Source organism: Nostoc sp. (assembly GCF_036916655.1).
In the GTDB taxonomy this organism is placed as follows: Bacteria; Cyanobacteriota; Cyanobacteriia; order Cyanobacteriales; family Nostocaceae; genus Nostoc.
In genome coordinates this window covers 115,344-173,014 of the sequence record NZ_JBALFY010000117.1, presented here as the reverse complement: position 1 = coordinate 173,014, position 57,671 = coordinate 115,344, and the positions used below count along the sequence as shown (strand labels likewise).

Genomic DNA, 57,671 nt, shown 5'->3' with positions numbered 1-57,671 from the left:
TTCGCTCTTCTGAAATAGCACATGGAACTGGTAATTCAAATCTTAATGCTCAGAAACATACTCAAAATAATTAGCCATCTTTAAAGTAAGCTAAAAAACATCTAATTTGCATAATCAAATTAAACATAACTCTTGTGGGGTGGGCATCTTGCCCACCCAGCTTATGCAATTTAAATTATCTCGTTATCTCGTTCCCAGTCTCCGACTAGGAATGCCGTTATTGAGGCTCCGCTTCCCTTGCTAGCGGCAGAGCCACCAAGAGCAGCATTTCCAGCCGGAGGCTGGAAACGAGGGTTTAAAGGAGTTTCAGCTTAAGTTGACACCAATGGGTACTCCTATTACGGCTGTACTTACGCTTGTCGGGAAATGCTACAAGTAAGTCAGCACGATAAAACCAAACTGTATAAAGCACAGTAAACAAGGCTCAAACTCTTTTTCCCCCTGCTCCCTGCGTTATCCCAACGATAATTATTTACGCCGACCTACTTAGAAGCATAATACAATTACTTTTTTATCCCACCAATTTATACTTAAACTCCTACAACTTTAAGACATTAACAAACATTCCACTATTGATTATGCTTTTTAGTAGTAGAATTAGCATTTTGTTCTGAGATTACATAGTAATTATTGACAATGAAGCTTATTCACACCTGAAAATCTTTTTCTTGTAAAGATTTTAACGCTTCAATCTGTCAACAAATGATTACTATCTTTGAGAACCAAAACTTATGCCTATTGATGATGCTAATAACAATGCATTCTCAAATAAACAGCTAAATGCCACTTCAATTTCCTCTTTAGATAGCTTTCATACACAAGATTACTACAACCTCAAACTTAGCGGCCGTAGTAGCTATAAATCAACTGATGCTGATGTGCAGTTGCTAAATAATGGTGACTCCGAAAATACCAGTAACGCTGCTACTAATGATTTTAGTGCAGAGAATTATAACTCCACTAATGGCTATGGCTTAATTAATGGAGCAGCAGCAGTGGCTAAAGCTATTGGTCAAAATACCTTTGCTGATGTTCCCGATCTTGGTGGCAATAATTGGGGAGCAGACCTTGTAAAAGCACCAGAAGTTTGGGCACACGGATACACGGGTAAAGGTGTTGTTGTCGCTGTTTTAGATACTGGAGTTGACTATAACCACGAGGATTTAAGTAATAATATCTGGACAAATAGCAAAGAAATTCCAGGTAACGGTATAGATGATGATGGCAATGGCTATGTTGATGATAGTTCCGGCTGGAATTTCTCTGAAAATAACAACAACACCCTAGATCAAAATGGTCATGGGACTCATGTTTCTGGCACGATCGCAGGAGAAAATAATAACTACGGTGTCACTGGTATTGCCTACGATGCCAAAATTATGCCTGTCAAAGTTTTAAATGACTCTGGCTCTGGTTCCTATAGTTCCATAGCGAAAGGCATTCACTACGCTGTGGATAATGGAGCCAATGTAATTAACCTCAGTCTAGGAGGCGGATCTTCTAATCGCACTCTAGAGTCAGCCATTAACTATGCCAGTAGCAAAGGAGTGATTGTCGTCATGGCAGCAGGTAATGATGGTGACTCATCACCAGGTTATCCCGCGCGCTATGCCTCCAAGTCGGGAATTGCCGTTGGGGCAGTAGATAGAAATAATAACATGCCTGACTTTTCTAACCGCTCTGGAACCAATGAAATCTCTTATGTCACAGCCCCAGGAGTTAAAGTCTATTCATCAGTTCCAAATAATCAATATGCCACTTATAGCGGCACTTCTATGGCGACTCCCCACGTTGCTGGTATAGTTGCCCTGATGCTTAGTGCTAATCCTAACCTGACTGATGCCCAAGTACGTCAAATTGTCACAGAAACCGCAGGAAATAGTACACAAACTACAAACTCTAGTTTAAATATTTCTAATGTCAGTTCTCTAGCGAGTCAGGTAATTGCAGAAACCACAGGAAATAGTACACAAACTACAAGCTCTAGTTTTAATTTTTCTAATGTTAGTTCTCTGGCAAGGCAGGTAATGTCTGACAATAACTTGCTAGGGGTCTATGGACAAACTGCAAATTATCTGACATCACAAACAAGTTCTAGCTTTAATAGTTCCTATTTTGGTTCTCTAATGGGTCAGGCAATTATCGGAACAGCAAAATATGTAACACCAGAAACTATCGCTAGTTTCAATAATTCCGATGTTAGTTCTCTAATAGGTCAGGCAATTATCGGAACAGCAAAATATGTAACACCAGAAACTATCGCTAGTTTCAATAATTCTGATTTTAATCCTGTGATTGGTCAGGCAATAACGGAAACTGCAAAATATCTGATATCAGCCGAAGGTAATAACGGATTAGCCAATCCAGACTTATGGTCGCAAGTCCAAAACTATGAGGAAATTCTGGGGAACATCAATGTGGATAGCAGTGAAGATGAGAATAATGTTGATTATGGCAAACTACTAGAGGGAATGCAAAAACAAATAGAACAATATAGAAAATTCTTTGGTCTTGCTTGAAACTTATAGCAATTTCCAGCTGACTGCAATACACAACCAATAGCAATACTGGTCGGTTAAGGTTTTTTGATGAAAATTATAAATCTCAAAGATGCGATAAATTGGCGTCTCTACAATCATCAGTCTTTTGTCTTGGCGCTGATTCATCGCGTCTCTTGCCTTAAGCGAACAGTGTTGGATTGGGTTGAGAAACGTAGACTCAAAGAGGCTTCTCGCAGGGTAACTCAATATTTCCAGAGCTTTGTTGGGTTACGGTTTATCTCGTTCCCAGTCTCAGACTGGGAATGCCATCCTAAAGGCTCCGCCTCCCTTGCTGGCTGGCGGCAGAGCCGCCAGGAGCAGCATTTCCAGCCGGAGGCTGTAAAAAGAGTTTCAGCTTAAGTTGACACCAATAAGCATTGCTGTGCCCCTACCGAGTGGTCTACTTACCTGAAAATAGCTGTGCGATAAAAACAGCAGATTCTACAAACCTACCTAACTGAAAATGCTTCGTTGAATCGTCGTGTCACTGGCTCGGTAATAAACGTCAAAATTGACTTCTTGCGAGTGACAATTTCACCTGTAGCAGCCATCCCTGGTGTAAATTCTACTTCTTGACCCCGGACGTTTACTGAGTGTTTACTTAGCTTGATTCTCGTCGGAAAAACTAAGCCTAATTCTTTATCAATAATTGCATTTGGACTGACTTGCACGACTTCGCCCTCCACAATGCCAAATTCTTGAAAAGGGAAAGTCGCCATTTTAACTTTTGCTTTCATTCCTTGACGAATAAACCCAATATCGCGGTTGAGAACTTTCACCTCTAGGAGCATTTCTTCTCCTTCCGGTAAAATTGACACCAATTCTTCACCAGATTGTACTGGCCCCTTGGTAGCTTTGACTCTGTAAATAGTACCAGCAACGGGAGCTTCAATCGTTTCTAAAGCTTGCTGCTTTCTAGCCTGTTCTAATTGACCTTGAACAGTTGTGAGTTCTTCTTTACGCTTGTTAAACTGCGTCAAAATTTCACTTTGGCGTTCTGATACTACACGCTGAACCTGATTTTGTGCAGCTTTATAAGCTTGTTCTGCTTGGTGAATTTCTTGGACTTGGGCAGCAATATCTTTTTCTAATGATGTGACTTTATCTTGAGCCTCTGTTATTTTATTCTGACCATTGGTCACTTCATCTTGCGCTCTGGTGATTTCTGTCTTTGCACGAGTTAATCTTTCTTGAGCATCTATGTAATCGACACGAGGGACAGCGCCAGGAGTAATTAAAGTGCGTAGGCTTTTTTCTCTTTCTTGTGCAAGTGCCAAATTGCTTTCAATTTTAATTCGGATGCTATCTGCGTTGGCAAGGTTGGTTTGAGCATTTATAAAGCTGCTTTTGGCGTTAACTAAGTTGTCTTGCAATCGAGTCAAGCGAACTTTGGCTTGATCGACAAGTGCCATTTGGCGATTTGCTTCTGCTTCTGCTGCTGCTTGACGCGCTTGGTAATCTTGCAGGCGAGAGTTTAAAAGTTCATCTTGCAGTTTCGTTCCAGCAGTTTTACCTCCGGTGCGTTCTGCATCCAAACGTTGCAAATCGTCCTGAATTAATCTGGTAGATTTTGCTAGGCGGGAAACATCGGTTATTTTCAAGTCTGGATCTTTTTGAATCAGAACTTGACCTTTAGTAACGCGATCGCCTTCTTTCACTTTCACTGCGACAATTGAGCCCCCACCCAAAGATGTCACCGGTCTTACCTGTGTGGAAGCAATTAATTCCCCTGGTGCTGTTGCTACTTCATCTATTTGCGAGAAGTACGCCCAAGCGATCGCTCCAAATACTACGACGCTCATCGTTCCCGCTAATAATCTAGTGTACAGAGGTGGCAATTCCTGTACTGCTTTACCCAATTCATAAGTGAGTTGTTCTTCTGGTTGGGCGAATCGCTCTTTTGTCTGACGTGCTTGAGCAGCATTTACCATATATTTTTATCCTTTGTTATTTGTCATTAGTCATTTGTCCTTTGTCATTTGTCCTTGGTTATTCATCAGTAATGACCAATGACTAATGACTAATGATTTGTGTTTAACAAACAGAATTCAGGAGTCAGGAGTCAGAATTCAGCATGAATTCTGTACGACTGGCGGATGAATAAATCGGTTGAAGTCCCCCACTAAATTAAAGATTTAGTGGTCTTTAATGATTTATTCTGACTCCTGAATTCTGACTCCTGAATTCTTCTTCAATTCAAACTGCTAAATAGCGCCGCAAAAAATTTTCTAATGTCTCCAACTGGAAGTTATAAATCGCCTCTAAATTGGCAATTTCATCTTTTGTACAGAAAAATTCATTTGCTAGCAATGTGCGGTAAGTTCCCAAAGCTTTTTGGATTTGGGGATTAAATAAACCCAATGCACCCTGTAACCCATCAACAACAAATAGTGGTGAGTTAATTATTACTGGTTCTTTGGTGAAGATCCGACCAAAAATCCGGGGAATATCTTCTCGTAATAAAATCTCCGGCCCTCCGACGGGTAAAATCTGGTTGCGAGCGCCTTCAACTGTCACAGAATCTACCACTATCCTTGCCAAATCATCGGTACTGACAATCGAGGTACGGTTTTTGCGATCGCCAATCAATAAATACAATCCCGTTTCCCGAAACCGTTCTACCAGTGGCAGCAAGTTAGATGCTAATCCAGCTGGGCGTAAAATAGTGTAATTTAAGCCACTAGCTACCAAATATCGCTCTACTGCTCGTTTGGCTTTGAAAACCGGAGCATCTTCATATCCGCGATCGGCTCCCAATACGGAAATAAAGACAAAATGCTCTACACCATTGGCTTTTGCTTGGTCAATAAGTTCAATATTGGCCCGGTAATCTAAAGATAGGGCATCACTATCAGAACCGTGGGCGCTGATAATATACTGGATGCCGCGACTAGCTTTCTGGATATCTTTTTCCTCTAGCAAGTCACCGATGAAAATTTCTGCACCTCGGTGTTCTAACTCGCTGTAGCGTGAGTTAAGGCGGGCAAATGCCCGTACAGACTGTTCTCGTTGTCGTAGGAGTCGCACAACTCTGCGACCAATTCCTCCGGTTGCTCCAGTTACCAGAAACATATAAATACCTAAATTGAATAGTTACAGCGTTTATAGTTGTCAAAATGCTCGATATATGCTCAAAATTCATTGAGCAATACTTAAATAGAGATATGAGCATATTTTTATACTTTGTTACTATGCTCAAGATATTTTCACACCAATAAGTCACACCCTATTTATTTTAATACTCTAAAAATTATCCCCCATATCTTATGTAGATGCAGGGGATAGGTTGATGAGATTAGTTTTACTGGCTGAACAAGTTGATAACTTGTTCAAGCGACATCTTAGCCTTGTGCAAATTGAGCAGGTTCTCCTGGTCGTATCGGTCAGGATAGCTCATTTTCCTGCCTTCCAGCGTTATCCGAATTAGTGCTGCTTGCTCATCTGTGGGTGAATTCATCTCATCTATAGCAGAACTGATTACCTGGATAGCGTTAAAGTTAGGGAATTTTAACCCTTTACCTTGCTTCATTTGTTGCAGCGCTAAAAGTGGAAATGCCATCAGAGTTACGATGTACGAGGTTTTGTATCCTGCATTCCCGGTTGGTTTGATGCCATATCTACGACACAAATCGCGTAATTCTTTAATAGTCTTGATTTCAAGTTCGGAACGCGTGAACATAAAATAGTAGTGTCCATTTTTGATATTGGATATTGGTGGTTGTACTTCCGGCAAGTTGTAGCAACCACCAAAAAACAATCTATTGTTTTGGCACCGAGTAAATCAAGCCTTGTTTATGTTTCTCAATAATGCCTAATCCTAAAGGGAACCCACAAAATTTACAACCAATTAAATCAAATAGAGAAGAATCATTAATAGAGAGGATTAATCTACGCATTACCAAAACCATGAAAGAAGAATTATCCACTAAGGATGATCCTCCAGAATTTTGCCGTCGTGCGATCCAGGAAGCATTAGATAAGGACAAAGAGAAGTAATCTCAATAGGTTATGGCAGTTCTTAATTGCATAGAATACAGACCATTTATAGGGGCACAGCAATGCTCATTGGTGTCAACTTAACGTGAAACCGCTTGTCCGCCGGGAATTAAAATTCCCGTCTAATAGCTAAAGTCATCTGAAGATGACTAAATATCGCCAAAAATCTCCAGTCTACTTCAGTAGACTTAAGCATATTAGCCCGAAAATTTATTTCCGGGCGGGCATGGAAGCCAACAGATAAGCTATTTCCATCTGAAATTGACACCTATGAGTAATGCTGTGCCCTATTGTATATTGCATCCATTCGAGAACCGCTATATAGCAATCCTGAATCATTCGTAAAAAAAATATCCCCGACTTCTTTAAGAAGTCGGGGATATGCGGGTTGCAATTTCTCACAAATCAAATCTGACTGTTGTTGCTATCCTCAAAACTATTCAGAGGCTTTATTATTAGCTCTATTAGCACGCGCCTCAGCTGAAGCCATCACCTCATCGAAATTCTCTAGCACTTCGCCAGGAAAGTTTTCCAAAACTCTGGTAGAAATAGCAACCCGCCCTTTACCTTCATCCAAGTCGATAATTACAGCTTTAATTGGCTGCCCAACTTGAAATACTTTTTCTAAAGAATCAATGAATTTCTGACTTACCTGCTTGATATGAAGTAAGGCGCTCATCCCACTTAAATCGACAAATACACCAAAAGGTTTGATGCCAGTAACTTTACCTTCCACTAGTTGACCTAGTTCTAATAAGCTGAAGTTGCTAGAACGAGTTGCTAAACGCTGAGAAAGGATGAGTTTGTTGGTGTTACGATTAATTTCCAAAAAACCCACAGTCAGATTTTGACCTTTGAGTGCTTCTAAATTATCACGCTCTGCTAGGTGCGATCGCGGGATAAATCCTCGCAAAGAAAGAATATCGACGGTTACACCACCTTTATTCACACCCGTAACCCGTACTTGTACAGTTTGAGCATTCTCCTGCATTTCGGTCAGTCGTTCCCAGATGTGCTGAATTTCCAACTGCTTTCGAGAAAGAGTCACTTGACCTTCTGCATCCTGATCTCGGATAATCAAAAACTGCATTTCCTCTTGCAATGGCAACACCTCCGATAAATCGGTAACTGCTCTCAAAGAAGCCTCATCGCGTGGCAGAAAAGCTGACGACTTGCCACCAATATCAACATAAGCGCCATCATGGTCAAGTTGGAACACTTTGCCATGTACAACTTGTCCCTTTTGAAATTGGTAGTCGTGTTTTTCTAGTGCTTTGGCAAAATCGTCCATTGTAAAGGGCGAATTGGCTGTTTGAGAAAGTTTCGATTCGGAATTCATGACTTTTGAAGATTAGTTTTTATTTGATATGGTGCAACTGAAGTTTAAATTGTCATTTGTCATTTGTCATTTGTCCTTTGTCCTTTGTGATTCACCAATGACTAATGACTAATGACAAATTTGGCTACGTATGCTTCAGTTTAGTTGACCAAAGAGTTGTTTTACTTGCTCCCAAGCATCGGTCGCAGCTTTAGGATTATAACTGGCACGGTGGTCGCAGAAAAATCCGTGATCAGCTCCATCGTAGCGAAACACGCGATGAGGAATTTTATATTTTTCTAACTCTGCTGCAATCTCATCTACTTGTTCGCTTGGGATGCTAGCATCTTCTGTACCAAAAAAGGCATAGAGAGTACCTGTGATTTCTCTGGTGCGGGTGAGAGTAGGAGCTACACCTCCCGGCGTGCGGGTGGTAATTCCAGCACCGTAGAAGGAAGCTGTAGCTTTAATATCTGGCAAGGTGGCTGCAAGATATGCGACATGACCGCCAAAGCAGAAGCCAATACAGCCAAAACCATCTTTTTTCACTTGGGGCAGATTTTTGAGGTAGTCAATTGCTAGTTGAATATCGCTCAATAACTCTGAGGCTTGAGTTTGCATGGCGTAGTTTCTGCCCGTTTCAATGTCTTCGGGTGTGTATCCGGTTTCAAACCCAGGAGCAATCCGTTGAAAAAGAGCAGGCGCAATCGCTACATACCCAAGTTGGGCAATCCGTTCTGTAACTTCCCGAATGTGAACGTTGACACCAAAAATCTCTTGTAATACCACGACTCCTGGGTAAGAACCAGATTCTTTTGGTTCTGCAAGATAAGCAGACACTTGAATATTATCTTGCAAAAGATTAACCGTTGTGGTAATTGTTGCTTGCTCTGTCATAATAATTTTTACCAGTGCCGTGTGATTAGCCGTGTGATTATTTGATATAACTATGCCAGTATGCCTAGCTTTTTTCTAATTAAATGATCAATTACCAATAGTGAGCGCATTAAAAATTTGTATCAGAAAAACTTTATATGTAAATAAACATATTTGAGACGTAGCAAATACATCTGTACACTGAAGGAGTGCTGAGTTAAAAGTGCTGAGTAGGCAAGCAACACTTAATACTCAAACCTCAGCACGGGCTAAAGCCCCGCTCCCGCTAACAGCACTTAGTATTAGGAGGTTTGGTGATGATTCAATTCCGTATTCAGCCAGACAGCGAAATTCCCGCATCAACCCAGCTGTTTAATCAAATCCGATTTGCGATCGCTTCTCGACAATATCCCCCTGCTTACAAATTGCCAAGCACACGGGCATTGGCAATGCAAACGGGGTTACACCGCAATACCATAAGTAAGGTTTACCGTCAACTAGAGGAAGACGGATTTGTTGAAAGTATGGCTGGTTCGGGTATTTATGTTCGCGCCCAAGGTCATGAGGGCGGTAGTAGGCTGCAATCACCAATTCTCAAACAAAATCCTAATGCATATCAAGTTGTCCAGCAAGCACTTGATGAGTTGCTCTCTCAAGGATGTTCGCTAAATCAGGCTAGAGAGCTATTTTTAGCGGAAATTGACTGGCGTTTGCGTTGTAGTGCGCGGGTACTGGTTGCAGTTCCATCTTATGATATGGGTGCTGGTGAATTGATGGTGTATGAATTAGAGCGATCGCTAAAAATTCCAGTCCAGCTGGTAGCAATGGAAGAATTAACAGCTGTGCTAGATAAAACTACTTCTGCCACAGTCGTCACCAGTCGGTATTTTATCAGTAATGTGGAAGCGATCGCAGCTCCAAAAGCTGCACGAGTAATTCCTCTCGATATCTACGACTACAGCAAAGAACTCAGCATCTTGAAAACCCTACCAAAAGAAAACTGTGTTGGGATAGTTAGCCTCAGTTCTGGGATTGCACGAGCCGCAGAAGTCATTCTCCACGGTTTGCGGGGCGATGAACTACTGGTGATGACTTCGCAGCCAAAAGATGCCTATAAACTTCAGGCAATGGTTAAACGGGCTGAGGTAATCATCAGCGACCAAGCCAGTTTTGCGGCAGTGCAAGCAGCCGTGCAAGCATCTGATGAAGATATTATTCGTCCACCAAAGCTGATTAAGGTTGAAAATTATATCGGCGCTAACTCGATTAACTTGCTAAAACGAGAACTGGGTTTAAGTTAATCTCAAGATAATTCTACCAACATCTTTGAGAGCAACTAATACAGGAGGGATGGGATAGTGCAGATTGTAATTGTGGGCGCAGGCCCAACAGGTGTAACCCTTGCCCTGCTTCTTGTAAAACGTGGTATTGCTGTAACGTTAATTGAAGCAGCAAAAGACTTTCATCGTGTATTTCGCGGTGAAGGATTAATGCCCAGTGGCTTAGAAGCTTTAGAGGAAATGGGTATATCAGCCTTGTTGGAACATATTCCCCATCGACAACTTGACGCGTGGGAATTCATCATCGGGGACAAGCAGTTATTTCGAGTTGATGAACCAATGGCAGCAACCCGACCCTGTACGCTAGTTTCACAACCATCACTGCTCAAAGCACTGATTTCGGAAGCTCAAACCAATGATGGGTTTGAATTTATCCAGGGTGTTCCGGTCAAAGATTTATTGTGGAGTAACCAACGTGTCGCAGGTGTAGTACTGAGCGATGGGAAAGAAATTACTGCTGACTTAGTGATTGGGGCAGATGGTCGAAATTCTCTTGTGCGACAACGTATAGGATTGGAATTGGTACGTCAGCCCAAAAATATTGATATTCTCTGGTTTAAACTTGCCGCCAGTCCTGAGTTTGCAGCCGATAATGTGTTTCGTACTATTGTAAATGGCGATCGCGTATTTACCATCTTTCACGGAGCAGAATCAGGAAAACTACATCTGGCTTGGGTGATGTCAGCAACCGAAAATACTGACTGGAAACAAGCCAACTGGGCAGAGATTTTTGCTTCACTATCACCTTCATGGCTAGCAGAGCATTTCCGTAATCATGCAGACACCATCGAATCCCCCATTCGGCTTTCTGTTGTGGTTGGTTATTGTCGGCAATGGCACGCACCAGGGGTATTGCTTCTAGGTGACGCTGCACACCCAATGTCTCCCGTCCGTGCCCAAGGAATTAATCTAGCATTCCGTGATGTGATTGTCGCTGCTAATCATCTTGTGCCGTTGTTGCAAAAAGAAGCTGGACACCAGAATATTGACATGACACTATCGCAAATCCAAGCGGAACGTGAGCCAGAAATTATCCGCGCCCAGCGACTCCAGTTAGAGGAAGCTAAACAAGGCGAACTACTGCGAAAAAATGCACTGCTGCGATCGCTGTTGATTCAACTTGCTCCCTTGCTCCGTAAAATAATTAAAAAGTCTTGGTTAAAGCGACAATATAAAATGCGTCAAGGTATTACACAGGTACACTTAACTGTTTAAAAATCACCAGCAGTTATCCTACTTGTGGTTGTGGGGTGTTAATTTGCAAAAACTCTTGTACCCGTTGCAGATAAGTTGGGGCATCTTCCAACATTGGGAAATGCGCTGTGTTACGAATCATCACAAACTTCACTTTGTCACTCAATGCAGCCGCTTGACGACCCATCTCGGCTGGAATAATTTTGTCATACTCCCCCGCCACAAGTAGAGTTGGCACTGTCAGCTTCGCAAACTCTTGCGGCATCACTTCAGATTGAGCCTTACTGACTGAAGTAAAAATTGTCCCTAAAGCCGCATCGTAATCTGCTTCGAGAAAATCTTCTAAAAAAGCCTGCCGCTCAGAATGTGGTATGGAACTATATAAAAATCTAGCCATAAACATCCGGTCAACAAATGGAATTTTGCTTAACCATTTGGGACGGAATTTAACTACATAGCCACCGAATTTATGAAAGGCACTAAAAGATTTTTCGTCGTACTCGAAAATGCCGCTACAAGTTAAAATTCCTCGTTCTACTCGTTGGGGATAGCGGTTAAAAAATAAAGTGGCAACAGAAGCGCCCATTGAATGAGCATTGATATAAACACGCTGAAGATGCAATCCATCTAACAAGGCTGCCAAATCATCAGCGTATTCCTCTAATTCATAGGTTAGCTCTCTAATTGCCTCCGATTCTTCCTGTGGGGAATCAGATTCAGCAACAGCTTCACTTGCTTGGGCGATAGTTGGCTTTCCACCAGAGCGGCCAAATCCCCGCAAATCGTAGAGTAAACAATCAAATTGTTCTGATAAAGCATCAGCAGTATTTTGCCAATATCTAGCTGAACCAGCCCAACCATGCATGAAAACCATCACTGGTTTCACCAAAGAACCGGATGGTTTTTTCACCCATTCGTAGTAATGCTCAACGCCACGAACATTAATATAAGGCATTAGTCATTTGTCCTTTGTCAATTGTCATTAGTCCCTGGTATATGGTTATTATTCCTTATTTTTTGACCAATGACTAATGACTAATGACTAATGACTATTAAGCAGATTCTGGCTTCGGTAGTGAAGACGGATGTATTATTAGTTCAGCAGTTGATCGCTTCTCGACCATTTCCCTTGTAACTGTACAGCGTGTCACATCCTTACGGGATGGTAACTCATACATTACATCCAACATCAATTCTTCGACAATACCACGTAATGCTCTCGCACCAGTTTTACGGCGGTAAGCTTCTTGAGCGATCGCTCGTAAAGCATCTGCTTTAAAATCTAATTGGACATTATCCATCTTCAGCAGCTTTTGGTACTGCTTCACTAGGGCGCTACGTGGTTGAGTCAGAATCGCCATCAGGGCTTCTTCATCTAGCGGATCTACTACTGCTACCATTGGCATCCGCCCAATGAATTCTGGAATTAGGCCAAATTTTACTAAATCATCCGGTTCTAGATGGCGAAGAGTGTCTGCTGCTCGTTTCTCTTTCGATTGGCCTTCTCCCGGTTGCACAAAGCCGATTGCTTTTTTGCCAACTCTCTGATCTACAATCTTGTCTAAGCCGACGAAAGCACCACCACAGACGAACAAAATATTACTTGTATCAATCTGGATGCAGTCTTGATAAGGATGCTTGCGCCCTCCTTGGGGTGGTACATTAGCGATCGTTCCCTCTAACATTTTCAGCAAGGCTTGCTGGACGCCTTCGCCAGAAACATCGCGGGTAATTGACGTGTTCTCACTCTTACGAGCAATTTTGTCAATTTCGTCAATATAAATAATTCCCCGTTGCGCTTCCTCTATATCTAAGTCTGCCACCTGCAACAGTCGCAGCAAGATATTTTCCACATCTTCTCCCACATACCCCGCTTCCGTCAGCGTCGTCGCATCGGCAACGGCAAAGGGTACATCCAAGATTTTCGCTAGGGTTTGGGCTAAGAGAGTTTTACCGCAACCAGTCGGGCCAATTAATAAAATGTTGGACTTTTGCAGTTCTATAGCATCATCCGCCCCAGGTTTGCCACTGGCTTTAGACTGAATCACCGCCAGTCGCTTGTAGTGATTGTAAACGGCGACTGAAAGCACTTTCTTCGCTTCGTCTTGACCAATAACGTGTTCGTCTAGATATTTTTTAATCTCTCTTGGCTTGGGAATTTGATTGAACGAAATACTAGCAGAGTGAGTACGCCGTTTTTCAGGTGGTTCTGCTCTTGGCGCTGGTTGTGCTGCCGCACCACTGGTATCGAGTAACTCCTCGTCTAATATTTCATTACACAAGTCAACGCATTCATCGCAGATGTAGACTCCCGGCCCCGCGATTAATTTACGCACCTGCTCTTGAGACTTGCCACAAAATGAACATTTTAAATGGGAGTCGTACTTAACCATACCAGCCTCTTATTTCAGAATGGTGACGTTTTCCCCTGCTACGGGAAGATTTTGCCTGGAAATGACCTGATCAATCAAACCGTAGTTTTTTGCCTCTTCAGCCGACATAAAAAAGTCACGCTCAGTATCAGCTTCAAGTCTTTCTAAGGGTTGACCAGTATGGTGAGCCATTAACTGATTCAACTTAGCCTTAACATAAAGAATTTCTCTGGCTTGAATTTCAATGTCAATGGCTTGACCTTGAGCGCCACCAAGTGGTTGGTGAATCATAATCCGGGAGTCGGGCAGAGACATTCGCTTACCGACAGCTCCTGCTGTCAACAAAAATGCCCCCATGCTCGCGGCTAATCCAAAACAGATGGTAACAACATCAGGGCGAATTTGCTGTATTGTATCATAGATTGCCATCCCTGCGTAGACGGAGCCACCAGGAGAATTAACATACAGTTGGATGTCTTTTTCTGAGTCTTCGGCGTCTAGGAATAACAACTGAGCCACAATTGAGTTAGCTACGGCATCATCTATTGGCGTTCCTAAAAAGATAATCCGCTCTCGCAGCAGGCGGGAGTAGATGTCGAAAGCTCTTTCTCCCATGCCAGATTGCTCTATAACCATCGGTACGATGTTGCTAGGGCTGCTCAACTGGGAGTTAATGTTTATTCGACTTAAGTTGCTGATTGGGGAATTTCCCGACTGCGATTCAAGCATACAAGCTTTCTGTGACGATAATTTAGGACAAATGTTTCAGCAGCCGATGCTGCCTTTTCAACGAATGGAATTTGTATAAGCTACGTGTTAACCATTATGCCTCATATAATTTCCTCTCGTGTAACACAGTATCAAGCTCAGGCGATAACCGATGTCACTATTTGCCGAAAATTCATTAATCCTTTAATTATCTGACTTAATCCTTGAGTTATGGGGCATTGGGAAAGAGGAGGCAGAAGTTGTTGAATTTTGAATTGATTTCTTCCTCATCTCTCTTACCTTACCCATTTCACCAGTACTTTAACTCAGAACTGGTGAATTCATGGCTGTGGGATTTTTGATTATCCTTCTGTGACTTCTTTTATGACTTCTGTGGAAGTTTCGCTGTTTTCTTCCTCAGTCTGAGGTGCATCAGCATCACCATCTGATTCTGCGTCTTCTGTTTCCTCTGCGAGAGTCAAGGAACCTTCGGGTACAAGTTCAACTGAGGAGTGTTCTAAAAGCCAATCGATGATTTTTTCGGTTAACAGTTCGTTTTCCACGATTGACCGCAGTTTATCTTCATCAACGTCTTGTTCTTCTGGGTATTGCTCCAAAAGCTCTTTGACTCTGGCTGCGATTTCTTCTGGTATTACCTCGATAGATTCGCGTTTGCCGATTTCCCGCAAGGACAAGGAACGTTTGATGCGTTCAATTGCTTCAGTACGCGATCGCTCCCGCAATTGCGGAATAATATCTTGAGTAAACAGCTTTCTCACATCCAATCCCTGCTGAGACAGCCGCATTGCTGTTTGCGTTAGCATCGCATCTACTTCTTGCTCAATCAAGGTTGCTGGTAAGTCAACTTCTACGTGCTTGAGCAGTTCCGTTAACAAGGCTTCCTGCTTATTGGTTTTTGTTTTGTCGTCCGCCTCTTTTTGATATCGCTCTACCAAAGAAGCGCGTAACTCCTCTAAGGTTTCAAAATCGCTGATTTCCTGGGCGAAATCGTCATTTATTTCTGGTAGTTCCTTTTCTTTGATTTCTTTCAGCGTCACGGTGAAAGTTGCCGCTTTTCCCGCTAAATCTTCATTAGCATAAGGATCTGGGAACTGTGCCGCAATTTCTTTGGTTTCTTCAGGATTCATCCCCACGATTCCCGAAATAAAGCCGGGAATAAATTTATCTTCCTGCAACTCAACTTGAAAATCAGTTGCTTCGGCTCCAGGAATCGGTTCTAGTTCCGCTGCCTCATCTTCGCCCTCAACTCTGGCGAATGAACCTTTAAAATCAACTACGGCAATATCGCCAATTTGGGCTGCACGTCCTTCCACAGGAATCAATGTCGCCAATTCTTGACGTTCTTTATCCAGAGTGTTTTCTACTCGCTCTGGATCGAACTTGACTTCTTCAGCTTTGGCTTGCAAATCAGTGTACTGCACTAGATTCACTTCTGGTTCTACATCGACAGCAGCCGAAATCGTCAGGGGTTTTCCCGGTTCATAATTCTTAATCAGATCCTCAAAAGAGGAGCGCAATTGCGGCTGACCGATTGCTGGGATGGCTTCTTGTTTGACTGCTTGCTCAATGCCATCTTGAATTAGTTCTTCCAGCGCCGCTGCCTTGATTCGAGTCGTACCCAGCCGTTGTAGTAATATCGGCCGAGGCACCTTGCCTTTACGAAACCCAGGAATATTGGCAGTACTGGCTAAGTTTTTAATGACCTGTTCGTAAGTTTGCTTGGTAATTTCCGGCGTAATCTCTATTTCCAGGCCAATTTGGCTGGCGGGAAGTTTTTCCTGGGTGACTTTCATGCTTTGTCTCTAGTTTTCTGGTATTTTATACTCCGAGTACACACAAAACGCAATAAAATAATTGTTTGCGTTTATGGCTTGATGTCTCTTAGGGGTAATGGGAGTTTGCCAAAAGGTCTTGTGACATCCAAGGATGGATGTTTGTCTTGGGGCAAAGATCCAGTTTACTGCCAATTATCAAGGACTTGACATTTTACTTTCATAACAATTTGGTTAATGGGGCATTGGGCATTGGGTATTGGCATTGGGCATTGGTTATTCTCCATCTTCCTCTGCTCCCTCATTATTCCTCCACTCCCTACTCTCAGGAATTAATTATTCAGTGGGCTAATGCCGTGATATCCTGGTTCTCAACGAGTGGTTAGTACCCCAAATTAAAGTTATAGTATTGAGTCTAGCTATTTCTAAGTTATGGTACGACACCGTATATGTTACCTGAGCGCATAGCTAAGTTTTGTACTTGTTTTGTGCATTTCGATCTTAGTTAATATATTCATCATCTTGGTAAACAACTTTTTTTAGCCAAGATGTCTCTTGCCTTATAGGTGAGATGCCTGTTAAATGTCTAAGTGCAGATATCTTCATTTTTCTGCTAAATGGCAGTTTGTTGTATAATAATATATAGTTAAAATCGATGAAATAAATGAATGTCCATTGTTGTAAAATTCAACATCACTTAACTTATTAAATAACCAAGCGAATAAATGTATAAATGTATTAAATATAATATAAAAACAGAGTAAATTAGAAAAAAATCTAAATCTATTCAAAATCTATTTACAGACTGCGATCGCTAATTATATAAAAATTGTCAATTGTTCCAATAAATTGCAGATAAGTCTCTTAAAGGAGGAAGCAAGTTTGTCGAAATCCTATCGTTTAGCTATTTTGGGAGCCACTGGTGCAGTTGGTACTGAGTTGCTGGAATTATTAGAAAACCGTAACTTTCCGGTTGCTGACTTGAAGTTATTGGCATCAGAGCGGAGTGTCGGGCGATCGCTACGCTTTAAAGGGGAGAATATACCAATAGAGCCAGTTAGCGATCGCGCTTTTGAAGATGTCGATATAGTACTAGCTAGTGCAGGTGGTTCCACATCCAAAGCTTGGGCAGCAATTGCCGTCGAAAAGGGCGCAGTAGTAATTGACAACTCCAGTGCCTTTCGGATGAACCCAGAAGTTCCCTTAGTAGTGCCAGAGGTAAATCCGCAAGCCGCAGCGCATCACCAAGGCATTATTGCTAACCCCAACTGCACAACGATTTTAATGGCTGTGGCAGTCTGGCCATTGCATAAAGTTAAACCAGTGCAACGCATCGTCGCTGCAACCTACCAATCGGCTAGTGGTGCAGGTGCTAGGGCAATGGCAGAAGTGAAAACCCAAACAAGCGCTATACTACAAGGACAGCCACCGATTGCCGAAATATTGCCTTACCCATTGGCATTTAATTTATTCCCCCATAACTCCCCATTAAACGATTTGGGTTATTGTGAGGAAGAAATGAAGATGGTGAACGAAACCCGAAAAATATTTGGCACGCAGCAAATCAGAATCACTGCGACCTGTATACGGGTTCCCGTACTCCGCGCCCACTCAGAAGCCATTAATTTAGAATTTGAGACTCCCTTTAGTGCGAAGGAAGCCAGAGAAATTTTAAATTCCTCCCCTGGAGTAAAATTGGTAGAAGATTGGGGAACTAATCATTTTCCGATGCCAATTGAAGCAACAGGTCAAGATGAAGTTCTAGTGGGAAGAATTCGTCAGGATATTTCCCATCCTTGTGGTTTGGAATTATGGTTGTGTGGCGACCAAATCCGCAAAGGCGCAGCGTTAAATGCAATCCAAATCGCTGAGTTGTTAGTAGAGAAAAATCTACTCAAACCATTAGCTATTAGTCATTAGTCTTTTGTCATTGGTTAAGCAACAAAGGACGAAGGACGAAGGACAAGTGACAAAAGACTAATGACACTTGAAAGCAATTTGCAGATAGGTTATTACAATAGAGAACCACCAAGATATAAAAACATGGGTAATCAGGAGTGAAAAAAGGGTGGGAGATTTTGGCAATGTTTTAACCGCTATGATTACGCCATTTAAAGCAGATGGTAGCGTCAACTATGATGTAGCGGCAGAACTGGCGGCGCATCTAGCTAACAATGGTACAGATACATTGGTGATGTGCGGCACAACAGGAGAGTCCCCGACGCTAAGTTGGGATGAAGAATACCAGTTGTTTGTCGAGGTATTGCAGTCCGTGGCCGGAAAAGCCAAGGTAATCGCAGGTTGTGGATCAAATTCCACTAAAGAAGCGATCGCAGCCACCGAAAAAGCGTCTAAAATAGGAGTACATGGTTCCTTACAAGTTGTTCCTTATTACAACAAACCGCCACAAGCGGGATTGGAAGCGCACTTTAAGGCGATAGCACAAGCCTGTCCCGACTTACCGTTGTTGTTATATAATGTCCCCGGTCGTACCGGACAAAACCTTCAGCCAGAAACAGTTGCCCGGTTAGCTGAGGTTAACAATATTGTCGGGATTAAAGAATCCACTGGTAGTATAGATCAGGCAAGCGAAATTCGCCGCTTGACACCAAAAGAATTCCACATCTATTCTGGTGATGATTATATGACTTTGCCCTTGTTAGCGATCGGGGCAAAGGGTGTGGTAAGTGTAGCTTCTCATCTGGTAGGAAACCAACTACAGCAGATGATTCAAGCTTTTAATGCCGGAAAAATTGAGGTAGCAAGCGACATTCATCTCCAACTGTTCCCGTTGTTTAAAGCCCTATTTCTCACTTCAAATCCCATTCCAGTGAAAAAAGCACTGAAACTTCAAGGTTGGGAGGTTGGTTCAACTCGTCCGCCGCTATGTGAAGCTGATGTAGAAGTCAGTCAAAAATTAGAAGCGGTCCTGAAAGAACTTAGTTTAATCTAGCCACCAACTAGTTAAGCATTGCTAATTTACTCATTACCAAAGATACATATAAACAACGATCATAATTGTTCATAAGTTGCAATTTAAAAACCTGTGCTAGGACTGATAGATATACTATGAATCCTTGAGTGTACAGTCGATTTTATTGAATAAAAAATTGAAATCTTCAATTAAAACTTGATTGCTTTGGGACTGACTTAAGAGACAGATGATGTCTTAAATGCAAGTTCGTTAACTATCAACTTAATTAACCACAAGTAACAATCTAAGGAGAAAATGGCTAAAAACGAAGCTAATAATTCCGCCTTGAAAATTATTCCTTTGGGCGGTTTGCACGAAATTGGGAAAAATACCTGTCTTTTTGAGTATGACGATGAAATTATCCTGTTAGATGCAGGATTGGCTTTTCCTACAGAGGCGATGCATGGAGTAAATATTGTTTTACCAGATACGACCTATCTGCGGGAAAATCGCCACAAAATTAAAGGGATGATTGTTACTCATGGTCATGAAGACCATATTGGTGGGATTGCCTTTCATCTCAAGCAATTTGATATCCCGGTGATTTATGGGCCCAGGCTAGCAATGGCAATGCTAGAGGGTAAATTAGAAGAAGCAGGAGTCCGCGATCGCACAGAAATCAGAACAGTTCTACCACGTGATGTAGTACGGATTGGCAAAAACTTTTTAGTTGAATATATTCGTAACACTCATTCCATCGCTGATAGTTTCACTGTTGCCATTCATACTCCCCTGGGTGTAGTTATTCACACAGGGGATTTTAAAATTGATCACACCCCAGTGGATGGTGAAAAGTTTGATTTACAACGGTTAGCAGAACATGGTGAAAAAGGCGTTCTTTGCCTTCTAAGTGATTCTACTAATGCTGAGACACCAGGATTTACACCTTCGGAACGCTCAGTTTATCCCAATCTGGAGAGAGTATTTAGTCAAGCACCTGGGCGACTATTTGTCACTACCTTTGCTTCTAGCGTCCATCGCATCAACATGATTTTGGATATTGCGAAGAAGCAGAATCGTGTAGTAACGGTTGTCGGGCGTTCCATGCTGAATTTGATTGCTCATGCCCGCAATTTAGGTTACATCAAGTGTGAAGATAATCTGCTGCAACCATTGCACGCAGTCCGCAATCTACCCGATGAAAAAGTTTTAGTCTTAACTACAGGTTCTCAGGGTGAAACGATGGCAGCAATGACCCGCATTGCCAATAAAGAACATCCTCACATTAAAATCCGCGAAGGAGATACGGTAGTATTCTCTGCTAACCCAATTCCCGGAAATACCATCGCAGTAGTCAACACCATTGATAAATTGATGATTCAAGGTGCGAAAGTGGTCTATGGACGGGATAAAGGAATTCACGTCTCCGGTCACGGCTGTCAGGAAGAACAAAAGCTGATGATTGCCTTAACTCGACCCAAATTCTTTGTGCCATTTCACGGCGAACATCGGATGCTAGTGAAGCACGCAGAAACGGCTCAGAGTATGGGCATTCCCGCAGAAAATATGATCATTATTCAGAATGGTGATATTGTCGAACTGACTGAAGATGCTATTCGCGTCACTGGTAAGGTGCCATCTGGTATTGAATTGGTGGATACTACTAGTTCGGGTATGGTAAGTGCCAAAGTGCTGCAAGAACGGCAACGCATGGCTTCTGAAGGCATTATCACGATCGCAGCTGCCATAGATTGGAATGGTAAACTGTTGGCAAAACCAGAAACTCATCTGCGGGGTGTAGTTACAAGTGTAGAGCGATCGCTGTTACAAACTTGGGTAAAACAACGCATTGAAGAAATCCTCACTGTGCGCTGGACAGAATTTGCTCCTGGCGGTGAAGCAGCAGATGTAGACTGGGGTGGATTGCAAGGAACTTTAGAACGAGAATTGCAACGTTCCATCCGTCGGGAATTGCAATGTCAGCCATCTGTGACTTTGTTGATGCAAATCCCTGATGAGCCACCTGTGAAAGTTGCTGATGGCAGAAGACGGCGGACTCGGACTGCTGCTCAGGTAGCATCATAGAGAATTTCAGGTAAAAATCTCATACAGAGATAAGTTTGAGCAGTGGCTTTCACCGCTCAAATTTTGATTGGCGCAAAGACACAGAATTTTTCTGAACGTCTTTGCGCTTTCTTTTGTAATGCGTATAGAAATTATTTATAGTTATTGGAGGTGATCTCACTTGTTAGGTTGCTGTCGCCTCAAGCAACTGCAACCAATATCTCCTCATTTTTCTCGGCTGCTAAAAGATACAGATTTCTCCACCGCTCGAAGTCTTCAAAACACCATTCATTTCTTGCAAACAGTGTTGCAGGATCGATCTGTCGAAAAATGCTGGCCCCTTCACTGACTAGCTCACGAGAAATAAGTCCCAATGACTCCTCTGTTGATAACAGAGTTGGAGCAAAGGTTTGATCTCCAAACATGAGCTTTTCAACAATCTCATCGGCATTCGCAAACTTTCTTCTCGATAGCTCCTGCGACAAACGTTTCTCGATCTCAGCAGATGATTTTTCTAGTGATGCTGTTCTATCTTCAATTCCTGGATAGGCTTGGCGAGTAAGCCTCAACTCAGACCGCAATTCAGAGATTACCCGATCTGCTTCTAGCTCAGATCCAAAAGTCTCGTGGTGTGTTTCGATAACATCTTCAAGGATTTCATTAATCTCTTCAGGATCAATCTCAAAAAAGCGGAAAATGCCGCAACCATAAGGGAAAAGAGAAACTACAAGGATGCTAAGTGCCTTTTCACGTTGAAGGCGTGCGTATAGTGTACTGGAAGGAGGAATTGCGCTGTAGAGTACAGAAACACCCATAAGCAAGCTCATCTGATTTTAACGCTTCAGACTATATCACTCTCGAATTGCCACTGAAACCTAAGTTTTGTGAAATGCAATCGATGCTAATCGATCAAAAATCAGTGCTTCTACGGCATTTAGCTAGCGATGAACAAGACACACTTACGTGAGAAAGTGGGAACACCGAGAGGAAAAAAGCCTTCTAGGGGATTACTGATGTTTATACTTAGCAAAAATACTTTCAGAAAGACCTTATATTAAGTTCTGTAAATGTTACACTAAAACCTATCCAATGACGGATGTCTTCATTAAAATTTAAACTGTGTCAAGTTATGAACAAGATCGTAATATTACACTACCGATCCCCAGAAATTTGCGATTAACTTGACGTAGTAATAAATTAGGTTCTGACTTAAGTGGCTAATCAGGTATTACATTATATCGCAGTCAGAACGCGATTTTTCCGGGAAAGTTCGTTGCCACGTTGTATATATTCATCAAAAAGGTGAATAGCCTCAATAACACAGAGGGTTAATCATGAAGGTATTCGACAATACCACTAAAAAGATTTTTCTGGCTAGCTGGGTATCAATCAATCAAGCAGAGACTACTGACCATAAAGCAACCCAGCTTAACCATTCTCCTTCCAAGCCCTACTGGGATATTCTCCAACCCCTACGGCAGCGAGTAGAAAACATTCAAGTCCGCGATCGCCAACTAGCTCATCGTTTGTGCAAACTGATTCCATCTCAATGCCCTTTTGAGCGCGATGTCAAATTATTTGGGAAGACCTTGTTTCACATCCCACCTATGTGCAAGCTCAACCCCTTATACGAAGAAGTGGTTGGTTTACGTTTCCGAGCGTTGTGCTATCTAGCCGACGACTGTGGCGAAGATGTATCGCAGTACTGCTAATACTGAGATATGAACGCTGAGGAAAAAGTTAGGAATCAGGAGTAAAGGGTCGGGGATCAATAATATAACTCCTAATTCCTAACTCCTAACCATTTTTTATTATTTTTTTACTATTTCTTTTGCCATTTTTGAATTGCATCCTGAGCATCTTCATAAGCGGCTGTTTCCTCTGGCACTAAAGCAGCGGTCGCAATTGCGGCATTACGTTCTCCTTCGGCGGCGCGACGCTTGGCCAGGTCTAAAATTTTCTCACTCCATTTATTGATCGATTTTTGAGCTGCATCGAAGCCTGGTTGATCGGCTGGTACTTTCTTGGCAACTTCAATCGCTCGATTATAGGTAGATGCCTGTTCAGACTTAATTAAGCCATTAGCTGCATCTAAAAGAGTTCTGTTGCTCACATACTGTTTACCCTCTAGCCGCCACAGGTTAATTGCTGCTTGTGCTTTGGCGTAGGGGGCTTCGTCTTTGGTGATTAATCGAGCCGCAGCAATAGCGCTGGCATACTGTCTTTGTTTAGCACGACCTTCTGCTAAATCTAAAATCATCTGGCTCCAAATCTGAATATTCTCTTGAGCTTGTTCGTACAGTGGTTCACCCGATTGAATTTTTCGGGCTGTAGCGATCGCCATGCTCAAATCGCTCGCCTGAGTTTGTCTGAGCGACATTTTCGCCAGGTCTAATACTGCTTGATTCCGTTTTGTGGACTCGGAATTAGAGACTATTTGGGCGCTAGATTGATTTTTGAGTCTCACTGGTGGAGTGGAATCGCTGGGTAAATTCTCAATAATTTGGCGATCGCTAACATTAGTATTGGGTGATGTGCTTGATATTTGCTTAATTCTAAAAGTTTCTTGATTACGGAGAAAAACTACAGCGATTAAACCTGCTACCAGCAAGCTGCCTCCACCCCATAAAATAAACTGTTTCCAAAAAGGGATGCTTGGCTGATTCGCTGGCAATCGCGAGACGTAACCTTTTGAGGAATTGGGGATAAATCTTCCTCTGGTATTCACTCCTAAAGAAGTTTCCGCCATTGGCTGGGCAACTAAGCTGCCACTTGACTCCTGGACTTTTTGACTTTTCACCTGTGGGGAGGATTTCACAGTAGCTTCTCCTCGTCTGCCCCGTTCTGCTGAAGTTCTAGAGGAATCATCGAGGGGAGGTGCTGCAAGGGCAACAGCAAAAGATTCTTCAGGATAAATCACCGATTCTGCTTGAAAATCGCTTTCCAATGCCAATTCTGGCAAGATTACTTGCTGCCTTGATGGGATAATAGTGGCAGGGTTTTGGACAGGACGCCAGTGGTGGTGACATAATTTTGGCACAATCAGGCTGAGGTAGCTTTCTAAATCTGCCAAGTTACTACCATTACCAGAACCCAAAGCTTCTAACAAAGCTGCTGTAAAGAATCCGTGACCTAATTCGCTACTCTCATGGGAAAATTGCTCTGGTTGGCAAGAAAGAATTGTCGCGAGTTGTAGCTCTTGGGCTAGTTCTATGGTTTCTTCACCAACTGGAGCATCCGCTTGAGTGCCAAAAGCACGATTGATATCGAGTAGTAGCAGTACATTTAAGTCAGCAACTTGTAGACTTTGCATCAGCGATCGCAATTCTATACCAGTCTCTTGTACTAGTTCCGGGTTGCCCTCTGCTGGCATTAAGTAATCTTTGCCCTTGTAGTTGACTCCATAACCGCTAAAGAATAACCACAGATAGTCTTCTGGCTGCCAACTTCTTGCTGCTAAATCTTCAAGTAGCAGTAAAATATTCTCCTTCGTCGGGTAAGTTGATCTATCCCCAATCGGTGGCGAAGTATCTGTCATGACTAGACAGTGTTCGGGGAGAAAACCTGCCTCTGTCACCAAAAAATCGTCTAGTGCCTCAGCATCCGCTTGGGCACAACTTAAAGGTTGAAATAACTGATATTGATTGATGCCAATCGCGATCGCCCAGTAATTTGCCATCCCGCTCTTTGTCAGTTATTGTTTGCTGGTCTTAAAATTGCGGTTGGCTTTGCCCAAAAAACAAAGCTAACCTGTGTCTTATAGTCTAGGGGGATTCTAATTGAATCTTCAGTTAGAATGTAATTTTTATTACGTTAATTAGCCGGAAAATACCTTTTACCTAATTTCAATAAAAGATCATCATTAAGGAGATAGAAGGTCATGAGCAAGATTTCTGCTCACCTACCATCATGGATCACTCCCTTTTCAGTTATTAGCCAAATTGCCAGAAGAATCCGGATAATTCCTTTAGTAGTTTTGCTTATATCTACTGTCCCTGCGTGGTTTTTGATGGAAGCGATCGCACCCCAGGTTGTGCGGGCTTACACCGCTAGAGTCGATCTAGCTATCGACCGTCTGCCAGAAGAAAACTATGAAACCGTTCTCAGAAGGGCAGAAGCGGCTGCAAGGGCAGCTGCTCAAAGAAGTTTCGACCAAGATATCTTGGTGACAGATGTTTCCATCATCGTATCCGTACAAAATTATGGCGTGATCGCACCAGTCCTGACATTAGATGTCAGTCGTCCCCAATGGCGATCGCGCCCCGATGCTCAAAATTGGGCTACTTACTTTAAAACTGCGCGATCGCTACTTTTCTTTGAAAATAACTCTAATACAGTTCCAGCAAATGGCGGTGTGCCAACCAAAAAATGACGGGTTTAGCCAGACACAGAGAGAAGTTCGAGCCAAGGAAGTCTTGGCTCGAACTTTTTCTCAGAGAGATACAAAGTTCCCATGTCCCACGTAACTTTTAACCCGACTTACCTAATTCCTAACTCAACTGTTGTCCTTCGCATCAGTGAATGGCCTAGAATAAGAAGGTTGTCAAGAATTGCGATATCTGCTGACATGGCTGTTCCTAAGAAGAAAACTTCAAAATCAAAACGAGATAAACGTCGAGCTACCTGGAGACACAAAGCTGTTGTCGAAGCTCAGAAAGCCCTTTCTCTAGGCAAATCAATTTTGACTGGACGTTCTACATTTGTTTATCCAACTGCTGAAGAAGAGGAAGAAGAATCATAATTTCCCAGTCAGGAAAAGCATGAACAGCACCGATAGATTTGATTGCTAAAGTTATCAATCAAACTTCCTACAACTAAATAAACGCTTTTTCTTAGCTTTCCTGATTGCATTATGAGTCATAGATACTCTACACAAGCTCATTAGATGGAAAAAATTGGTAGTGAGTAATTGGGAATATCCATTACCCATTACCTATCATTCATGAGTAATGATCAAGTAATCATATAAAGAGTAAAACATTTGGTGCTGTTAGCAACTCAGCAAAAAAATTGTAAATACTTTGATAAAGTTATTTTTCTGCAACTATGTTAGGAAAATTTTTTCAGAAACCAGCGAAAGAAGAGGGCGATGGCTCCGCCAACGCCAAGGGCGAACGCGTCCCTCCTGGTCAACACTTAGCTAAAGGTTTCCCTGTATTAACTTACGGTGAAACTCCCCAAGTCAGCACTGAAGAATGGGAGTTTCGAGTTTGGGGTTTAGCAAAATCTGCTACCTTTAGTTGGTCAGACTTTATGGGACTACCTCAACACGAATTCACAGCAGATTTCCACTGTGTAACGCGTTGGTCTAAACTCGATGTCAAATGGACTGGCATTAAAGTTATAGATTTTATGGGTCTGATTGAAGTAGATCCCAAGGCAGCCCACATTATGGAACACTGCTACGGCGATTACACTACCAATATTTCTGTAGAAGATTTTATCCGCGAAGAAAACTTCTTTGCCTTTAAAGTTTTTGGTGAAGACCTTCCATCTGAACATGGTGGCCCGATGCGGCTAGTTGTTCCCCATTTATATGCTTGGAAAAGTGCCAAGTGGATCAATGGCTTGGAATTTTTGCCCGGCGAAGAACTTGGTTTTTGGGAGCGCAATGGCTACCATCGCCGTGGTGAACCCTGGGCTGAGGAGCGTTACAGCAATGCTTTTGGGGTTTGATGTTAGAAGTTATTCAATTTTAGATTTTAGATTTTAGATTTTGGATTGAAAGAAAAATCTAAAATTGGCAAAGTTAGGAGTTATGGATTTTTATTCTTCACTCCTCACTCATAACTTTTAACCTAGAAGTTTCTTTATGAAGGGCAATTTGCCCTGATATGGAGCATATCGCCATTTTAAATCTAGCCAGAAAGAGTTTTGCAATACACTTTTGTTATGAGAAAATGTGTCAAAGCTAGCTTTGCCGTGATAGTTGCCAATACCGCTATCTCCTACTCCACCAAATGGTAAAGATGATACACCAACCTGCATAACTGTGTCGTTAATACAGACTCCACCAGAAGAAGTTTCCTGTAAAACTTGCTTTTGCAGATTTTTGTCTTGAGAAAATAAGTATAACGCTAATGGTTTGGGTCTAGAGTTAATCAAGGCGATCGCTTCTGCAATGTCAGTGTATTCAATGATGGGTAGAATCGGCCCAAAAATTTCTTCCTGCATTACCGAATCTTCTAAGGAGACATTATCAATCACTGTCGGGGCGATATAACGCTCTGAAGGTTGAGTTTTTCCACCGATGATAACTTTTCCATCTTTGAGAAAGCTAACCAGTCGATCAAAATGTTTTTCACTAATAATCCTGGCATAATCGGGGCTATTTATAGGATTATCGCCATAAAATTCCTTTAAGTTTTTTTCCAGACCATCTATTAAATCTTTTTTGATTTTTTTATTGACTAAAAGATAGTCAGGGGCGACACAAGTTTGTCCAGCATTAATAAATTTGCCCCAAGTGATTCGTCTAATAGTGTGTTCAAGATTAATGTCAGTATCTACGATACAAGGACTTTTGCCACCTAATTCTAAAGTCACTGGGGTGAGATATTTTGCCGCTGCTGCCATAATGATTTTGCCGACGGCTGTACCACCAGTAAAAAAGATATGGTCAAACTTTTCTGCAAGTAGTTTTTGACTTGCTTCCACGCCTCCCTCAACCACCGCAATATAAGCAGGATCAAAATGTTTGGCAATAATTTCAGTGATGATATGGGAAGTATGAGAAGCAATTTCTGAAGGTTTGATAATTGCACAGTTACCAGCTGCGATCGCACCTATTAAAGGTGAGATAATTAACTGAAATGGATAGTTCCAAGGCCCAATAATTAAGACAACCCCTAACGGTTCTGGATAAATTTTTGCTGAGTATGAAAAAAAGTCCCAGGAAACTGCTGCTTTTTTGGGCTTACTCCAGTTTTGAAGATGTTTTATGGTGTAATCAATTTCTTTAACTACGCTGATTTCTGTAATGTAAGTCTCAACTTCTGGTTTATGTAAATCTGCTTGTAATGCCTCGACTATTGACTTTTCATGCTCAATGATGGCTTGCTTAAGACTTTTCAGTTGTTCAATGCGAAAATTTACATCTTTAGTTTTTCCTGTTTGAAAAAACTCTCGCTGATTATGGAGAATATTGCCAACGTTAGATAAGTCAGTTGTAATCATTATTTTGTCCTCTCAAAAACTATTTGTTTAATGCTAATTCTGTTATACAGATTATACTGAAACTGTCAATTCTAGTGTTGGATTTTATGATTAAAGTATTTAATTTTTATTGGTAGATAGTAGTAATTATAAATTAGGAATTATCAGGATAAAAAACTCTAAAATCCCTAATTTATAATTACTATTATTCTCATATTTTGGTGGGTAGAATCACAATAAATACACTACCTTTGCCCAACTCAGAATTAAGCAGAATAATGCCTTGATGTGCCTCGACAATTCGACGAGCAAGGTACAGTCCTAAGCCACTACCAGAAGTCTTATGGCTGCCTTGGCGAAATCGTTCAAAGATGGTGGCTTGTTCTTCAGAAGGAATACCTGGGCCTGTATCCGCTATTTCAATTCTAATGTAGTCAACAGAATTGGATCTTTCAGAAAACTGAGATTGATTACTTTTGTCAAACTGGCCTTGAGAAGTAAAACGAATAGTCACAGAACCGGAGTCGGTAAATTTGATCGCATTGCCGATAAGATTTGTAAATAGACGATGCAATTCTAAGCGATCACCTATGACTGTGTTTGATTCTTCGGTAAAATCCAAATTTAGCGACAGTGCTTTGTCTTGAGCTAAGGGTGATAATTCTCCAATTACCTCTTCTAGCAATTGGCCCAGATTAACAGGTTGAAACGCTAAACTTTTGCGACCTGCTTCAAAACGATAAACTTCCAATAAGGTATTGACCATAGAAAGCAGGTTAATATTGCTACGGGCCATGATGGCGATTACTTCCTGCATTTGCGTTGATAATGTTCCCAACGCACCTTGTTGAAATAGCATTAACATGCGATCGGCAGCTACTAGGGGAGTGCGTAAGTCGTGGGTGAGGCGGGAGACAAAATCTTCTCGCTGACGGGCAATTTCATCACGTTCATCCATACTATGTTTTAAACGCAGGAGCGATCGCACTCGTGCCAGCAATTCATCTACTGTTACAGGTTTGCGGATAAAATCATCAGCCCCCAAGTCCAAGCCGTGGGCGACGTTGGGCGTATCGTGGGCAGTGATCAGCAATATGGGGATATATTGTGGTAATTTCATCTCTTTCCGAATGTGCTTGGTGACTTCATACCCGTCCATACCTGGCATCATTAGATCCAGAAGAACCAGATCGCAAGGAGAAGCTTTCAATTCTGCCAAGGCTGAAATACCATTTTCTGCGGTGCTAACTGTGTAACCTTCTTCTTCCAAAATAGTTTTGATCAAAAACACGTTATCAGGAGAGTCATCAACAACCAGAATTTTGTCAGAGTGAGAAGATTGTGAAGTCATATAGATGGAAGGTATGGGGTAAAAGTAAATTTTTGATAAGGCTAGCTGTATTTGCAACAATTTGTCTAGCTATATGTGTGCGAATCGTTCTCTTTTGTTGGCTCAGGCAGAGACTTTAGAGATGTTTTGAGCAAAATCCAATCAAGATAGACTATAAGAATCTGCATTTTCATAAAGTGGTTGAGACATTGAAAGCTTTCATCCCTCAGCAGCCACGCCCAGATTTTTTTCAGCAATAGCACTAGGATAACTTCAATAGATTTCTTGAGAATCAGAGTAATTAATATTTCTAACATTGCGATCGCCTCAGTTGCTTGACTGAGTTAAATGTCGCAATTTTGTTTTGTAGTTATTTATTTGATTTGTAGTGACTTACATTGACTTGCCGTAATTCGCTTGAAACACACGGCACGCTAAACTGAACTTGAAGCCGATTTTACAATAGGTATATGTCGTTACCAAAAGACTTCTTTACACAACTAGAGCAATACAGCGAATTGTCAAATAGAGAAAAGGCAGTTTTTGTGGAAATCTTTGGTAATAGCAAGAGCCGAGTTGAAGTTACACAAGCATTTCACATCTCTGAGAGCAATCTAAGTAGTTGCCTGACAGGTATTTACAAGAAGTTCAGTATCAGTGGCAGCGGGCCTGTGAAAGAAACCCGTTTGCGGGAGTATCTGCAAAAGCGATATTCCCAGCAGAAACCTTCTGGTAGATCAACTGCTGACGTTGCAGAGGATGATATTGATGCTTTAGTTCAAGAAATCCGCGAACAGGTTAAACCCAGCATCAAAGAAAAGTGTGGAACGATGCGCGTACTGGATATGGATCAACCTATCGAGCTAACTGGAGAGCGAGGTATCTATACTAACGTCAACATTCTGGAGAAAACCACAAAACGCAGGCGAGTGAAAATTGAGCAGCGATTGTAATATTAGTGAGAAACTTAGACAAGAAATTGAGCATAACTTGCTATTACCAATAAGTAAATTAGAAACGGAAAATAACAAAGATATTTTCTAATTTTGCATTTGAAAGTTTTTTCCACATTTTCTGATGAAACGGAGTGTGCAACAAGGAAAGAAGAAACCATTCCTTATCATAAAACAACGGACATCTGGCAACCAGCCACTATGCTCATTCCCCAGAGTTGAGATTATCTAAAACTTGCTGGAATTCTGCTGTGGAAGGAATTGCGATCGCACTTTTGAAAAGCATTTTGAGTACAGATGGTTCTTCTATCCGATTGATAACTTCGACAATGGAGCTTGGCACTTCTCCAAATCGCGTTTCTAGGACTGTAATGATGCTTTCTCTCGCATTTTCGACAATTCCTTCTTCTTTTGCTAGCCTTTCAATACTAGTTACGTACCGCATTCTATCTGCCTCCTCGTAACTTCTTACTTCTGTTTTAAAACTAAGTGCCAACTCTTTTGGCAAAACCATTATCCAGTCGATAAACCGAAATAATTCCCGAATATCTTCCCGGCTATATCCCTGTTCATACAGCCGTCTGACTAGGCTTAGTTTCCACTGTAGCCGATTTTCTGGGTTTCGTTGCGTTGCCTTGGTCTTGAGATGTGCCATCACAATTACGCCAAAGGGGTTGGTTGTTTGCTCTAAGGTTTCCCACCCTTGCTCATAGTCCAACAGTTTCGCTATAGGAAACTCCAAACTGACCCGACATCCGCCCAGTTGATAGCTGTAGCTGGAAGGCCGCCAATTCGCTTGTTCATCTGCTAAAACTGCTAAACTAATGACTCGCTTTTTATGACGGTCAAACAAGCGGTAATTATATGTGTACATCCGTTCGGCAAATTGGCTGTCATATTGCCCTTGGACTTCCACATGAACCAATACCCAAGCTTCTTCACCATCCAGTAGCCAAACTTTGGCGACTTTATCGACCAAACGCCGCCCAATTTCTGCATCCGGTTCTAGTTGTTGCAATTCTGTGTCCAGAAATTCATAAGGTCGCGTCCAGTCAATTTCGGCATAAGCTTGGGTGAAAAAGAATTCTAAAAAGCGGGGAAAATATAGCTCGATGACTTCTTTCCAAGGACTATCGTAATCAGTAAGTTGCTCGGTCATGAATTAAAATAAAAAGTACCTCTGTGCCATTGGTAAAACTGTCGCAGGTTCACAAATCAGCAACTCACCATCTGCCCTTACTTGGTATGTTTCTGGATCTACTTCAATGTGGGGTAGTGCATCATTCAGCTTCATATCCCGCTTACTCAATTGGCGTGTCCCAGAAACGGCAACTGCTGCCTTTTGTAAACCTAGCTGGCTGGGAATTTCTTTTTCTAAAGCTGCTTGGGAAACAAAAGTCAATGATGTGGCATGACGCGCCCCCGCAAAACTTCCAAACATCGGTCGCATATACACTGGTTGCGGTGTAGGAATACTGGCATTAGCATCGCCCATTTGCGACCATGCAATCATTCCGCCTTTAATCACTATCTCTGGTTTCACGCCAAAAAATGCAGGACGCCACAAACATAAATCTGCTAATTTTCCTTCTTCCACTGAACCCACATATTCAGCAATTCCGTGAGCGATCGCAGGATTTATAGTATATTTAGCAACATATCTTTTTGCTCTAAAATTGTCTGCTTTTTGCTCAGTTCCTTGTGGGTTAAGAGTTCCTCGTTGCACCTTCATTTTGTGAGATGTCTGCCAGGTGCGAATTATCACTTCGCCTACTCTTCCCATCGCCTGGGAATCAGAAGAAATCATACTAAATGCGCCTAAGTCGTGCAAAATGTCTTCGGCAGCAATGGTTTCTCGGCGGATGCGAGATTCGGCAAAAGCGACATCTTCGGCGATCGCTGGGTCAAGGTGATGGCATACCATCAACATATCCAGGTGTTCGTCTAAGGTGTTGAGGGTGTAAGGACGTGTGGGATTAGTGGAAGATGGCAGAACGTTAGCTTGGCTGCAAACTTTAATGATATCTGGTGCGTGTCCGCCGCCTGCGCCTTCGGTGTGGTAGGTGTGGATGACACGATTCTTGAAAGCTGCGATCGTATCTTCCACAAATCCGGCTTCGTTTAGGGTATCAGTATGAATCGCTACTTGTACATCATAAGCATCGGCAACACTGAGACAAGTATCAATTGCTGCGGGTGTAGTTCCCCAGTCTTCATGGAGTTTTAACCCCATTACACCGGCGGCTACTTGTTCTACAAGTCCTTGGGGCTGACTAGCGTTACCTTTGCCCAAAAATCCTAAGTTGACGGGAAAAGCATCAGCAGCTTGCAACATTCGGTAAATATTCCAAGGGCCGGGGGTGCAGGTAGTGGCGTTTGTACCTGTAGCTGGGCCAGTACCGCCGCCGATCATCGTGGTAATGCCTGAAGCGATCGCCACTTCAATTTGTTGGGGACAAATAAAATGAATATGGGCATCGATACCGCCAGCAGTGAGGATCATTCCTTCACCAGCTAAGGCTTCAGTTCCGGGGCCAATAATAATATCTACATTATTTTGAATATAAGGATTTCCAGCTTTACCAATTTTGAAAATCTTGCCATCTTTAATGCCAATATCTGCTTTGACAATACCCCACCAATCGAGAATTAAAGCATTAGTAATTACTAAATCTACAGCACCATCGGTGTTAGAAATTGGGGATTGTCCCATTCCGTCTCTGATGACTTTACCACCGCCGAATTTTACTTCGTCGCCGTAGGTGGTGAAATCTTGTTCAACTTCTATAAATAATTCTGTGTCTGCAAGTCGGATGCGATCACCTACTGTCGGCCCATAGGTTTCGGCGTAGGCGCGGCGATCCATTCTGTAACTCATTATTTCATTCCTCTTAATTTAAAATATCTGAATCAATTCCTAATTCAGTTCTCCATTCTAATAAAGGTTTATCCCAATGTTCTTCCCACTTTTGCGCTAATAATGGTTTTGCTTTTAAACCCATTGTGTAGCCGACAGCTATCTGTTCTAATAAATCAGGGAGAACATCTGGAGATTTTACGAGGATGGATAATAACCCGCCTCCTACTAAGAAAACAGCTAAATTTCTCCGCGTTTGGGCTAATTCAAAAGCTTTAAGACCTAGTTCTCCTAGTCCATCAGTTTTAAAACCTGTAACTACATGCCAAATATCATGAGTTTGACGGCTGCGTAACAGCACATAACTCACATCGTCTTCTACTTGCATTTGACGATAAAAACCAGGGTCAAAACCAGATTTTTTAATATAAGATGCATAGGCATATCCTAATGAATCTTCAGGATATTGCAGCAATACTTCGATATCAGGATGTGGTGCAATATAACGTTCTTGAATTAACAGGGAGACTTCGGGTTGAGTTTTTAACCACTCAACAGCTAATAAACTCGCTTGAGTAGAACGTAATTGATCTTCCAAATTGTAAATATGGTCTAGATTAGTTGGTTCTCTAAAAAGACACACCATTGATTTCAATATAGTTTTAAAATCACGGCTGATGCGTCGCTGTTCTGCTATTAACATATAATAAAATCCTCAATTAATATCTGAGTATATTTTAGATTAGTGGCAAGTTTCCGTTAACTTTGGCGTTGAAGCCGTAGACTTGGCGAGTACCAACGAAGGGAATTAGAGTTATTTTTTTTTCGTCGCCTGGTTCAAAGCGAACTGCGGTTCCGGCGGGAATATCGAGGCGCATTCCTCGCGCTTGTTCTCTGTCAAAGTTTAAGGCGGTGTTAACTTCATAAAAATGATAATGGGAACCGACTTGTATGGGGCGATCGCCTGTATTTGACACTAGCAATTTTATAGTTGGACGACCAACATTTAGTTCAATTTCACCTTCTGGTGTGATAATTTCGCCAGGAATCATAATAAATTAAAAATTAAAAAATTAACGGATTGGATTATGTACTGTCACTAACTTTGTGCCATCAGTAAAAGTTGCTTCTACCTGCACATCATGTACCATTTCAGGTATTCCTTCCATGACATCATCCCGCGTTAATAGAGTTGTACCATAACTCATTAATTCAGCGACAGTTTGCCCATCTCTTGCACCTTCTAAAATGGCAGCAGAAATATAAGCGATCGCTTCGGGATAATTCAGCTTTAAACCCCTTACTTTACGTCTTTCTGCTAATAAGGCAGCAGTAAAAATTAATAGTTTATCTTTTTCCTGCGGCGTAAGTTGCATTATTATCTCCTCTGTGTTCTCTGCGCCTTCGTGGTTCGTTCAAAGCTGCCACACTCTTGGTATACAATTACCACGATTCAAAAAAGAAACTCGCAGCAATTGCCAAACATCAATAAACCAGTTTCTCACCTCAGGTGTAGAAGCACCGCGATATCGACACAATAATCCATGCTGTAACCTGCTAACACCCGCTTCTCCTTCCCCATCCCATAAATTTCGCGTTTTTTCGACAATTTCTGCTGAAACTGCACCACCAACCCAAACTAGACTACCTACGATTGGTTTTCCAGCCAAGCCGTGGGGACTGTGAAAAATGTCTTCGCTACCGGGTAAGTATTGCCGATCAATCCACAAAGGAACACCTTCTTGCCATATTTCCGTGTGCGATCGCCATTCTCCTTGCAAGAATTTTTCTCCTCTAGCACTGCGACCAAATCGGGTAATTTCCCAGCCTAACCAATTGCCCCCGGTTGCTAATTCTACCCGTAAATCTTGCCGATAAAACGCGTTGTTAAATAAAATTGTCTCTTGCGGCAACCACTCTAAACAAGCACCAGCATCAACCTGCATCTGGATAGTTTGTCTAGCTTGTAAGCCATTGCTGCGGTATATCTTGCTTGCAGCCGCCGTAGTGATTAAAGCTTGGGCTTGGGGTTGGAGGTGGATGTTAGAGGATAAGCGATCGCCTCCTACCATTCCCCCAGCCGTGTGTAAAATGACGCTATGACAAACTTTTTCCCCTTCTGGATAAAATGGGCGTTGTACCTTCAGGGGCGCTTGCTGGTGATTGTAAATTAATTGGGTTGCACCCTGGCGATCGGCATAGACTAAATCAAGTTTGCCATGCCAACCTTCTGATATTTGTGAATTACAGGTCATTTATAAATTCAAGATTAAAGTTCAGATACTTTACATTTATTTAATTCATTATTTACTGCTTTATCTGCATATTCTTCACTTGTTGGTGCAGTATGGGGTGATTATCTTTGAGGCTCAAAACATAATCAGCATTTGCGGCTATAATTTTTTGGCAATCGATTTCTGAATATCTTTGTTAATTCTTCCCCATTTCCCATAACCAAAAACTCCACCACAAGGGGATGGAGTTTTTTATTACCACATTACCTACTAGGCTTAATATGATTCCTAACTACTTAACTATGCTTTAGTAAGAATTCTTTGGACAATTTGCACACCAGTAACAGCCTGCCAAGCAAAAAGTCCCAAAAGGGTGAAATTTATCAAAATGTGAGTTGCACGCGCCCAATTTGCCCCTTTCTGCATATAGGGGGACAAAGCAGCAGAAAATGCTATTAGACTTGTCATGCCCAGTCCTGCCAACAGGTGAGGCTGGACAAACAATTTACCATTATTGATGTAAGTGACAGCCATCCCACCAATCGCACCTGTCACCATTAAAGCTAGGAGTATAGACCCGATTTGGTAGTGTCTGACGTTATATCTACCTTTAATCAGTTCTTTCTTTTCTTCTCCCTGAGCATTTCTGGTACGCTGTACTTGCAGCCCCAAGTAGGCAGCATAAATTGAGAATGCTAATAGCGCCCACATCAGCACCGGATGGAAGAAGTTCAACCAATATTTCACCGAGGCAGAAAGTTCCAGACTCATTGTGTTCTCGCCTAATTCTTAAATCTTCATAAAAATTAGCATAACTCTATTTTGTGTGCTTAATGTTGCTCAAACTAAAAGAGGTTGAGGAATCAGGACAAGAAGACAAGAGCAAAGCCTCACTTACTTTAATTTGCATCCAGTAAAGAGATAAAATGCTTGCCAAGACTGCAATTTTGAATTTTGAATTGCATAACCCTCTTGCCAAAGTGGATAAACAATCTCAGACTAAATTTTGAGGGGATACAACAAAACCCCCAGCGTGGGATCTCATTCATGACTGAAAACAACGATACTTTGCTGCTAAAAGCTGCTAAAAGTGGTGATATCAAGGGGCTGTGTGCGCTGCTGGCTGCGGGTGCGGCGGTAGACGCGTGCGATCGCCAAGGCACTACAGCGTTAATGTTTGCTGCTAATTTAGGTTATACCGAAATTGTGCGATCGCTTCTGGATGCTGGCGCAAATATCAACTTGCCCAGAAAACTCTATGGTTTGACGGCTTTGATGTTGGCGGCTAGTGCTAAACAACTTGACATTGTGCAGCTTTTACTATCCAGAGGTGCTGATGTCAATGCCACGAATGAAGATGGCAGCACAGCTTTAATGGCAGCAGTCCTCAAAGGTCATATCGATGTAGTGCGAGTTTTATTAGCTGCTGGTGCCCAAGTTAATATCGCCGATAAAGATGATGATACGGCCTTGAAACTCGCTGTTAAGCAGGGAAAAATAGAAGTTCTAGAAGCAATTCTCCAAACTGGTGTCGATGTTAATATCCGAGATGAGGACGGTGAGACACTCTTAATGCTAGCGGCAGACTTGGGACATCTGAAGATTGTGGAAGCACTGCTAGCAGTAGGGGCTGACGTGAATGCAAACAACCCTGATGGTGGAACTGCCCTATCATCTGCCGCCGCCGCTGGACACAGTGCGATCGCAGCAGCTTTACTGGATCGAGATGCCCAGATTAATCTCCAAGACCAAGATGGTGAAACTGCCCTACATCTTGCCGTTGTGGAAGGCTACATTGATGTCGTAAAAGTTTTACTTAACAGGGGTGCAGATGTCCAAATTAGGAACCACCTGGGTGATACACCACTGCTTGTAGCAGCATTACAGGGACATAGCCAAATTGTCGAGGCATTACTACATTCTGGGGCAGATATTAATGGGAAAAATCTTGGTGAAGTACCTTTAACGTTGGCGGTATCACAGGGACACACCCAAACAGTGAAAGTGTTGCTAGATTACGGTGCTGATGCCAACATTCCGGGGGATGATAGCAAAACTGCTTTGATCAAAGCAACCGAACGCAAGCACACAGAGATTATAGGTTTGTTGCTAGCAAAGGGGGCAGATGTGAATTTTCAAGATTCAGCGAGGGCAACATCATTAATGTGGGCTGCCTCAGCAGGTTATAACGAAATTGTGCAGGTATTACTGCAAGCCGGGGCAGATGTAAATTTGAAAAACCGGGGCGGTTATACGGCTTTGATGATTGCAGAATTTAATGGTTATAAGAATGTGGTGCGGAGTCTGCAAAAAGCTGGAGCGCAAGAATAAGTATCGGAATTTTTCATCTAAAATATTTTCAGAAAAATCTTGACAAATCATTAAATGAAGATTAAGCAATCTTGATACCAAGAAAGTTTAAAACAACCAAGTTTAGACAGAAGAAACAAACAAAAGCAAAACTCCGTCGTAACTGTTGTGAACTTGCTACGGCGGAGAAAAGAAAAATTAAAACGCCAAGAGGGAGCAGGTGAAATGCTTGTGTCACAAGGATAGAAAGAAAGCAAAAATGAAGAAGTAAATTTACCTTTTATTTTTTACCTTGTACCTTTTACCTTTTACCTGCTCTCCCCCTTGACGTTTCCTACTGTGCTAGATGTGCAAAATATATAGTTTTTACTTGAGCAGAAAAGTATTCTAAGGATCATTTTTTATGTATAATCTTCAAGGCTAAATACAAACAAGTCACCAAAAAAGGTTGATGTGGGACGATTTAGGCGATCGCTACGAAAATTTAAAGAAAAAAATAAATAATTCTTTCCTCTTGCCTCCTCCTATAAAATTTGCAGAACAACTAATGTCATATCATCAGTATTTTGCTTGTCATCACCAATGAATTGCTGAACTTGGTCAAATAGGTAATCTACAATCTCCTGTGGGCCATTGCAGTACTTGCAAGCCGTATTGAAGCTAGAGACAAAATTATCCTCATCGAAGCGATCGCCACCAGCGGCAGCAGCATCAGTCAAACCATCTGTATAGTAGATAATTGTATCCCCAGGCTCTAACTGTACCTGGGCGTCTTCATATTGGCTGTTAGCATCCAAACCGATTAGCATTCCCAAAGTATCTAAACGGCTAACAGTTTTTGTCGCTGCGTGCCACCACAAAGGAGGATTGTGTGCCGCATTGCTATAAGACAAAATTCGCTTATGGGGATTATATTCTGAATAAAATAGCGTTACAAAGCGGTGGGAATTTTCCAAATCCGCATACATAACTCTATTTAAGTTTTGCAGAATTCCGGCAGGGGAATTACCATGTAACACCTCTCCCCGTAGCATTCCCCGCATCATCGTCATAATCAGCCCAGCAGGGACACCTTTGCCCATGACATCTCCAATAACCAAACCCCAGCGACTATTTTCCGTATCGCCTTTGATCTTGGGCTGAATCTTATTATTACTGGTAGCAATAAAATCGTAGTAGTCTCCACCGACCCGATTGGCAGGTTTACAACGTGCCGCCAGAACCGCACCAGGGATTGTAGGACATTGACGTGGCAAAAGTCGCCGTTGAATTTCTGCACCAATTTCTAACTCTTGGTCTAGGCGTTCTTTTTTTCTCAGTTCTACAGCTAGTTCATCATTTTCGATCGCTACTGCTGTTTGGTCTGCCACTAACCTAACTAACTTTTGCCTAGTTTCTGTCCAACTATATTCTGGATCGCGACTCAAGACGTAGAGCCACCCCCGTTCTGTATGCTTCACTAGAATCGCCGTACCAAAGATTTGCACATCTGGCCCCAAATAGCGATGCATTTGGTCATCCAAAATTCCCGTAGCATTCGCTAAAGGGGCAGCATTGGGCACAAGTGTGATTTGACTGCTAGCTATTTCTAGCGCCTTGCGGATATTCTTTCGCTGGCGACTATCTTGCCAATGTAACTGCTCTAACCTAACTTGACCATTAGGTTTATAAAGAAACAGGGCACTACCGTCTGCATCTGTCACCCTTGTTGCCATCAGGGGTATCAGTTCCAAAAACTGATTTAAATTATTGAAACTTCTCAGGGCAAATCCTAAAGAACTTAGCAAATCTTGAATTTTGTTCTGTTCCCGGTGCAACCTTGCCACGAGTTCTTTAAGTGCCACGACTGGTGTGACATCAGTTGCGGCACTACTATTGTTATCAGTGGGTTGAGAGGGAAGTTGAGACACAGGTACGGGTATTATTGCACTTTAATATTGGCGGATTTTAGATTACTTATAAATCTTTTGGCTTTGCCATTGCTAAACCATATTTAGACAAGACTTGTCATTTTAGCAAGAGTATAAAGACGTAATAGGCAAATTTCATCAGTATTCTATTTGCTTATTCTATTTTTGATGGAATATTTAGTCATTTCAAATCATGTATTTGTAGTCCAAACCCAACCTGTAAAAATTACTAGTTTCAGCGATCGCTCAGAAAGCTTTTCATAACTTAACTTCCAAAGCATATCTCTAAAGTCATAAAAATACTTTATTCAAAAAATAATTTATAACGCTTTCAGGGTGACTGCTTAAGCAGAAGCAACTACGAGACTAGAAATCTTTTTGAGGGAAAAGCTCTAGAAGCGCTCAAATCAAGCTTGGCTTGTTAAAAGCTGACTTACACTGATTCCCAAACCGGAAAATATGTAAATAAGTCTTCAAATACTTAATTTGTATACCATAATTGACGGGATAATTGCCAAGATTGAGCTTTTGAGTCCACAATCGATAACTCTCTGAAGTTTTGATAGTCGGAAGCCGTACTTTTGTTGAGATAGGTTCTGGGCAAATAGCTGACACTTTGCTTGCCCGTCAAATTGCTGTAAGGCGCAAGTTTACAGGCTTTTGTGTGTCACAAAATAGCCGTATTGCTACATTGAAAAAGCCCATTTTGGGTGTCAAAAAGGGCTTTAGCTGGAAATGCTAGCAAAAATCACCCATTTACTGAGAGAAGGTAGGAGGGCAGGAGGAAAGTGCCTCCTGAATGTTACAAACTTATGGTTTTAGTACTTGAGCCGTTTCCAGCATTTTATTTCTAGTTAGTTCAAGTGATAATACCAGATCAGTTATCCCTAAATTTATCAGTTTGTCAAGAAAAATTTTTAACCCCAAATTTTTCAATTAGCCACTCAAGAGAGCTTCGACAAACTCGTAGCTTGAAAAGGGTCGAAGGTCTTCAATTCCTTCGCCAGCACCAATAAAGCGAATGGGTAAACCTAGCTGTTGTACAACGGCCAAGGCGACGCCACCTTTGGCAGTACCATCGAGCTTAGTTAAGACAACGCCACTCAGTTGGGCAGCTTGAGAGAAAACTTCAGCTTGCCGTAGTCCATTTTGCCCTAAAGTGGCATCCAGAACCAAAAGAGATTCTACTTTGGCATTTGGGGCTTTTTTGTCGATAATTCGCCGAATTTTACCGAGTTCGTCCATTAAATTTTTCTTGTTTTGCAGTCGCCCAGCTGTATCTACCAGAAGTAATTCAGTATGACGCGCTTGAGCGGCTGCGATCGCATCAAATACAACTGCTGCCGGATCTGTATTCTTTCCCGGATTGGCAATGACATCCACGCCACTCCTACTACCCCAAACCTTCACCTGTTCCACAGCAGCAGCGCGGAAGGTGTCTGCTGCTCCAATCAAGCATTTATACCCAGATTTTTGTCCGAGGTGGGCAATTTTGCCGATGGTGGTAGTTTTACCGGCACCATTTACCCCAGTGATTAACCAAATATTTAAGGTTTCTTTTTCTGGGGTAAAGCTAGTTTTGTGGGATGTTTTGCTTGGCGCATCCAGCATATCCCGGAGGATTTTTTTCAGATAAGCGATCGCTTCTTCAGGTGCAGTAACTTCTTCTCGAAGTTTTTTCTGTAGAGCATCAATAATAAAGTCTGTCGCCTCTACACCCACATCAGCTTGCAAGAGCAATGCCTCAATTTCCGTCACAGCAGCTTGATTAAGCGGTCCTTGACCAACGATCGCTTTTAGTTGGTTGAGAATACTACGGCGAGTTTTGTCTAAACCTTGCCGGAGCTTTTTCAGCCAGGTAATTTCTTCAAGAGAAACGTCTTCTGCATTTCTACCTTGAGCTGCCAGGACTTTCGCCGACCAGACAAACCCATCATCAAATTCCAGTCTGAGAATTTCCTCTCCCACATCTGATGTTGTGGCTATTGGCTGTGCTACCTCCGGTTCTGGGACTTCAATAGCGGTAGCTATTAGTTGTTCCAGCTTGGCTTGCCGTTCTGCCGCCGCCCGTTCTAAGAAGGATAAGGCGGCTGGTGCTACCTCTGGTTCGGTGGGTATTGGTTCAACTTCGCTGGCTGTGAGTTCTGGGCTGGAGACATCTGGTTGATCGGTAATTGCTGCCACTGAGGAATCTTCTGTATTTTCCTCAGTAGCAGCTTGGATTACTTCTGGCTGTTCAGTTTCTACGGTTGTACTAGCAGGTTCCTCAGTTGCTTCTGGTTCAGTGACTTCTGCAATTTGCTTTTCTACGGTTTCAGTTTGATCTGATGGTGCTGGGGTTTCTACTACCTCAGCTTGTTGTTTTTGCTGAATATTTTTGTAAGCAGCTTTAGCAAATGCCAACAAATCTGCCGTTGTGTCTGGTGCAGTTTCAACTGTCTCTGTTTGGGGTTCTTGTACAGGAGGAGTTTCTTCCTGCTTCTGATCGGAGGGAGTATCAGAGGAATCATTATTATGTTGACGACGGAACCAATTAAAAACCATTGCAGCAGTATTGGTTATATGAGTTATGAATTATGAGTTTAATTTAACTTGGGGTATGGGGCATTGCTTATCGTAAATTAAAGGGTTTAAGAACCTGCAATCTACATTTAGCAACCATTTCAGTCGGGGTTTAAATCCCCCGTTAGCGACGTAGGAGCGTCAGTTGCCACAACGCTCTTAACTTATCGCTTGGCGCTTCTCTTCTCTACAAGACGCTACCCGAACGTCTGAAATTTCTTTAATTTTTAATTTTTAATTTTTAATTTTTAATTGTTAACCCCCTCATTTTGCTCACTTTTGGAAGTAAGTATAAAAGGCATAAAAGGCTATGCTGTTTGTTTCTGCTCAGTAACTCGGCGCAAAACACCGTTAATAAATCGATGACCATCATCGCCACTGTAGCGTTTGGCTAATTCCACAGCTTCGTTAATGGCGATACTATCTGGAACTCCTAAGAACTTCATTTCTGCCACAGCGATTTGCAAGATATCGCGGTCAATTTGGGCGAGGCGAGTTACTTGCCAATCTACTAAGGCACTAGAAATGAGTTGATCTATAATGTGTCGATTTTCGTTGACGGTAATCACAAGCTCTTTAGCGTAATTCCGAACTCCCTTATCCTGATTAGCTAACTGAATTAATACTGGGAATTCAACTGCTGTACCCAATTGATTGATTGCTGTTTGGGTACAGGCGATCGCTTCTTGAAGCATCGTTCTGGCAGTATTGAGATCGGAAGCACGAGTTTGACTGCTTAAGAGGCGATCGTTACTGCGTTGCAGTTCACCTGCGGCATTATCAAGAGTATCTTGCACTTCTGAGGTCAGAGTCCGTACTGCTCCTAGTACCAACTTGGATACTAGTTGATCGTCTTCCAATTTATCTAATTTTTTGGGGCTAACTGGCAATTGACTAAGGCTTAAAAGCGCCAATTCACGAGCAATTTGCTGGGGTTTACGGGGTTGCATAAAAATTAGGGGTGATTGTGCGAGAATAGCTTAACTAGGCTGGACAAACTCATAATTATACCAATTTTGGCACAGTAAAACAACAAAATTACGCATTTAATTGTGACTTTGCCAGATAGATTTTAACGAGTCGCGCCAAGATTCTCCAACTTTTCTACGAGATGCTACTTAAACAGCTAATAAGAAGGGATTGGGGATTGGATACTATAACTTACGCAAAATAAAAAACGAACCGCATAGACAGACGAGGAGGCACTTTCCGCAGGGTAGGATGCAAAAGCCACAAAGTAATAAGAGTTTCAGAGAGTTATTGCATAAGTCCTACTAAAGAAGAAATTCTTTTAAGATTTGCTTAGTGTATGAATCCACATACTCATCTTCCCCAGTCCCCAATCCCCAGTACCCACTCCCCAGTCCCAAAATCAGTAATAACCTGCTACTTGGTTTCTTCGTGTGTGACTTCCAATGTGGACTGTTTGGAGAAAACCAAGGGTGTATTGGGAGCAACAATGCCACCTGATACAACTATTTTAAAGGCGTCTTCAATGGACATGGAGAGGTTCACCACCTCGTCTTCAGGAACGACTGCGTACCATCCAGTAGTTGGATTCGGGGTGGTGGGGATAAAAACACTTAGCACGGGGCGAGGCATCTGGGCTTGGATATCACTGCTGATTGCACCAGTAACAAAAGCGATCGCCCAAATTCCTCGGCGCGGATATTCTACTAAAATTACGCGGCGAAACTTGCCATTAGAATCCTTTAGGATTGTTTCTAAAAGCTGTTTGAGAGTTTTATATACCTGCCCGGCTAAAGGAATTGCCTGTAATAATCGCTCACCAAAATCTAACAACCATCGCCCAGCTATATTACGAGCCATTAAGCCCATTAATAGTATACTTAGTAAAGGTACAGCCAACCCTACTAATAAATTCAGTAAATTTACTAGAACTGGGTTTAAGCCATCAAAGGGATTCAGTTGTTTGGGAATTTGGGTGAGGAAGTTGATTACCCAATTAGCAATGGTAATTGTCAGCCAGATAGTGGTTGCTAGGGGAATTATTACCAATAAACCAGCAATCAGGTCGTTTTTTAAATCCTGTTTTAGGCGATCGATTACCAAGCCCCGATTCTCCTGTTTTAAGCTAGAGGAACTTTTGTTATCGGTATCCATACCAGCAGATTCGTCAAATTCCGAAGACTTTAACTTTAGGCAGTTATGCCGCAAGTAACTTCCAAAACGCTAGCAGCTTGGATGCTGCCGCAAAAATACGTAAGGATTGCTGAAAATCAGTATTTTCCTATAAGCATACACATAGACATTAACCAATCTGATGGCGACTGGTTATTCTCAAAGAATGTCACTTTTCTTTGTCAGACTTGTAAATGATTGTTGCAAGTCCTTGGTTATTACTAATCTACCGCGCTTAATCAAAAGCTGCTGATGATTGTGAAAGTCTCACCAGGTAAACTAAGGAATTATTTTATCTAGCCAGTCACATTTAAGCAGGAGAGGCTTTTATGAAAATATTCTCTTAAAAAGATTAATTTATCAAAACAGAATTCAGGAGTCAGGAGTCAGAATGGGCTAAACGCCCCGCTACCGCTAACAGAATTGAATTCTGAACTAAAAAGCGGATAGCGCAGGGTAAAGCCTTCTCTACGAGACGCTGCGCGTAGCTTGCTTCCCCGTAGGGGTACGCTTAGAGCGAGTCTGCGAGCGTCTGAATAAACTTAGCCTTGACATAATCTGTAGGGTAGCACAGCTAGCTATGCTACCCTACAGGCATTCTGATTTTGCGATCGCGCACCCCCTCGCGGCTTGTTGATCTTACTAGAAATCCTTCTAATCTCCAGTTTCCTTTATACCGCATCAACATGAGTACTTTCAGAATCCCTGCACTGTAACTGTTGTGTACTCTCTTGTGCCAGAATTGCTGTTGCGTCTAGATTAGGTTTTGGTAGATACCTCATTTCCCAGACTTTGAGCAAAATCAGATATTCATAGAATGCCTGCAATGTACACCAAGCGATTCCGGCGCGTCCATCTAAACATCCGCCTAAGATAAAATACATATACATAAACCGTAGCAACGGTCTGGCGGGCAAACGCAAAGACAAATCTTTCAAGGCGCGACGTTTTTCAATTTCCGATTTACCAAAGAATAAATCTCGCCAGTTAACCGTTCCCTGTTCTAGTTGATACAGTGTTTCTTGAGCTTCATCTGTAGAATAACGGTTATGCTTATCAATCCAGCGGCTCAAGCCTTTGCTACAAGTGTAATGTGGGTATGTTTCTTTTAAAAAGCTAGTTGCCCCCTCACAAACTTCTCGCTCAGTATGACCATAGTCTGTAAACCACACTTTACCGTGGCGGAAGAGTCGCATTTGGTAACGGGGATACTGTGTGCTGTAGCGAATCCAACGATTCATAAACATCACACGTTCAGCCACATAGTAACCGATGTAGTCTGGATTCTGACTTGCCCTTTCACATTCCGCGAACAGTTCTGGTGTCATCCGCTCGTCAGCTTCGAGAATGTAAACCCATTCGTGCTTCGGGGTGATAGACTCTAACATCCAGGTGCGTTGGCGTCCGTGGCTTTCAAAAGCATGTTGGACGACCCGGATAGGATAGCGATTGGCAATTTCCACAGTGCGATCGCTACTGCATGAATCCACAACAATTATGTCATCCGATAGCATCGCCGATTCGATACAAGCAGCAATATCTATTTCTTCGTTATATGTCAGTATGTAAATTGAGAACATTACCCAAGTTTTATAGTGATTTTACTCAGTGATAATTGCTTTTTTATTGTTATTAGCTGCATGGCAGTATCAGCCGTCAATAATCTTTAGATTCGTTTTACTGCCATGCTAATAGTGGATTAGCGTGCGGCAGCTCTAGGTTTACCACCTTGTACAGTACCCTTACCTCTTAAGCCTGTCCAGCCGATGATAATGTAACCAATAGCCAACAGCAAACTGCTAATCCCAATCCGCAGTCCAGATTTCCAAGCAGTATCTTTAGCTTGTTGCAGCGCTTCGTCTCTGCGCTGGCGAACTTGGCTCAGTTGTTGAGTTTGCAGCGTTTGAATATCTGTTTGTTGTTCGATAGCTTTGTCAAGTACTTGGGGATTTGTTTTAGCCTTCTTCAGTAACTCTTTAATGTTTGCAGGAATTTGAGGGCTTTCAAGTGCTTGCTTATATTTTTGGTCATCTTTGAGGATTTCACTAAACTGAGCTTTGGTTTGGTTTCGCAGCTGTTCTAGTTGGGCTTTTCCTTGCTCAGTATTCAGTTGTGCTTGCAATTGGGATAACCGAGTGTTCAGTTGATTTTCTGCTTGATCTGCTTCTTGAGTGATGCGGTTGAGTGTTTGAGCCTTAGCTTGATTGACATTATTCAGGTGCAGGGGAAAAATCAGCAAGAACATCAACCCTAAAATACTTGAGAGGATCAGGGCGGGAAATCTTAAATCGATACCTTGGGGGCGATCGCTTCCGGCATCAGCATTACCAACCCAATAGGCAGCAAACAGAAGCCCTAAACCTACTAAAGGAACAATTCCCCGATCGACAAGTGCTGTTGCCAAGTTGATTTGCCATACCCGATCAGTCGGTTGAAAGGGTAACAATAGAATCAAAAAGTCAACGAAAAAAGACAAAATGCAAATTATGCCAACTACCTTAAGTGTGAGGGCAGGACTTACGGAAGCAAAACGGTTAACCATAGTTTTTCAAACTGGCGGTGAATACGAGTGATTTTCATATTTCAAGCTACTTGAATATTGTGCCCATGACCGTGACTATTGTGTAAAAACACAAAGCAGATTCAATCGTGGTAAAGGCTATCTGCCTCTTGGTTTTCAACTAGACCACAGTAACATTTGTTATGTATAGTGTCTTCAGGAAATCCCTGGTGTTTTAAGATACGAAATTAATTCGGGGATTTCATATATCTTGCATCCATACAAAAATTGCTAAGTAAGTCGGCACAATAAAACCAAACTGTGTAAAGAAAAGTAAACAAGGCTCAAACTCTCTTTCCCCCTGCCCCCTGCCTTTTCCAACGATAATTATTTACGCCGACCTACTTATATCTCTACTCATTTCCTTCATTTTTCCATCTGACTTGCAAGGGCTTGTTCCCAAATCGGTAGATCCTCCGGTCGGTCAACATCAGCTAAAGGTGACAAGCTCGCGTATGATAAATTAAGTTTCTGGGCAATGTCCAGGGTTTTCTGGAATACTCGATCGGTTCCCCAGTCGATGTTAACGAATAACTCCGGGATGGGTTGACGCAAACCAATTAAGTAATATCCACCATCGATCGCCGGGCCAAGTACTAAGTCAAAGGCGTGTAGCTTCTCAAAAGCTGTCGCGAGAATCTGGGTATTCACTCCAGGACAATCTGTACCGATGATAATTACTTGTTCCATACCAGATTGAAAAGCCTCAAAAAGCGATCGCGCCATCCGCGAACCTAGATCCCCTTCACCTTGAAACTGATAAACCAAATCCAACCCCAGCCAGTCTTCCATAAGTTGCGAATTGCCACCTGTAAACCACACTTCTACAGATATGTCAATAGCCTTTTGCAATTCTTGAACCTGAAATATTGTATATTCACTCATTTGGCGTTGAAGATTAGCAGCACCAACAGTTCCCAAAACAGGTATCAATCTCGTTTTTGTCTTACCTGGTTCTGGATAGCGAGTAAAAATAATCAGGTGCCGTTTTGGGTTTCCTGGTAAGTTCAGCACAGAATACCTTGTCTTTTGAATAAACTAAAAATATTTTAGTAACAATACTTATCGTTACTGCTTGTAGTATGCTCCTTTGCCGTTCGCATTGCCCCTAAAATTGTAGAAACTATGACACAACGTTTAACTTTACCACCAGACTTGCTAGATAGAGTGATCCGTCCCAATGGTGGTTTAGTGACAGTACCCTTGTAATCAAATTGGATTTGCTTGATGCCATCTGACTCTGATAAAGTTGTTTCCTCATCCAAGCGCACATTGGAATCTAGATTATTCCAGTTAGCGTTAGATGGGTTTACTGTAGCAGGATGAACCGCCCATTGAACTATGCTGTTTTGTTGACGAAAGCTGGCTTGCCAAGTCAATTTTTCCTTAGTGGCTTGCCTTTGGGCTTGGCGCATAGCATAATGAACCTGGTTTTGGGCAGTGTTGAGACGGCGAGTCTCCACAAAGGCTAGCCAGTTGGATATTCCCAATGTGGCGAATATGCTAATTAATACAACAACTACTAACATCTCTAATAAGGTAAAACCACTGTTAGAGTGCTTATTATGGATATTTTTTGTATTAGCTAGAAATCGTGAATGCACCTGGGTATCCATTTTTTCTTTCTGGTCGATTTTCAACTACCCAAATGTTGAGCAATCTTTCAGGTTCTTGGTTTCTTGCATCGCGCCGATGAATAATACTGTAGAACAAGGTCGGCGAGATAAAAATTATGACAATTTTTAAGAATAATTTTAAGGTGAAATTTAAATTCTCAAGTTTTGAAGGATCGTTAAGAAAATATTTCCACAGAAATCTAACAGATAATAGAGATTTTTGACGATTAAACGGCTTTTGCAAGGCTTTACAGGCGAGGTACTTGTATAAATTTGCTAAACTTATATCCCAACTATTTCTAACCGTTGAAGGTCTTTCTTTATATGCTTTTCCAAGCACTTGTAAGCAGGCTTTTTCCTGTCTGGCAAGATTGGAAGAAACTGAATTAGCACTTATGCGATAGAAAATTTGTACTGATGGTACACATATAAAATCAAACTTAGAGGCTAATCGCAGCCACATATCCCAATCCTGAGCCGCATTTAGAGATTCGTCAAAGCCACCTAATGTAATTAAAGCTTTTTTAGAAATTAAGGGATTTGAACCATTCTCTAAAAAGTTATTTAGTAATAATTCTTCATAAATATTTCCATTTAAATTAATGCGCTTACCTGAAAGGAGAAATTTACCATTAATGTCAATGTAATCAGTCCAACCGTAAGCAACTTTTGCAGTAACGTTTCCTTGCAAAGCTTTTAACTGAGATCGAAGTTTATCAGGTGTCCAAAGATCGTCTGCATCTAAGAAACTAACAAATTCTCCAACTGCATGGTTTAGCCCTCGGTTACGGCTGACATTACCCCCAGCGTTGGCATAGGAAAATACTTTTATTCGTGAATCTTGAAATTGTGTAACAATTTCTAAAGTTGAGTCTTTTGAGCCATCATTAATTACAATTAATTCTAGGTTAGTAAAAGTTTGATTTAAAACAGATTGAATTGTTTGTTTAATAGTCTTCTCACTATTATAAGCAGGGATGATTACAGAGATTTTTGGTAATTTTTTTCTAGCTTTCATTATTTTATAAGGCTAATTTATTTTTTAATACTCTGCGTATATTAGATTTTAAGTAGTAAAAAGGACTTATCATACTAGCCAGGTAAAACTCCATCTCAAAAAGTGCAATAAGATTACTTTTCAATTGCCCTCTATATTGAATGAGATGCTGTAATGCCCGGCGTAAATTACCTAAAATAGTTTTTACAAACACTATTGGTTTTTGCCAATTTTTAGTATTTATCAAGCGTAACTGGAAAATACATAATCCACAGCCACGCGCCAAAGTTAGAAGGTAATCTCTCTCAAATCGCCAACGTGGTATTTGATGATAAGTATGCATCGTAGGGTTATACCAAATTTCCCAACCTGCATTATGTATGTAAAGCAATGGTTCATAATCATCACCCTGCACCAAAATACCAGGTAACTTCCCGCTTAAATTAGGTCGTAATGGTACATTTTCACTCCATACTTGTTTCCGAACAACAAGCGCTGCACCAGGAGGAAGTCTTAAATTATCTGCATCAAATAAATGTGGATTTGAACCATGTTCTCTGATAGCTAAAAAAGCTTGAATTCTTTCAAAATTCTCTGGAGGATTTACTTCAAAATCACCATGAATCTGTCCACTCCAAGCACCTGCTTGAGGGTGATTTAATCCAAAAGTATATGCTTCTGATAACCAATTAGGATCGGGTAAATTATCATCATCTAAAAATGCGATTAGCTGCCCTCTAGCTTCACGCACTGCCCGCAGTCGTGCAAAAGCGGCTCCCTGTTCGGATTCTAAAAAATATCTTATATGAAATCTTCCATCATATATTTTTTGATAATTCTCGATTACTTCAGATGTATTGTCAGAGCTATTATTATCCACAATAATAATTTCCCAGCTAAGTTTTTCTACTCCTGTCTGGGTTAAGATTTTATCCAAAATTTTAGGTAAACGAGTTGCTCCATTATATGCAGGAATCGCTACACTAACATCTAATTTTTCGATTGATAGTTCATTCATAATACTTAAAATTTTGATGATTTATTTTTTAAAATATCCATTTTTCCATAGATATAAAGGGCTAAGAAAACTACTTATAAAAAGTTCCATTTCGCAAGCAAGTACCAAATCTTTTTTGACATTAGCTCTATATTTTATTAAGTGTAAAGCGATTTTACGCAGATCATTTATCATGTAAGATAAAAGAGCAATCGGTCTATACACATTTTTTATATTTACCGTTCTAGTTACATAGCGGCTAAGTCCAATACCTCGAAAGAACGGAATTAAATAATCTTTTTGTAAACGAAATTTTGGGATTTTGTGAGAAATCTCCATTTCGGGATTATACCAAATTTCCCATCCTGATTTTTGGATGTAAGACAACATTTCTAAATCTTCACTGGTGAGCATATTACCTTTCACTCTCCCAGTTAAAATAGGCTTATCTGGTACACTTTCTAGCCACACTTGTTTACGGACAACAAGTCCAGCAGAAGGAGGTAGTAGTTTTTTAGCTGCTTCATATAACAGTGGTAAATTACCTCGCTCTGTAATTGCCAAAAATGGAGCAATTCGCTGAAAGTTTTCTGGTGGTTCTACTTCCCAATCAGGGTGAATTTGGCTGCCATAAGCTCCAGCTTTCGGATATTTTTCACCAAAAGCATAAGCTGCGGATACCCAATTTGATACTGGATAGTTGTCATCATCTAGAAAACCGATAAGTCTACCTTTAGCTTCTGTTACTGCTCTTTTTCGTGCATAAGCTGCTCCCTGTCGCGCTTCAAAGCAATATTTTAAAGGGTAAGGACACTGCCAATTTTTTTGATATGTTTGAACAACTTTAGCTGTGTTATCAGTGCTGTTATTGTCTACAACTATAATTTCCCAAGATAAATTTTCGGTGTGAAGTTGATTTTGTAGTCGCTCTAGTAGTTCAGGTAAACGACTTTCACCGTTATAAGTTGGGATAGCTACAGTAAAGTCAAGGTTATCAGTCATTTTATGAAAGGAATATTTTGATTAGGACGCTTTTTATATGTTCAGCCAATAGCTAATTTATCAGCGACTCTTAAATAAATCTATCAAACATTAAAACTGCACATGATGTTTCAATTTTGCGATCAACGTGCAGTTTTATGTACAGTGTTATTACGTGTTTTTAAATAAAGATTACTACATAAACTACCTAATTGCATTTATCGTCTTTTGCTGTAAGCATTGAGCCTAAAAGAGTTGTCACAATGACGCATCGCTTTACGCTACTAGGGGATGTAGAATTTGTAGGGCTTGGTACAGCTACCACTATTTTTAACCCAGATGGATTACCCGTTCCAAGGTTTGGAGTTGGTAAAGTTGGTAAAGCCCCCATATAGTCAAAAGTAATTTTTGCTGGCGTACTTGAAGGAGGGTAAGATACAGGAGAATTAGCAGTAGAATTAGCAACGTTTTCGCCACTGAGATTTGCACCTAGCAGTAATTTATTAGAGCTAACGCCTATATCTGCCCCTAAAGGTTTCCATGTAGGGATTCCAGGATTGGTACGATACACAGCAACCTCTACATTTTGGGTTGTGGTATTTTTTTGAAAACTTACACTATAGCTAAGTTTACTTTTTTTAGCTTCGCTCTGTGCATCTTGTAATGCAGCTAAAACGGCGTCATTAGCCTTATTTAGCTGCTGTCGATTTACAAAGGCAAGCCAACTAGGAGCTGCGATCGCTGATAAAACTCCAATCATTAGCACGACAACAAGCACTTCTATTAAGCTAAAGCCAGCATCGTGTTGAGGATTAAATCGCTTCTTGGTGTCTTTATTACACATCCTAGTGTGGAATAACTTTAAAGTTAGGTTGCCCATAATGCCCCACTATTAGTTGTGAAGTTTATTTAGTATATAAATATCCACGTCCTTGCACGCGGACACTTGCCGTCGGAAAGTAAGTTTGGTTAGTTAAAGAGTAATCAAAATTGCTATTTTGCAACCTAGCTAGTGCATTGCCTCGTAAAAACACCTGTGCTGTTGTGTTGGCAACATCAACGCAAGTATAAAAGCCCATAAAACTACCATAGCTAGGTGTTCCAGTAGAGCAAGTAGGAGTTGAAGCAATAGAGGTTTGATCGATAAAATCGGTTAGTACCGAAGCTTGTTGGGTATAGGCTGACGAGGCTGCTTTCCATGAATTCATTTGATTCTTTATACCTGCTGCACCTGGTAGATTTAAGTTAAAACGTTGAAAACCTGCATCGGGACAGTAAGTGGTGGTGTTAATATATGTATCATTGGGATAGTCGCTACCACAATTTCCATTACTACCACTAGAAGCCAGAACTCCATCACGAATTTCAAATCTGGCAATACGAGCTGCGTTTGACCAAGTAGTACTACTAGTACTATCTTTGATTAAATAGTAGGCAACTAGTGAGTAAACAAAAGTATCGTCTGTAGTGCTGCTAGGAGCGGTAATCGCAGCTGAAATAAACTTGCGTTTCCAAAAGACGAGAATTGGTTTACAAGTAGCAGTAGAACTACAACCAGTAGCACTTTTAACAGGAGGTATTTGGTCTTGAATTCCTGAATTGGCTGGGGTAGTGTTTGAATTGGTAGTCAGTGCAGTTCTATCGTATATATAGACAGCTTGTTGTAAATCATTGGCAATGTAATCAATTGCTGTCTGAATTTCTTGTTCAGAATTTGCCTTTGCTTGCTCTTTCTGATCTGTAGTGAGAATACTAACCATGAATCCCAGCAGTGGTGTCAGCACAAGGAATGCCAGCAATAACGCAACCAAAAGCTCTATCAGGGTAAAACCATGAACTTGCTGAACAAACTTAGAGTGTTTCAGCTGAATGCTGAGAAGAAATCTGAGTACATTCTTCATAACTACGGTATGCCCCTTAGTGATAGAAATACATATATTGAATGATGATGTAAATATCCAATGTTGTAGCGTGAGTATCTTGGCTGTTCGTAGGCAAAGGCGGACAAGATGCCATTGGTGTCAACTTAAGCTGGAAATAGCTTAACTGTTGGCTTCCATGCCCGCCCGGAAATAAATTTCTTTGGCTTTTAGGCTAAAGTCTACTGAAGTAGACTAGAGATTTTTGGCGATATTTAGTCATCTTCAGATGACTTTAGCTATGAGATGGGAATTTCAATTACCGGCGGACAAGCGGTTTCACGTTAAGTTGATACCAATAGCAAGATGCTCACACCACAACAAGTAATTGAGTATTTTTTTATTTGGAAGTCACTAATTACAAGTGGTGTTACTAGTAGTGCTGCCAGTAATAGCAAGACGCTGACACAGAGCATTGAAGGAAGTATTTCTAGAACCAATTTCAGTAGTCATTTCCACTAGTGGGGACTGGGTATTTCCCAAAGTCCCGGTGAAAGCGTTTTGTTTTTTATTGATACTACTATCGCTAAGACCAGCGTAGACAGTTTTAGTAACATCAATATCTGATCGATAAACCCGAATTGCCAAACGGTAGCCATCCTTTGGTAGACCTGTACTATCAGTTGGGGTGCTTCCTGTTGCTGTAATTCTTACAGCCTGAATGTAAAATATTTTGCTTGTGTTACTTGTACAATCTGGGTTAGTAATAGCCAGACTGTTGTTTGTATCTTTTGTCACACAATATAGCGATGTTAGCGATGTTGTTGTTTGAGGAACTGGCATACTTGTAGTATTAAGTAAATTATTGCCAGCTAATGTTCCAGTGGGTGCAGTAGTTGTAGCAGGAATTGTCACTGCTCCGGTTTTCACGCCGTCAATGAAAGTTTTGGCAGCTTGTGTGGCTAGTTCTACGCGTTTTGATTGGACGCGAGTTGCTGTTGCAATGACGATGGTGGGTGCGATCGCTGCCAGTAAAATAGTAACTACTAGCATTGCGATCAATGACTCAATAATCGTAAAACCAGACTCACCAGATGGTTGACTTACTTGCTGTGGTTTGAGCTTAATCATAGTTACTCACCAGTTTCTAGAAATTAAAGATTAACTACAGCTAGGACGTTGATCGGCATCGACGGCATAACTACTATCTGAGGCTTTTTTGGCACACAATAAGGTTTGCACCCAGGTATCATCTCGGCCAACTTCTCGGAAGTATTCATTGGGTTTGTCATCTGGCGTTATCGCTAATTTTTGCGAAAATGCATCTGGTGATTGCGACAGCAAGGCGACATCATAACCCCACTGCCGTTTAGGAGCTAGATAAAAAGGTACTAGACCATTAGAGTTAGCGATCGGATATACTGCGCTAGATGAGGTATTTAAGAATGCTACAAATGGCCCAGTAGCATAGACACTACGGCCTCTTTGGATAAAAGAGCCGTTAATTTTAGCTGCAATAGCTGCGTTTAAGTCGCTAGTTGGGTTCCAATTTTCCAGTAAGCGGACAAAGTTGTGTAAACCACCATTATCTTCTGTCGGACGAGCTGGGGTGTCTCCCCCTGCTACGGCTAAATTAAAGGTGGTAGCTGTGGCCTGTTGCAGCCAGTTACTATCCTGTGTATTACTAGGGCCTATTCTACTACTTGATGTTGGTGATGTAGTTTCATCAGTGCCGAAAGCCACTTGAATTTGTAAAACTGGCGATAAAGCTGGTTGATCGCTTGTACCTGAGCCTAGAGTAAACTTTGGCGGTTTAGTATCGTCATTAGCAGTAGTTGTTCGAAACCATAGAGCATTATTTTGGGAATCTGGTCTATTAGTAGAATCAAAACTAGTTAATGGAAATTGAGTGATTAACCCGCCTTTGATACCTATAATGGTTGGTTTACTATTAGCATCAACCGTGAGCACTCCAGATGCATTACGGAGAAAGGCAACACGTCGAGGATAGCCTAGATATTTAGAATAAGAACCAGTCGGTGATTGTGATTGTGCTGTTGTACCTGCTAAATGGGTATTCAGAGAAAAAGTTTGTCCAATAACAGTAGTAGTATCAGAGGCTCTTAGACCTGCTGGATATGTAGCAAGATCACCAGGTAGTGTTACGTACCAATCAGTACCCGGATCGCAAGCTGAAACAGGTAGTTTTGGACACACCTCCATTAAATACTCTGGGGCATTTTTCCTTCGTTGGATGGGTGTAACAAAGTTATTGAGGTAAGAGCTACCTTGAGTACCAGTAGTAGTAGTATCAAGGTCTTTGGGCAAGCCGTCAGTACCATACCAGGCAGCATTGATGGTATTACTATTGTTAGTAGTAACTACAGCATTACTACTATTGATAAAAGCAAACCCATTTTTCTGAAATGCGGTAATGGAATTAGTATCCCCTAAATTATTATTTAGGTCATAGTCTCCATCACTCCGGTAGCCCCTTTGAAAGTTGTTAGAAAGAAGTGTGATTGCATCTGACAACACGCTGGCAGGTCGCCATGCGTCCCCAGTGGTACAGTTTGGTAGTCTAGCGTCACCAGTACGACAAGCAAAGTTTTTATTACGGTCTGATGCAGTACGAGAGTAGAAATTGCTCAAATCACTGGCTAGAACTGTATTAAATTCTTCTCCGGTATGTTTATTAAAGTCACCTTGAATATACACAGGCAGGTTAGAGGCTAAAATCAAGCCTTTTTCTGCATCTCTGTAAGCCTGAACACGCCAGAGTGGATCGCCATTGATTAACATGATGCCGTTAGGACGGCGAGTTGGGTCAAGTATAAAGTCTACAGGGCTACTTGATTTTTGAGTATCTTTTTTGTTCTGTTTTTGTGTATCCGTGTCTGTTGATGTAATGCCAGAAGCAGCACTCAAATCTAACAGTGCATCATCCCGCGTAGCGTAAACAATACCACTATTGGGGATTAAATATTCTTGTGTTGTTGCAGTGCCATAAGTTTTTGTCCGCAACTTACTAATGTCTAATACAGTGGTGCGAATTTCCAGAGGTTGGCGGGTTTCTTTGGCGAGTTCGTAGGGTGAAGTCGCCAAGCTTCCTACAGTTGTCAAGGTTCCTATTATCCCAGTTCCATCTCCATTTACACCATCAGGATTGGTAAACGTATTTACACCAAGTGCCGTTGTCGCGTCTTTATGAATTGCCTTAATCTGCCTTCCATCTAAAAAAGCAGTTTCGTAAATTGCACCGTGAGGGATAACGGTATTACTTGGATCGCCGATAGTACCGTCTAATATTTGGATGGCACAGATAGCAGCATCAATAGCAGACTGCTCTGAGAGTGTCCGAGAGGCCGCTGCTTTTGGTAAAGCGGTGCTGAGTACTTCATTTACCAACCGCCCATTGGGATACCTTAAACTAGCTTGGTAGTTTAGTAAATCTGAATAATCAGAAACCCCCTTTGTTGGAGCTGCGTAGACAATACCATTATGAGATTTACCACCTGTGGCTTTGTCATAGATAAAACCTGTTGCAGATGGAAGACTATTGAGGTTCTTAGCTGTAGTGCTATTAGTGGGATCGTAAAAGCTACTTATACAAGCAATAGGTGTAGGGGTTGCCGCAACGTAACCACTCGCTTGGTAGTGATAAACTGCTGTAGCCCGCATCCGTAAATACGGTGTATAAGTAGTATTGGGTAATACTATATTGCTATTTTGAGTATCTTGGATTGATTTATCAGCTTTGATGGCAATAGTATTAGGTACAGGCATCATATCTGACCAAATTCTATTTGTAGCCGCTGCCGCTGTGTTTAAATCAGTTTGGCTACTACTAACAGTGTAATCTTTAGGCAAATAAATCCCTGCACCAGTGATTACCCGTAAGCCGCCTACAGGATCTTGGGGAGTAGTTGGTACTTTAGAAGCTGCTGATTCCCAGTCTCCATCTCGGTCAACAGTTCCTAAATCAGCTAGTTGCTGTACACGACTACGACGATTGCGAGTTCCAGTTCCGTCGTCCCAGACAATACCTGTAATATTTTGGGTATCTGTGCTATCTGAACCAATAAAAGTCGTC

The 57,671-nt window shown here is 41.7% G+C and carries 50 protein-coding genes (2 of these 50 cut by a window edge); 15 read left to right on the top strand and 35 right to left on the bottom strand.

Going from position 1 to position 57,671, the window contains the following annotated elements:
- From V7L31_RS31190 to V7L31_RS31180, 3 genes are all read left to right on the top strand, one after another.
- Window positions 1-74: the final stretch of an alpha/beta hydrolase gene (locus V7L31_RS31190; protein WP_334699815.1), read on the top strand. Its footprint begins 886 nt before the window's first position; the window shows 74 of its 960 coding nt (coding positions 887-960); its start codon lies beyond the left edge, outside the window; its stop codon occupies window positions 72-74.
- A gap of 657 nt (window positions 75-731) precedes the next feature.
- The gene (locus tag V7L31_RS31185) at window positions 732-2,519 is read left to right on the top strand and encodes a S8 family peptidase (protein ID WP_334699814.1); all 1,788 of its coding nucleotides are present in this window, start codon (window positions 732-734) and stop codon (window positions 2,517-2,519) included.
- A gap of 69 nt (window positions 2,520-2,588) precedes the next feature.
- Window positions 2,589-2,900 carry a hypothetical protein gene (locus V7L31_RS31180; RefSeq protein WP_334699813.1) on the top strand — a complete coding sequence of 104 codons (312 nt, stop codon included), beginning with the start codon at window positions 2,589-2,591 and terminating at the stop codon, window positions 2,898-2,900.
- Window positions 2,901-2,989: 89 nt separating this feature from the next.
- On the opposite strand, the gene V7L31_RS31175 is transcribed toward V7L31_RS31180, so the two are convergent.
- From V7L31_RS31175 to V7L31_RS31165, 3 genes are all read right to left on the bottom strand, one after another.
- A complete protein-coding gene (locus V7L31_RS31175) occupies window positions 2,990-4,471 on the bottom strand; it encodes an HlyD family efflux transporter periplasmic adaptor subunit (RefSeq protein WP_334699812.1) in 1,482 nt (493 codons plus the stop codon).
- Between the two features lie 265 nt (window positions 4,472-4,736).
- On the bottom strand, window positions 4,737-5,612 hold the full coding sequence (locus tag V7L31_RS31170; protein WP_334699811.1) for an SDR family oxidoreductase: 876 nt from the start codon (window positions 5,610-5,612) through the stop codon (window positions 4,737-4,739).
- A 229-nt stretch (window positions 5,613-5,841) separates the two neighbouring features.
- On the bottom strand, window positions 5,842-6,219 hold the full coding sequence (locus V7L31_RS31165; protein WP_334699810.1) for a hypothetical protein: 378 nt from the start codon (window positions 6,217-6,219) through the stop codon (window positions 5,842-5,844).
- Between the two features lie 128 nt (window positions 6,220-6,347).
- Between V7L31_RS31165 and V7L31_RS31160 the strand changes: the two genes are divergently transcribed.
- On the top strand, window positions 6,348-6,536 hold the full coding sequence (locus V7L31_RS31160) for a hypothetical protein (protein WP_334699809.1): 189 nt from the start codon (window positions 6,348-6,350) through the stop codon (window positions 6,534-6,536).
- A 436-nt stretch (window positions 6,537-6,972) separates the two neighbouring features.
- Here the strand turns inward: V7L31_RS31160 and V7L31_RS31155 are convergent, their stop codons facing one another.
- Window positions 6,973-7,875: a S1 RNA-binding domain-containing protein gene (locus V7L31_RS31155; RefSeq protein ID WP_334699808.1), complete on the bottom strand. Its 903-nt coding sequence runs from the start codon at window positions 7,873-7,875 to the stop codon at window positions 6,973-6,975.
- A gap of 135 nt (window positions 7,876-8,010) precedes the next feature.
- Window positions 8,011-8,751 carry a dienelactone hydrolase family protein gene (locus V7L31_RS31150; protein WP_334699807.1) on the bottom strand — a complete coding sequence of 247 codons (741 nt, stop codon included), beginning with the start codon at window positions 8,749-8,751 and terminating at the stop codon, window positions 8,011-8,013.
- 296 nt (window positions 8,752-9,047) lie between these two features.
- Here V7L31_RS31150 and V7L31_RS31145 point away from each other — a divergent pair, with 296 nt between their 5' ends.
- Window positions 9,048-10,031, top strand: a complete 984-nt coding sequence (locus tag V7L31_RS31145; RefSeq protein WP_292849518.1) for a GntR family transcriptional regulator — start codon at window positions 9,048-9,050, stop codon at window positions 10,029-10,031.
- A gap of 54 nt (window positions 10,032-10,085) precedes the next feature.
- Window positions 10,086-11,285, top strand: coding sequence for an FAD-dependent monooxygenase (locus V7L31_RS31140; RefSeq protein WP_334699896.1), 1,200 nt, complete (start codon window positions 10,086-10,088; stop codon window positions 11,283-11,285).
- A gap of 13 nt (window positions 11,286-11,298) precedes the next feature.
- Here the strand turns inward: V7L31_RS31140 and V7L31_RS31135 are convergent, their stop codons facing one another.
- The 4 genes from V7L31_RS31135 to tig form a co-directional block, all read right to left on the bottom strand.
- Window positions 11,299-12,219, bottom strand: coding sequence for an alpha/beta fold hydrolase (locus V7L31_RS31135; protein WP_334699806.1), 921 nt, complete (start codon window positions 12,217-12,219; stop codon window positions 11,299-11,301).
- A gap of 97 nt (window positions 12,220-12,316) precedes the next feature.
- Window positions 12,317-13,657, bottom strand: a complete 1,341-nt coding sequence (gene clpX / locus V7L31_RS31130) for an ATP-dependent protease ATP-binding subunit ClpX (protein ID WP_292849512.1) — start codon at window positions 13,655-13,657, stop codon at window positions 12,317-12,319.
- 9 nt (window positions 13,658-13,666) lie between these two features.
- On the bottom strand, window positions 13,667-14,365 hold the full coding sequence (gene clpP, locus V7L31_RS31125; protein ID WP_334699805.1) for an ATP-dependent Clp endopeptidase proteolytic subunit ClpP: 699 nt from the start codon (window positions 14,363-14,365) through the stop codon (window positions 13,667-13,669).
- A gap of 341 nt (window positions 14,366-14,706) precedes the next feature.
- Complete coding sequence (gene tig / locus V7L31_RS31120; RefSeq protein WP_334699804.1) at window positions 14,707-16,158, bottom strand: trigger factor; 1,452 nt, start codon at window positions 16,156-16,158, stop codon at window positions 14,707-14,709.
- A gap of 861 nt (window positions 16,159-17,019) precedes the next feature.
- Here tig and V7L31_RS31115 point away from each other — a divergent pair.
- The 3 genes from V7L31_RS31115 to V7L31_RS31105 all read left to right on the top strand — a co-directional run bounded on the left by V7L31_RS31115 (window position 17,020) and on the right by V7L31_RS31105 (window position 21,136).
- The gene (locus tag V7L31_RS31115) at window positions 17,020-18,057 is read left to right on the top strand and encodes an aspartate-semialdehyde dehydrogenase (protein WP_334699803.1); all 1,038 of its coding nucleotides are present in this window, start codon (window positions 17,020-17,022) and stop codon (window positions 18,055-18,057) included.
- Window positions 18,058-18,205: 148 nt separating this feature from the next.
- Window positions 18,206-19,090, top strand: a complete 885-nt coding sequence (gene dapA / locus V7L31_RS31110; protein ID WP_334699802.1) for a 4-hydroxy-tetrahydrodipicolinate synthase — start codon at window positions 18,206-18,208, stop codon at window positions 19,088-19,090.
- A 276-nt stretch (window positions 19,091-19,366) separates the two neighbouring features.
- The gene (locus V7L31_RS31105; protein WP_334699801.1) at window positions 19,367-21,136 is read left to right on the top strand and encodes a ribonuclease J; all 1,770 of its coding nucleotides are present in this window, start codon (window positions 19,367-19,369) and stop codon (window positions 21,134-21,136) included.
- A gap of 179 nt (window positions 21,137-21,315) precedes the next feature.
- Here the strand turns inward: V7L31_RS31105 and V7L31_RS31100 are convergent, their stop codons facing one another.
- Window positions 21,316-21,930 carry a hypothetical protein gene (locus V7L31_RS31100; protein ID WP_334699800.1) on the bottom strand — a complete coding sequence of 205 codons (615 nt, stop codon included), beginning with the start codon at window positions 21,928-21,930 and terminating at the stop codon, window positions 21,316-21,318.
- Between the two features lie 519 nt (window positions 21,931-22,449).
- Between V7L31_RS31100 and V7L31_RS31095 the strand changes: the two genes are divergently transcribed.
- Window positions 22,450-22,827 carry a Mo-dependent nitrogenase C-terminal domain-containing protein gene (locus V7L31_RS31095; protein ID WP_292717619.1) on the top strand — a complete coding sequence of 126 codons (378 nt, stop codon included), beginning with the start codon at window positions 22,450-22,452 and terminating at the stop codon, window positions 22,825-22,827.
- A 110-nt stretch (window positions 22,828-22,937) separates the two neighbouring features.
- Here V7L31_RS31095 and V7L31_RS31090 read toward each other — a convergent pair whose 3' ends face one another.
- The gene (locus V7L31_RS31090) at window positions 22,938-24,794 is read right to left on the bottom strand and encodes a caspase family protein (RefSeq protein WP_334699799.1); all 1,857 of its coding nucleotides are present in this window, start codon (window positions 24,792-24,794) and stop codon (window positions 22,938-22,940) included.
- A 201-nt stretch (window positions 24,795-24,995) separates the two neighbouring features.
- Between V7L31_RS31090 and V7L31_RS31085 the strand changes: the two genes are divergently transcribed.
- From V7L31_RS31085 to V7L31_RS31075, 3 genes are all read left to right on the top strand, one after another.
- The gene (locus tag V7L31_RS31085; protein WP_334699798.1) at window positions 24,996-25,487 is read left to right on the top strand and encodes a hypothetical protein; all 492 of its coding nucleotides are present in this window, start codon (window positions 24,996-24,998) and stop codon (window positions 25,485-25,487) included.
- A gap of 195 nt (window positions 25,488-25,682) precedes the next feature.
- Window positions 25,683-25,856 (top strand): 50S ribosomal protein L32, encoded by a 174-nt coding sequence (gene rpmF / locus V7L31_RS31080; RefSeq protein WP_012407602.1) that lies wholly within the window; start codon window positions 25,683-25,685, stop codon window positions 25,854-25,856.
- Between the two features lie 305 nt (window positions 25,857-26,161).
- A complete protein-coding gene (locus tag V7L31_RS31075; protein WP_334699797.1) occupies window positions 26,162-26,791 on the top strand; it encodes a sulfite oxidase-like oxidoreductase in 630 nt (209 codons plus the stop codon).
- 117 nt (window positions 26,792-26,908) lie between these two features.
- Here the strand turns inward: V7L31_RS31075 and V7L31_RS31070 are convergent, their stop codons facing one another.
- Together V7L31_RS31070 and V7L31_RS31065 are read right to left on the bottom strand one after the other, a co-directional pair.
- Window positions 26,909-28,291, bottom strand: a complete 1,383-nt coding sequence (locus V7L31_RS31070; protein ID WP_334699796.1) for an aldehyde dehydrogenase — start codon at window positions 28,289-28,291, stop codon at window positions 26,909-26,911.
- Window positions 28,292-28,481: 190 nt separating this feature from the next.
- Window positions 28,482-29,621 (bottom strand): hybrid sensor histidine kinase/response regulator, encoded by a 1,140-nt coding sequence (locus V7L31_RS31065; RefSeq protein WP_334699795.1) that lies wholly within the window; start codon window positions 29,619-29,621, stop codon window positions 28,482-28,484.
- 449 nt (window positions 29,622-30,070) lie between these two features.
- On the opposite strand from V7L31_RS31065, the gene V7L31_RS31060 reads away from it, so the two are divergent.
- Window positions 30,071-30,553 carry a hypothetical protein gene (locus tag V7L31_RS31060; RefSeq protein WP_334699794.1) on the top strand — a complete coding sequence of 161 codons (483 nt, stop codon included), beginning with the start codon at window positions 30,071-30,073 and terminating at the stop codon, window positions 30,551-30,553.
- A 205-nt stretch (window positions 30,554-30,758) separates the two neighbouring features.
- On the opposite strand, the gene V7L31_RS31055 is transcribed toward V7L31_RS31060, so the two are convergent.
- The 7 genes from V7L31_RS31055 to V7L31_RS31025 all read right to left on the bottom strand — a co-directional run bounded on the left by V7L31_RS31055 (window position 30,759) and on the right by V7L31_RS31025 (window position 36,415).
- Window positions 30,759-31,712 carry a transposase gene (locus V7L31_RS31055; RefSeq protein WP_334699793.1) on the bottom strand — a complete coding sequence of 318 codons (954 nt, stop codon included), beginning with the start codon at window positions 31,710-31,712 and terminating at the stop codon, window positions 30,759-30,761.
- 3 nt (window positions 31,713-31,715) lie between these two features.
- Complete coding sequence (gene ureC / locus V7L31_RS31050; protein ID WP_334699792.1) at window positions 31,716-33,431, bottom strand: urease subunit alpha; 1,716 nt, start codon at window positions 33,429-33,431, stop codon at window positions 31,716-31,718.
- Window positions 33,432-33,444: 13 nt separating this feature from the next.
- Window positions 33,445-34,113, bottom strand: a complete 669-nt coding sequence (locus V7L31_RS31045) for a Coq4 family protein (RefSeq protein WP_334699791.1) — start codon at window positions 34,111-34,113, stop codon at window positions 33,445-33,447.
- Window positions 34,114-34,147: 34 nt separating this feature from the next.
- Window positions 34,148-34,462, bottom strand: a complete 315-nt coding sequence (locus V7L31_RS31040; RefSeq protein ID WP_334699790.1) for an urease subunit beta — start codon at window positions 34,460-34,462, stop codon at window positions 34,148-34,150.
- A 21-nt stretch (window positions 34,463-34,483) separates the two neighbouring features.
- Window positions 34,484-34,786 (bottom strand): urease subunit gamma, encoded by a 303-nt coding sequence (ureA, locus tag V7L31_RS31035; protein WP_334699789.1) that lies wholly within the window; start codon window positions 34,784-34,786, stop codon window positions 34,484-34,486.
- A gap of 39 nt (window positions 34,787-34,825) precedes the next feature.
- Window positions 34,826-35,665, bottom strand: coding sequence for an urease accessory protein UreD (locus V7L31_RS31030; protein WP_334699788.1), 840 nt, complete (start codon window positions 35,663-35,665; stop codon window positions 34,826-34,828).
- Between the two features lie 279 nt (window positions 35,666-35,944).
- Complete coding sequence (locus V7L31_RS31025; RefSeq protein ID WP_334699787.1) at window positions 35,945-36,415, bottom strand: DUF4079 domain-containing protein; 471 nt, start codon at window positions 36,413-36,415, stop codon at window positions 35,945-35,947.
- Window positions 36,416-36,691: 276 nt separating this feature from the next.
- On the opposite strand from V7L31_RS31025, the gene V7L31_RS31020 reads away from it, so the two are divergent.
- Window positions 36,692-37,975 carry an ankyrin repeat domain-containing protein gene (locus V7L31_RS31020; RefSeq protein WP_334699786.1) on the top strand — a complete coding sequence of 428 codons (1,284 nt, stop codon included), beginning with the start codon at window positions 36,692-36,694 and terminating at the stop codon, window positions 37,973-37,975.
- 503 nt (window positions 37,976-38,478) lie between these two features.
- On the opposite strand, the gene V7L31_RS31015 is transcribed toward V7L31_RS31020, so the two are convergent.
- The 15 genes from V7L31_RS31015 to hpsA form a co-directional block, all read right to left on the bottom strand.
- Window positions 38,479-39,864 (bottom strand): PP2C family protein-serine/threonine phosphatase, encoded by a 1,386-nt coding sequence (locus V7L31_RS31015; RefSeq protein ID WP_334699785.1) that lies wholly within the window; start codon window positions 39,862-39,864, stop codon window positions 38,479-38,481.
- A 936-nt stretch (window positions 39,865-40,800) separates the two neighbouring features.
- Window positions 40,801-42,408: a signal recognition particle-docking protein FtsY gene (gene ftsY, locus V7L31_RS31010; protein WP_334699784.1), complete on the bottom strand. Its 1,608-nt coding sequence runs from the start codon at window positions 42,406-42,408 to the stop codon at window positions 40,801-40,803.
- 326 nt (window positions 42,409-42,734) lie between these two features.
- A complete protein-coding gene (nusB, locus tag V7L31_RS31005; RefSeq protein ID WP_334699783.1) occupies window positions 42,735-43,376 on the bottom strand; it encodes a transcription antitermination factor NusB in 642 nt (213 codons plus the stop codon).
- A 436-nt stretch (window positions 43,377-43,812) separates the two neighbouring features.
- On the bottom strand, window positions 43,813-44,550 hold the full coding sequence (locus V7L31_RS31000) for a DUF502 domain-containing protein (RefSeq protein ID WP_334699782.1): 738 nt from the start codon (window positions 44,548-44,550) through the stop codon (window positions 43,813-43,815).
- A gap of 689 nt (window positions 44,551-45,239) precedes the next feature.
- Window positions 45,240-46,148: a glycosyltransferase family 2 protein gene (locus V7L31_RS30995; protein WP_334699781.1), complete on the bottom strand. Its 909-nt coding sequence runs from the start codon at window positions 46,146-46,148 to the stop codon at window positions 45,240-45,242.
- A gap of 119 nt (window positions 46,149-46,267) precedes the next feature.
- Window positions 46,268-47,110, bottom strand: a complete 843-nt coding sequence (hpsJ-B, locus tag V7L31_RS30990; RefSeq protein ID WP_334699780.1) for a hormogonium polysaccharide biosynthesis protein HpsJ — start codon at window positions 47,108-47,110, stop codon at window positions 46,268-46,270.
- Window positions 47,111-47,494: 384 nt separating this feature from the next.
- The gene (locus tag V7L31_RS30985; RefSeq protein ID WP_334699779.1) at window positions 47,495-48,142 is read right to left on the bottom strand and encodes a TIGR04282 family arsenosugar biosynthesis glycosyltransferase; all 648 of its coding nucleotides are present in this window, start codon (window positions 48,140-48,142) and stop codon (window positions 47,495-47,497) included.
- Window positions 48,143-48,177: 35 nt separating this feature from the next.
- Entirely contained in the window at window positions 48,178-48,744 is a 567-nt protein-coding gene (locus V7L31_RS30980) for a pilus assembly FimT family protein (RefSeq protein WP_334699778.1), read from the bottom strand.
- Window positions 48,710-49,762, bottom strand: coding sequence for a glycosyltransferase (locus V7L31_RS30975; protein WP_334699777.1), 1,053 nt, complete (start codon window positions 49,760-49,762; stop codon window positions 48,710-48,712). The genes V7L31_RS30980 and V7L31_RS30975 overlap by 35 nt, the downstream gene beginning before the upstream one ends.
- 4 nt (window positions 49,763-49,766) lie before the next feature.
- Window positions 49,767-50,759: a hormogonium polysaccharide biosynthesis glycosyltransferase HpsE gene (gene hpsE / locus V7L31_RS30970; protein ID WP_334699776.1), complete on the bottom strand. Its 993-nt coding sequence runs from the start codon at window positions 50,757-50,759 to the stop codon at window positions 49,767-49,769.
- Between the two features lie 21 nt (window positions 50,760-50,780).
- A complete protein-coding gene (gene hpsE, locus V7L31_RS30965; protein WP_334699775.1) occupies window positions 50,781-51,740 on the bottom strand; it encodes a hormogonium polysaccharide biosynthesis glycosyltransferase HpsE in 960 nt (319 codons plus the stop codon).
- Between the two features lie 187 nt (window positions 51,741-51,927).
- The gene (locus V7L31_RS30960) at window positions 51,928-52,563 is read right to left on the bottom strand and encodes a pilus assembly FimT family protein (RefSeq protein WP_334699774.1); all 636 of its coding nucleotides are present in this window, start codon (window positions 52,561-52,563) and stop codon (window positions 51,928-51,930) included.
- Window positions 52,564-52,624: 61 nt separating this feature from the next.
- Window positions 52,625-53,620, bottom strand: coding sequence for a hormogonium polysaccharide secretion pseudopilin HpsC (gene hpsC, locus V7L31_RS30955; protein ID WP_334699773.1), 996 nt, complete (start codon window positions 53,618-53,620; stop codon window positions 52,625-52,627).
- Window positions 53,621-53,992: 372 nt separating this feature from the next.
- Window positions 53,993-54,709 (bottom strand): hormogonium polysaccharide secretion pseudopilin HpsB, encoded by a 717-nt coding sequence (gene hpsB, locus V7L31_RS30950; RefSeq protein WP_334699772.1) that lies wholly within the window; start codon window positions 54,707-54,709, stop codon window positions 53,993-53,995.
- Window positions 54,710-54,739: 30 nt separating this feature from the next.
- Window positions 54,740-57,671 carry the 3' portion of a hormogonium polysaccharide biosynthesis protein HpsA gene (hpsA, locus tag V7L31_RS30945; RefSeq protein WP_334699771.1) on the bottom strand. Its footprint extends 1,697 nt past the window's final position, so the window shows 2,932 of its 4,629 coding nt (coding positions 1,698-4,629); its start codon lies beyond the right edge, outside the window; its stop codon occupies window positions 54,740-54,742.

Coding starts and splice junctions, on each gene's coding strand:
- tig (WP_334699804.1), bottom strand. CDS start 16,158: ATGAAAGTCACCCAGGAAAAACTTCCCGCCAGCCAAATTGGCCTGGAA.
- hpsB (WP_334699772.1), bottom strand. CDS start 54,709: ATGATTAAGCTCAAACCACAGCAAGTAAGTCAACCATCTGGTGAGTCT.
- V7L31_RS31085 (WP_334699798.1), top strand. CDS start 24,996: ATGAGCAAGATTTCTGCTCACCTACCATCATGGATCACTCCCTTTTCA.
- V7L31_RS30975 (WP_334699777.1), bottom strand. CDS start 49,762: ATGAAAGCTAGAAAAAAATTACCAAAAATCTCTGTAATCATCCCTGCT.
- hpsE (WP_334699776.1), bottom strand. CDS start 50,759: ATGAATGAACTATCAATCGAAAAATTAGATGTTAGTGTAGCGATTCCT.
- V7L31_RS31070 (WP_334699796.1), bottom strand. CDS start 28,291: ATGATTACAACTGACTTATCTAACGTTGGCAATATTCTCCATAATCAG.
- hpsJ-B (WP_334699780.1), bottom strand. CDS start 47,110: ATGGTTAACCGTTTTGCTTCCGTAAGTCCTGCCCTCACACTTAAGGTA.
- V7L31_RS30980 (WP_334699778.1), bottom strand. CDS start 48,744: ATGGATACCCAGGTGCATTCACGATTTCTAGCTAATACAAAAAATATC.
- V7L31_RS31135 (WP_334699806.1), bottom strand. CDS start 12,219: ATGCCTTATATTAATGTTCGTGGCGTTGAGCATTACTACGAATGGGTG.
- V7L31_RS31065 (WP_334699795.1), bottom strand. CDS start 29,621: ATGACTTCACAATCTTCTCACTCTGACAAAATTCTGGTTGTTGATGAC.
- V7L31_RS31160 (WP_334699809.1), top strand. CDS start 6,348: ATGCCTAATCCTAAAGGGAACCCACAAAATTTACAACCAATTAAATCA.
- V7L31_RS30995 (WP_334699781.1), bottom strand. CDS start 46,148: ATGTTCTCAATTTACATACTGACATATAACGAAGAAATAGATATTGCT.
- clpX (WP_292849512.1), bottom strand. CDS start 13,657: ATGGTTAAGTACGACTCCCATTTAAAATGTTCATTTTGTGGCAAGTCT.
- ureA (WP_334699789.1), bottom strand. CDS start 34,786: ATGCAACTTACGCCGCAGGAAAAAGATAAACTATTAATTTTTACTGCT.
- V7L31_RS31150 (WP_334699807.1), bottom strand. CDS start 8,751: ATGACAGAGCAAGCAACAATTACCACAACGGTTAATCTTTTGCAAGAT.
- V7L31_RS31075 (WP_334699797.1), top strand. CDS start 26,162: ATGTTAGGAAAATTTTTTCAGAAACCAGCGAAAGAAGAGGGCGATGGC.
- hpsC (WP_334699773.1), bottom strand. CDS start 53,620: ATGAAGAATGTACTCAGATTTCTTCTCAGCATTCAGCTGAAACACTCT.
- V7L31_RS31105 (WP_334699801.1), top strand. CDS start 19,367: ATGGCTAAAAACGAAGCTAATAATTCCGCCTTGAAAATTATTCCTTTG.
- clpP (WP_334699805.1), bottom strand. CDS start 14,365: ATGCTTGAATCGCAGTCGGGAAATTCCCCAATCAGCAACTTAAGTCGA.
- V7L31_RS31170 (WP_334699811.1), bottom strand. CDS start 5,612: ATGTTTCTGGTAACTGGAGCAACCGGAGGAATTGGTCGCAGAGTTGTG.
- V7L31_RS31000 (WP_334699782.1), bottom strand. CDS start 44,550: ATGGATACCGATAACAAAAGTTCCTCTAGCTTAAAACAGGAGAATCGG.
- V7L31_RS30960 (WP_334699774.1), bottom strand. CDS start 52,563: ATGTGTAATAAAGACACCAAGAAGCGATTTAATCCTCAACACGATGCT.
- V7L31_RS31180 (WP_334699813.1), top strand. CDS start 2,589: ATGAAAATTATAAATCTCAAAGATGCGATAAATTGGCGTCTCTACAAT.
- V7L31_RS31055 (WP_334699793.1), bottom strand. CDS start 31,712: ATGACCGAGCAACTTACTGATTACGATAGTCCTTGGAAAGAAGTCATC.
- hpsE (WP_334699775.1), bottom strand. CDS start 51,740: ATGACTGATAACCTTGACTTTACTGTAGCTATCCCAACTTATAACGGT.
- V7L31_RS31025 (WP_334699787.1), bottom strand. CDS start 36,415: ATGAGTCTGGAACTTTCTGCCTCGGTGAAATATTGGTTGAACTTCTTC.
- V7L31_RS31030 (WP_334699788.1), bottom strand. CDS start 35,665: ATGACCTGTAATTCACAAATATCAGAAGGTTGGCATGGCAAACTTGAT.
- V7L31_RS31145 (WP_292849518.1), top strand. CDS start 9,048: ATGATTCAATTCCGTATTCAGCCAGACAGCGAAATTCCCGCATCAACC.
- V7L31_RS31020 (WP_334699786.1), top strand. CDS start 36,692: ATGACTGAAAACAACGATACTTTGCTGCTAAAAGCTGCTAAAAGTGGT.
- nusB (WP_334699783.1), bottom strand. CDS start 43,376: ATGCAACCCCGTAAACCCCAGCAAATTGCTCGTGAATTGGCGCTTTTA.
- rpmF (WP_012407602.1), top strand. CDS start 25,683: ATGGCTGTTCCTAAGAAGAAAACTTCAAAATCAAAACGAGATAAACGT.
- V7L31_RS31090 (WP_334699799.1), bottom strand. CDS start 24,794: ATGGCAAATTACTGGGCGATCGCGATTGGCATCAATCAATATCAGTTA.
- ftsY (WP_334699784.1), bottom strand. CDS start 42,408: ATGGTTTTTAATTGGTTCCGTCGTCAACATAATAATGATTCCTCTGAT.
- V7L31_RS31185 (WP_334699814.1), top strand. CDS start 732: ATGCCTATTGATGATGCTAATAACAATGCATTCTCAAATAAACAGCTA.
- V7L31_RS31060 (WP_334699794.1), top strand. CDS start 30,071: ATGTCGTTACCAAAAGACTTCTTTACACAACTAGAGCAATACAGCGAA.
- V7L31_RS31095 (WP_292717619.1), top strand. CDS start 22,450: ATGAAGGTATTCGACAATACCACTAAAAAGATTTTTCTGGCTAGCTGG.
- V7L31_RS31165 (WP_334699810.1), bottom strand. CDS start 6,219: ATGTTCACGCGTTCCGAACTTGAAATCAAGACTATTAAAGAATTACGC.
- V7L31_RS31045 (WP_334699791.1), bottom strand. CDS start 34,113: ATGTTAATAGCAGAACAGCGACGCATCAGCCGTGATTTTAAAACTATA.
- V7L31_RS31175 (WP_334699812.1), bottom strand. CDS start 4,471: ATGGTAAATGCTGCTCAAGCACGTCAGACAAAAGAGCGATTCGCCCAA.
- V7L31_RS31040 (WP_334699790.1), bottom strand. CDS start 34,462: ATGATTCCTGGCGAAATTATCACACCAGAAGGTGAAATTGAACTAAAT.
- ureC (WP_334699792.1), bottom strand. CDS start 33,431: ATGAGTTACAGAATGGATCGCCGCGCCTACGCCGAAACCTATGGGCCG.
- V7L31_RS31155 (WP_334699808.1), bottom strand. CDS start 7,875: ATGAATTCCGAATCGAAACTTTCTCAAACAGCCAATTCGCCCTTTACA.
- V7L31_RS31100 (WP_334699800.1), bottom strand. CDS start 21,930: ATGGGTGTTTCTGTACTCTACAGCGCAATTCCTCCTTCCAGTACACTA.